This is a genomic window from Rhizobium sp. CG4, assembly GCF_023701965.1.
GTDB lineage: Bacteria > Pseudomonadota > Alphaproteobacteria > Rhizobiales > Rhizobiaceae > Agrobacterium.
In genome coordinates this window covers 84,295-141,965 of record NZ_JABAEG010000007.1, presented here as the reverse complement: position 1 = coordinate 141,965, position 57,671 = coordinate 84,295, and the positions used below count along the sequence as shown (strand labels likewise).

53 protein-coding genes (2 of these 53 only partly in view) are annotated in these 57,671 nt (G+C 55.4%); 30 read left to right on the top strand and 23 right to left on the bottom strand.

The annotated features are described in order from the left end of the window. Window positions 1-7, bottom strand: the start of a protein-coding gene (locus HGO37_RS19160; RefSeq protein WP_250984718.1) for a hypothetical protein. It extends 269 nt beyond the left edge of the window; only the first 7 of its 276 coding nucleotides appear in the window; its start codon is at window positions 5-7; its stop codon lies beyond the left edge, outside the window. 159 nt (window positions 8-166) lie between these two features. Continuing rightward, entirely contained in the window at window positions 167-376 is a 210-nt protein-coding gene (locus HGO37_RS19155) for a cold-shock protein (RefSeq protein WP_192490079.1), read from the bottom strand. A gap of 760 nt (window positions 377-1,136) precedes the next feature. On the opposite strand from HGO37_RS19155, the gene HGO37_RS19150 reads away from it, so the two are divergent. Further along, window positions 1,137-3,026, top strand: coding sequence for a heavy metal translocating P-type ATPase (locus tag HGO37_RS19150; RefSeq protein ID WP_250984717.1), 1,890 nt, complete (start codon window positions 1,137-1,139; stop codon window positions 3,024-3,026). A 91-nt stretch (window positions 3,027-3,117) separates the two neighbouring features. Here HGO37_RS19150 and HGO37_RS19145 read toward each other — a convergent pair whose 3' ends face one another. Then, the gene (locus HGO37_RS19145) at window positions 3,118-3,954 is read right to left on the bottom strand and encodes an alpha/beta fold hydrolase (RefSeq protein WP_250984878.1); all 837 of its coding nucleotides are present in this window, start codon (window positions 3,952-3,954) and stop codon (window positions 3,118-3,120) included. A gap of 229 nt (window positions 3,955-4,183) precedes the next feature. On the opposite strand from HGO37_RS19145, the gene HGO37_RS19140 reads away from it, so the two are divergent. Continuing rightward, window positions 4,184-5,182 (top strand): GlxA family transcriptional regulator, encoded by a 999-nt coding sequence (locus HGO37_RS19140; RefSeq protein WP_250984716.1) that lies wholly within the window; start codon window positions 4,184-4,186, stop codon window positions 5,180-5,182. 382 nt (window positions 5,183-5,564) lie between these two features. Here HGO37_RS19140 and HGO37_RS19135 read toward each other — a convergent pair whose 3' ends face one another. The 5 genes from HGO37_RS19135 to HGO37_RS19115 form a co-directional block, all read right to left on the bottom strand. After that, the gene (locus HGO37_RS19135) at window positions 5,565-6,266 is read right to left on the bottom strand and encodes an SDR family NAD(P)-dependent oxidoreductase (protein WP_352230585.1); all 702 of its coding nucleotides are present in this window, start codon (window positions 6,264-6,266) and stop codon (window positions 5,565-5,567) included. Window positions 6,267-6,917: 651 nt separating this feature from the next. Beyond that, window positions 6,918-7,337: a hypothetical protein gene (locus HGO37_RS19130; RefSeq protein ID WP_250984715.1), complete on the bottom strand. Its 420-nt coding sequence runs from the start codon at window positions 7,335-7,337 to the stop codon at window positions 6,918-6,920. An 89-nt stretch (window positions 7,338-7,426) separates the two neighbouring features. Then, the gene (locus HGO37_RS19125) at window positions 7,427-8,074 is read right to left on the bottom strand and encodes a MarC family protein (protein ID WP_192490084.1); all 648 of its coding nucleotides are present in this window, start codon (window positions 8,072-8,074) and stop codon (window positions 7,427-7,429) included. 226 nt (window positions 8,075-8,300) lie between these two features. Continuing rightward, on the bottom strand, window positions 8,301-10,463 hold the full coding sequence (locus HGO37_RS19120; RefSeq protein WP_250984714.1) for a mechanosensitive ion channel family protein: 2,163 nt from the start codon (window positions 10,461-10,463) through the stop codon (window positions 8,301-8,303). Between the two features lie 59 nt (window positions 10,464-10,522). Then, window positions 10,523-11,794 (bottom strand): alpha/beta hydrolase, encoded by a 1,272-nt coding sequence (locus HGO37_RS19115; protein ID WP_285200896.1) that lies wholly within the window; start codon window positions 11,792-11,794, stop codon window positions 10,523-10,525. 390 nt (window positions 11,795-12,184) lie between these two features. On the opposite strand from HGO37_RS19115, the gene HGO37_RS19110 reads away from it, so the two are divergent. The 5 genes from HGO37_RS19110 (at window position 12,185) to HGO37_RS19090 (ending at window position 17,290) form a co-directional block, all read left to right on the top strand. Next, window positions 12,185-12,466 (top strand): hypothetical protein, encoded by a 282-nt coding sequence (locus tag HGO37_RS19110; protein ID WP_250984713.1) that lies wholly within the window; start codon window positions 12,185-12,187, stop codon window positions 12,464-12,466. Window positions 12,467-12,499: 33 nt separating this feature from the next. Continuing rightward, window positions 12,500-13,606, top strand: coding sequence for an HlyD family secretion protein (locus tag HGO37_RS19105; RefSeq protein WP_250984712.1), 1,107 nt, complete (start codon window positions 12,500-12,502; stop codon window positions 13,604-13,606). Beyond that, window positions 13,596-14,618 (top strand): hypothetical protein, encoded by a 1,023-nt coding sequence (locus HGO37_RS19100; protein ID WP_250984711.1) that lies wholly within the window; start codon window positions 13,596-13,598, stop codon window positions 14,616-14,618. Before HGO37_RS19105 ends, HGO37_RS19100 begins: the two co-directional genes overlap by 11 nt. Before the next feature lie 368 nt (window positions 14,619-14,986). Beyond that, a complete protein-coding gene (locus HGO37_RS19095; RefSeq protein WP_250984710.1) occupies window positions 14,987-16,306 on the top strand; it encodes a DUF3300 domain-containing protein in 1,320 nt (439 codons plus the stop codon). Between the two features lie 24 nt (window positions 16,307-16,330). Then, window positions 16,331-17,290: a DUF2950 family protein gene (locus HGO37_RS19090; protein WP_250984709.1), complete on the top strand. Its 960-nt coding sequence runs from the start codon at window positions 16,331-16,333 to the stop codon at window positions 17,288-17,290. Between the two features lie 247 nt (window positions 17,291-17,537). Here the strand turns inward: HGO37_RS19090 and HGO37_RS19085 are convergent, their stop codons facing one another. The 5 genes from HGO37_RS19085 to HGO37_RS19065 all read right to left on the bottom strand — a co-directional run bounded on the left by HGO37_RS19085 (window position 17,538) and on the right by HGO37_RS19065 (window position 24,102). Continuing rightward, window positions 17,538-18,557: an adenylate/guanylate cyclase domain-containing protein gene (locus HGO37_RS19085; RefSeq protein ID WP_250984708.1), complete on the bottom strand. Its 1,020-nt coding sequence runs from the start codon at window positions 18,555-18,557 to the stop codon at window positions 17,538-17,540. An 88-nt stretch (window positions 18,558-18,645) separates the two neighbouring features. Beyond that, a complete protein-coding gene (locus tag HGO37_RS19080; protein ID WP_250984707.1) occupies window positions 18,646-20,448 on the bottom strand; it encodes a FlgO family outer membrane protein in 1,803 nt (600 codons plus the stop codon). Window positions 20,449-20,694: 246 nt separating this feature from the next. Next, window positions 20,695-21,411 (bottom strand): GntR family transcriptional regulator, encoded by a 717-nt coding sequence (locus tag HGO37_RS19075; protein ID WP_250984706.1) that lies wholly within the window; start codon window positions 21,409-21,411, stop codon window positions 20,695-20,697. A 17-nt stretch (window positions 21,412-21,428) separates the two neighbouring features. Continuing rightward, window positions 21,429-22,103: a GntR family transcriptional regulator gene (locus tag HGO37_RS19070; RefSeq protein ID WP_250984705.1), complete on the bottom strand. Its 675-nt coding sequence runs from the start codon at window positions 22,101-22,103 to the stop codon at window positions 21,429-21,431. 94 nt (window positions 22,104-22,197) lie between these two features. Next, window positions 22,198-24,102, bottom strand: coding sequence for a bifunctional sugar phosphate isomerase/epimerase/4-hydroxyphenylpyruvate dioxygenase family protein (locus HGO37_RS19065; RefSeq protein WP_250984704.1), 1,905 nt, complete (start codon window positions 24,100-24,102; stop codon window positions 22,198-22,200). A 189-nt stretch (window positions 24,103-24,291) separates the two neighbouring features. Between HGO37_RS19065 and HGO37_RS19060 the strand changes: the two genes are divergently transcribed. The 7 genes from HGO37_RS19060 to HGO37_RS19030 all read left to right on the top strand — a co-directional run bounded on the left by HGO37_RS19060 (window position 24,292) and on the right by HGO37_RS19030 (window position 29,761). After that, window positions 24,292-25,122 (top strand): transporter substrate-binding domain-containing protein, encoded by an 831-nt coding sequence (locus tag HGO37_RS19060; protein ID WP_192490097.1) that lies wholly within the window; start codon window positions 24,292-24,294, stop codon window positions 25,120-25,122. A 106-nt stretch (window positions 25,123-25,228) separates the two neighbouring features. Further along, a complete protein-coding gene (aroQ, locus tag HGO37_RS19055; RefSeq protein WP_250984703.1) occupies window positions 25,229-25,672 on the top strand; it encodes a type II 3-dehydroquinate dehydratase in 444 nt (147 codons plus the stop codon). Window positions 25,673-25,691: 19 nt separating this feature from the next. Further along, on the top strand, window positions 25,692-26,360 hold the full coding sequence (locus HGO37_RS19050; protein WP_192490099.1) for an amino acid ABC transporter permease: 669 nt from the start codon (window positions 25,692-25,694) through the stop codon (window positions 26,358-26,360). Between the two features lie 12 nt (window positions 26,361-26,372). Then, a complete protein-coding gene (locus tag HGO37_RS19045) occupies window positions 26,373-27,014 on the top strand; it encodes an amino acid ABC transporter permease (RefSeq protein WP_250984702.1) in 642 nt (213 codons plus the stop codon). A gap of 74 nt (window positions 27,015-27,088) precedes the next feature. After that, entirely contained in the window at window positions 27,089-27,820 is a 732-nt protein-coding gene (locus HGO37_RS19040; RefSeq protein ID WP_250984875.1) for an amino acid ABC transporter ATP-binding protein, read from the top strand. A 33-nt stretch (window positions 27,821-27,853) separates the two neighbouring features. Continuing rightward, window positions 27,854-28,681 carry a shikimate dehydrogenase family protein gene (locus tag HGO37_RS19035; protein ID WP_250984701.1) on the top strand — a complete coding sequence of 276 codons (828 nt, stop codon included), beginning with the start codon at window positions 27,854-27,856 and terminating at the stop codon, window positions 28,679-28,681. Between the two features lie 9 nt (window positions 28,682-28,690). Beyond that, the gene (locus HGO37_RS19030) at window positions 28,691-29,761 is read left to right on the top strand and encodes a Gfo/Idh/MocA family protein (RefSeq protein WP_250984700.1); all 1,071 of its coding nucleotides are present in this window, start codon (window positions 28,691-28,693) and stop codon (window positions 29,759-29,761) included. A 25-nt stretch (window positions 29,762-29,786) separates the two neighbouring features. On the opposite strand, the gene HGO37_RS19025 is transcribed toward HGO37_RS19030, so the two are convergent. Genes HGO37_RS19025 through pcaD form a run of 5 tightly spaced genes read right to left on the bottom strand, consistent with a single transcriptional unit; the run spans window position 29,787 to window position 33,472 of the window. Then, window positions 29,787-30,848, bottom strand: a complete 1,062-nt coding sequence (locus tag HGO37_RS19025) for a 3-carboxy-cis,cis-muconate cycloisomerase (protein ID WP_250984874.1) — start codon at window positions 30,846-30,848, stop codon at window positions 29,787-29,789. A 42-nt stretch (window positions 30,849-30,890) separates the two neighbouring features. Continuing rightward, complete coding sequence (pcaG, locus tag HGO37_RS19020) at window positions 30,891-31,505, bottom strand: protocatechuate 3,4-dioxygenase subunit alpha (protein ID WP_250984699.1); 615 nt, start codon at window positions 31,503-31,505, stop codon at window positions 30,891-30,893. Next, window positions 31,505-32,254, bottom strand: coding sequence for a protocatechuate 3,4-dioxygenase subunit beta (gene pcaH, locus HGO37_RS19015; RefSeq protein WP_250984698.1), 750 nt, complete (start codon window positions 32,252-32,254; stop codon window positions 31,505-31,507). Before pcaH ends, pcaG begins: the two co-directional genes overlap by 1 nt. A 2-nt stretch (window positions 32,255-32,256) precedes the next feature. Continuing rightward, window positions 32,257-32,667, bottom strand: coding sequence for a 4-carboxymuconolactone decarboxylase (gene pcaC, locus HGO37_RS19010; RefSeq protein WP_250984697.1), 411 nt, complete (start codon window positions 32,665-32,667; stop codon window positions 32,257-32,259). Then, window positions 32,660-33,472 carry a 3-oxoadipate enol-lactonase gene (gene pcaD, locus HGO37_RS19005; protein WP_250984696.1) on the bottom strand — a complete coding sequence of 271 codons (813 nt, stop codon included), beginning with the start codon at window positions 33,470-33,472 and terminating at the stop codon, window positions 32,660-32,662. The genes pcaC and pcaD overlap by 8 nt, the downstream gene beginning before the upstream one ends. A 94-nt stretch (window positions 33,473-33,566) precedes the next feature. On the opposite strand from pcaD, the gene pcaQ reads away from it, so the two are divergent. Further along, complete coding sequence (gene pcaQ / locus HGO37_RS19000; RefSeq protein ID WP_250984695.1) at window positions 33,567-34,490, top strand: pca operon transcription factor PcaQ; 924 nt, start codon at window positions 33,567-33,569, stop codon at window positions 34,488-34,490. A gap of 210 nt (window positions 34,491-34,700) precedes the next feature. On the opposite strand, the gene HGO37_RS18995 is transcribed toward pcaQ, so the two are convergent. Further along, window positions 34,701-35,288, bottom strand: coding sequence for a TetR/AcrR family transcriptional regulator (locus tag HGO37_RS18995; protein ID WP_250984694.1), 588 nt, complete (start codon window positions 35,286-35,288; stop codon window positions 34,701-34,703). Between the two features lie 99 nt (window positions 35,289-35,387). Here HGO37_RS18995 and HGO37_RS18990 point away from each other — a divergent pair, with 99 nt between their 5' ends. The 6 genes from HGO37_RS18990 (at window position 35,388) to HGO37_RS18965 (ending at window position 45,511) form a co-directional block, all read left to right on the top strand. Next, a complete protein-coding gene (locus HGO37_RS18990; protein ID WP_250984693.1) occupies window positions 35,388-36,503 on the top strand; it encodes an efflux RND transporter periplasmic adaptor subunit in 1,116 nt (371 codons plus the stop codon). Further along, window positions 36,503-39,619, top strand: coding sequence for an efflux RND transporter permease subunit (locus HGO37_RS18985; protein WP_250984692.1), 3,117 nt, complete (start codon window positions 36,503-36,505; stop codon window positions 39,617-39,619). The genes HGO37_RS18990 and HGO37_RS18985 overlap by 1 nt, the downstream gene beginning before the upstream one ends. A gap of 468 nt (window positions 39,620-40,087) precedes the next feature. Continuing rightward, entirely contained in the window at window positions 40,088-42,034 is a 1,947-nt protein-coding gene (locus HGO37_RS18980; RefSeq protein ID WP_250984691.1) for a putative bifunctional diguanylate cyclase/phosphodiesterase, read from the top strand. A gap of 184 nt (window positions 42,035-42,218) precedes the next feature. Next, on the top strand, window positions 42,219-42,842 hold the full coding sequence (locus HGO37_RS18975; protein ID WP_250984690.1) for a DedA family protein: 624 nt from the start codon (window positions 42,219-42,221) through the stop codon (window positions 42,840-42,842). A 147-nt stretch (window positions 42,843-42,989) separates the two neighbouring features. Beyond that, entirely contained in the window at window positions 42,990-44,810 is a 1,821-nt protein-coding gene (locus HGO37_RS18970; RefSeq protein WP_285200856.1) for an AI-2E family transporter, read from the top strand. Window positions 44,811-44,977: 167 nt separating this feature from the next. Next, a complete protein-coding gene (locus HGO37_RS18965; RefSeq protein WP_250984689.1) occupies window positions 44,978-45,511 on the top strand; it encodes a lipocalin family protein in 534 nt (177 codons plus the stop codon). Between the two features lie 203 nt (window positions 45,512-45,714). Here the strand turns inward: HGO37_RS18965 and HGO37_RS18960 are convergent, their stop codons facing one another. Then, the gene (locus HGO37_RS18960; protein ID WP_250984688.1) at window positions 45,715-47,052 is read right to left on the bottom strand and encodes a putative bifunctional diguanylate cyclase/phosphodiesterase; all 1,338 of its coding nucleotides are present in this window, start codon (window positions 47,050-47,052) and stop codon (window positions 45,715-45,717) included. Between the two features lie 338 nt (window positions 47,053-47,390). Further along, window positions 47,391-47,954, bottom strand: a complete 564-nt coding sequence (locus HGO37_RS18955; protein WP_250984687.1) for a TetR/AcrR family transcriptional regulator — start codon at window positions 47,952-47,954, stop codon at window positions 47,391-47,393. 110 nt (window positions 47,955-48,064) lie between these two features. Here HGO37_RS18955 and HGO37_RS18950 point away from each other — a divergent pair, with 110 nt between their 5' ends. The 4 genes from HGO37_RS18950 to HGO37_RS18935 all read left to right on the top strand — a co-directional run bounded on the left by HGO37_RS18950 (window position 48,065) and on the right by HGO37_RS18935 (window position 52,105). After that, a complete protein-coding gene (locus HGO37_RS18950; protein WP_192490117.1) occupies window positions 48,065-48,853 on the top strand; it encodes an SDR family NAD(P)-dependent oxidoreductase in 789 nt (262 codons plus the stop codon). Window positions 48,854-48,908: 55 nt separating this feature from the next. Further along, a complete protein-coding gene (locus HGO37_RS18945) occupies window positions 48,909-50,003 on the top strand; it encodes an alkene reductase (protein WP_250984686.1) in 1,095 nt (364 codons plus the stop codon). Between the two features lie 125 nt (window positions 50,004-50,128). Continuing rightward, the gene (locus tag HGO37_RS18940) at window positions 50,129-50,953 is read left to right on the top strand and encodes an oxidoreductase (protein ID WP_250984685.1); all 825 of its coding nucleotides are present in this window, start codon (window positions 50,129-50,131) and stop codon (window positions 50,951-50,953) included. Window positions 50,954-51,100: 147 nt separating this feature from the next. After that, window positions 51,101-52,105, top strand: a complete 1,005-nt coding sequence (locus HGO37_RS18935) for an NADP-dependent oxidoreductase (protein ID WP_250984684.1) — start codon at window positions 51,101-51,103, stop codon at window positions 52,103-52,105. A gap of 637 nt (window positions 52,106-52,742) precedes the next feature. On the opposite strand, the gene HGO37_RS18930 is transcribed toward HGO37_RS18935, so the two are convergent. Continuing rightward, complete coding sequence (locus HGO37_RS18930; RefSeq protein ID WP_250984683.1) at window positions 52,743-53,225, bottom strand: hypothetical protein; 483 nt, start codon at window positions 53,223-53,225, stop codon at window positions 52,743-52,745. Between the two features lie 211 nt (window positions 53,226-53,436). Between HGO37_RS18930 and HGO37_RS18925 the strand changes: the two genes are divergently transcribed. Then, complete coding sequence (locus HGO37_RS18925; protein WP_250984872.1) at window positions 53,437-53,862, top strand: plastocyanin/azurin family copper-binding protein; 426 nt, start codon at window positions 53,437-53,439, stop codon at window positions 53,860-53,862. 516 nt (window positions 53,863-54,378) lie between these two features. After that, complete coding sequence (locus HGO37_RS18920) at window positions 54,379-54,837, top strand: pyridoxamine 5'-phosphate oxidase family protein (protein WP_250984682.1); 459 nt, start codon at window positions 54,379-54,381, stop codon at window positions 54,835-54,837. Between the two features lie 185 nt (window positions 54,838-55,022). Here the strand turns inward: HGO37_RS18920 and HGO37_RS18915 are convergent, their stop codons facing one another. Next, complete coding sequence (locus HGO37_RS18915; protein WP_250984681.1) at window positions 55,023-55,784, bottom strand: IclR family transcriptional regulator domain-containing protein; 762 nt, start codon at window positions 55,782-55,784, stop codon at window positions 55,023-55,025. A gap of 138 nt (window positions 55,785-55,922) precedes the next feature. Between HGO37_RS18915 and HGO37_RS18910 the strand changes: the two genes are divergently transcribed. The 3 genes in view from HGO37_RS18910 to pcaF are tightly spaced (at most 11 nt apart) and all read left to right on the top strand, a layout consistent with a single transcriptional unit that may run on beyond the window. Then, complete coding sequence (locus HGO37_RS18910; protein ID WP_250984680.1) at window positions 55,923-56,630, top strand: 3-oxoacid CoA-transferase subunit A; 708 nt, start codon at window positions 55,923-55,925, stop codon at window positions 56,628-56,630. Then, the gene (locus HGO37_RS18905; RefSeq protein ID WP_250984679.1) at window positions 56,627-57,316 is read left to right on the top strand and encodes a CoA transferase subunit B; all 690 of its coding nucleotides are present in this window, start codon (window positions 56,627-56,629) and stop codon (window positions 57,314-57,316) included. Before HGO37_RS18910 ends, HGO37_RS18905 begins: the two co-directional genes overlap by 4 nt. 11 nt (window positions 57,317-57,327) lie before the next feature. Continuing rightward, window positions 57,328-57,671: the 5' end (the start) of a 3-oxoadipyl-CoA thiolase gene (gene pcaF / locus HGO37_RS18900; RefSeq protein ID WP_250984678.1), read on the top strand. 862 nt of this gene lie beyond the right edge of the window; only the first 344 of its 1,206 coding nucleotides appear in the window; it begins with the start codon at window positions 57,328-57,330; its stop codon lies off the right edge, out of view.

Below are 57,671 nucleotides of genomic sequence, written 5' to 3'. Positions count from 1 at the left end.
TCGTCATCGAGAACTCCTGTTATTGCGGCCACTGGCCACCTGGGCCACCCGCGCAATTGCGGTGTCATCAGGCAAAAAAAAGGCCAGGCAACTTGCCTGACCTCAGTAGGTATTGTGCTTTCAACAGTGCCAGTACATCCGTGGTCAAAGGAAAGCAGATACCGATTTAAGCAGCCTGAAGATTGCAAGCCGACATTTTGCCGGACTTGTTGTCGCGCTCCAGATCGTAGCTAAGCTTCTGGCCTTCGACGATTTCGCGCATTCCAGCGCGCTCGACGGCAGAGATGTGAACGAACGCGTCAGCGCTGCCGTTGTCAGGCTGGATGAAGCCGAAGCCCTTGGTGGAATTAAACCATTTAACTGTGCCGGTGATCATAATGAACCCTTTCATAGCAATATAGATGACCTCAGCGCGACTGCGCTGCGGATGATGATAACGATTGTTTTAAAGGGAGGGTTCGTTGAAAGCGCGGTGCTAATCGCGCGGTAACCAAAGCTCAGCAAGAAAATATCGATAATGGATAGATACTGGATCTAAATCTGATTGTCAACTTTTAGTTTTGAGAGCATTTCCACACATCTATCTAAGGATGTATTCTCGCCCAGCGCACGCTTCCTGACCATTCACGCTGGCTGGCAAAGTTCCACGCGGCGGTTCAGATATACCAGAGTAGATGGTGCCTCTCGAGCAGCTTTGCTGGCAGAGGAAAAAATACGCACGCATTTTGGACACCAGGCGAAACATCTATGGAAAATGACTTTGTCCGGCCGGCTCTTCGACTTATGCCGTAAGATAAGTGTACGTGTATTCCGCTTCTTCAAGGCGAGTGCTCGCTAATCCAGAAATCGCTAATGATAGCTCAGTCAGCTTTGAGCGAGACTTGATGAACTCATCAGCTGAAATACCGGATGCCAGCCTCCCGGCGAGAGTAACTTTCGAATTGCACCATTCCCGCTGGTGCCGCGGACGCGCATCTCTGGTATGTTAATGGTTGTTAGAGCTGCATACCGACTACACGAGAAAAAGCTTCGAATTGGCAAGCCGTGACAGCACGACAAACAAGCCAGCAGTTGAACCAAATAGAAAGACGGCAGGAGCACTATCCACACGCTCGAAGGGGCGATGAAAGGAAGTCATGTTCTCTCTGACCTATGACCGCGTCAAAACTGTGCTGCTCTCGATTGCGATACTCGGTCTCGTAAGTGGGCTGGTTTTTTTCGCATACGACAAGCCCGATATGGCCGTCCTTGCTTGGCGGGTCGGGGTTATTCCGGTCTTGATTGCTCTGGTCGTCGAAATCCTTCGCAGTCTCTGGCGAGGTGAAGTCGGGTTGGACATTGTCGCGGCGCTTTCGATGTCGGCAGCGCTGTTATTCGGTGAAACGCTGGCCGCATCGGTGGTCGCCGTAATGTATGCCGGCGGCACTTTTCTTGAGAACTTTGCGGAGGGCCGTGCCAGGCGCGAAATGAGCACACTCCTGTCCCGGGTTCCCAGAACTGCCACACGCCATGAAAATGGCACTCTAGAGGTTGTCGCGCTCGACACGATTGAACCAGGCGACCTCCTTTTCATTCATCAGGGCGCCATCGTGCCGACAGACGGATATATTGAGGGCGCGCAGGCGATCGTCGATAAGTCTGCCATCACGGGTGAATCAATGCCCGTGCGACTTGTGCATGGTGACGAGTTGATGAGCGGCTGTACGAATGCGGGCGAGCCTTTTGACCTGCGCGTTCGGCGTCGGGCGGTTGACAGCACTTACGCCGGGATCGTCCGGTTGGTTGAAGCAGCGCAAGCATCCAAGGCACCGATGGCGCGGCTTGCGGATCGATATTCAATGCTTTTCCTCGCGGTGACAATTGCACTCGCGACAGCTGCATGGTGGCTCACTCGTGATCCTATCCGGGCCGTGGCGGTGTTGGTCGTGGCAACGCCTTGCCCGTTAATCCTTGCCGTACCTGTCGCTCTCGTGGCTGGGCTGTCGAGGGCGGCGCACTTTGGTGTTCTCATCAAGGGCGCAAAGCCATTGGAAGTCCTGGCACGGATCACGACACTGGTTCTCGACAAAACCGGTACACTGACGGATGGACGTCCCCAGATCGTGTTGATTGAACCATGCAACGGTATGTCGGAGGATGAAGTTTTATATTTCGCTGCGGCTCTTGAACAGGCGTCAAAGCATCCGATGGCCGTGGCGATTGTTACTGCGGCGCACCGCAGGGGTGTTGCGCTGCCAGCGCCAGATCACGTTACGGAGCGTCCTGGAGAGGGAGTTAGCGGAACCGTTTCAGGTCACCTGGTCAGTGTGGGAGGAGTTTCGTTCGTCAATCAGCAAATCGGCGCAGCGCCCATTCCCAGCCCGATCTTGAATGTTGGTGCGGTAATTGTCGCGCTTGCAGTCGATAATAAAATTGCTGGCTACATCACCATGGCCGATGCTCTTCGCACAGGTGTCGCAGAGCTTATAGCAAACCTGCGTCAACTCGGCATACGCCGTATCCTGCTAGCCACTGGCGATAGAAAGGCAGTCGCGGAAGATGTTACAAAAAACCTGGGGCTTGATGCGGTCAAATCAGATCTAACGCCAGACGAGAAAGTCCTTCTTGTGACTGCTGAACGCAAGAACGGGCTAGTGATGATGGTAGGAGACGGTGTTAACGATGCACCGGCACTTGCTGTCGCGGATATTGGCGTTGCCATGGGGGCTCGTGGAGCCGCTGCCTCAGCCGAGGCTGCGGATATTGTTCTTCTCGTCGATCATCTTGACCGCCTGCTTCCGGGTATCGAAATTGCGCAACGCGCGCGGCGTATAGCGCTCGAAAGTGTCGTGGCCGGTATCGGAATGTCGACTATCGGTATGACCTCGGCGGCCTTTGGATACTTAACGCCGGTACAGGGCGCCGTCATTCAGGAATTGATCGATGTGGCTGTGATCCTCAACGCGTTGCGCGTTCTCGCGATTAAACCTCGAGTAGGTCAAGCACACGATAGAGCGGCGGAGGCGCCGAGCGGCATAATCAATTGAGAGACGGTTGCGAAAGAGGGGCGTCAACGCTCCTCTCTCGCTTCCGTGGCTTGGCGATCGCAGCAACGGTTGCTGCAAAATTTCCTCAAGATCAGCTCTTAATGAAGGCCAACAGGTCAGCATTGAGAACATCGGCATTAACCGTCAACATACCGTGAGAGAAACCAGGGTAGGTCTTGAGCGTCCCGTTCGTCAGGAGCTTGATCGCCTTGTGGGCAGAATCTGCGATCGGTACGATCTGGTCGTCTTCGCCGTGTAGAACAAGCGTTGGAACGGTGATCGCCTTCAGGTCTTCGGTCTGGTCGGTTTCAGAGAAAGCCTTGATGCCATCATAATGGGCCTTTGCGCCACCCATCATGCCTTGACGCCACCAGTTCTGGATCACACCTTCCTGGGCCGTCGCACCATCGCGGTTGAAACCGTAGAAAGGACCAGCCGGTACATCGCGAAAGAACTGGGCGCGGTTGGCAGCCAGTGCGGAACGGAAGCCGTCAAACACTTCGATCGGCAGACCCTCAGGGTTGCTGTCTGTCTTCAGCATCAGCGGTGGTACGGCGGACACCAGAACAGCCTTGGCAACACGACCTGCGGGCTGACCATGTTTTGCAACATAGCGGGCAACTTCACCGCCACCGGTTGAATGGCCGATATGAACGGCGTTCTTCAGATCAAGGGCTTCGACGACAGCAAATGCGTCGGCTGCATAATGGTCCATGTCGTGACCGTCCGCCACCTGTGCCGAGCGACCGTGACCACGACGGTCATGAGCAACAACGCGGTAACCCTTCGACAGGAAGAACAGCATCTGGGCGTCCCAGTCATCCGACGACAGCGGCCAGCCATGATGGAAAACGATTGGCTGCGCGTCCTTTGGACCCCAATCCTTGTAAAAAATTTCGGTGCCGTCCTTGGTTGTTACAAAGCCCATGTCGATTTCTCCTTGTGATGAACTGTTGGTGGATGAGTTTTGCGAGAAGGCGATCGCCGGAACGCTCACGCTGGCAAGGGCGATGCTTCCGATCAGTACGCTGCGTCTCGACACGAAAAACCGGTTTGTATCAGATGTCATGGCATTTCTCCTGTCGCGCTTTGTCTGCGAATTCCGTATTTGACAAAGAGAAGGTATCGCGATCTTCTATCGAAAACACGTGGCGGAAATGACTTTATCCGAGGCAAAAGTGGCAAATACCAAAACGCCTGATTTCATAGAGGTGGGCTTACTGGTTTACCCGGATTGTCAGCTGGCTGCCGTCTATGGACTGACCGATCTGTTTCGCGTCGCCAACGACTGGTCTACAAATTTGCAGGCGCCGACAACTTATCGCAACATTCGGGTCAGTCACTGGAAGATGGAGGGTGGTGACGTATCCTGCACATGGGATTCAAGCCCTGGCATCCCACACGCGTTGAGCTACGTCATCGCGCCGCCTAGCATCATCATGCCTGAGAAGATGCAAAGCATGAGCCCGGCGTCGCAATGGCTCGCGTCCCAGCATGCGCGCGGCGTTACTGTCTGTTCAATTTGTGCCGGGGCGTTTGTCCTTGCTGAGACCGGGCTCATCGACGGCCGACGCGCCACGACCCACTGGGCTTTTGCAGACAGGCTTGCTGAACAGTTTCCCAAGATTGACGTGTCACCCGATAACATGATCATCGATGATGGCGATGTCATCACCGCTGGCGGAATTCTGGCCTGGGCTGATCTGGGCCTGCTCCTTGTCGAGAAGCTGCTTGGGCAGGCCGTGATGCTTGAGACGGCACGCTTTCTTGTTGTTGATCCGCCGCGTCGCAGTCAGAGCCAGTACAAGGCTTTTCTTCCCCGCTTCGATCATGGCGATAAGGAGGTCCTGCAGGTCCAGCACCAGTTTCATGCGACGCCTGAGATGCAAAAATCGATCGGTGAGCTAGCAGACAGCGTGCGTCTTTCCGAAAGGACACTCCAGCGCCGCTTTTTGCGTGCGACACGGCTCAAGCTGACCGAATATCTACAAAATGTGCGCATCATGAAGGCGCGGCAGTTGCTTGAGACGACGAATGGTTCTGTCGAGAGCATTGCCTGGGCGGTTGGTTATACCGATCCAGCCGCCTTTCGAAAGGTTTTTGGCAGGCTGACCGGCGCTACGCCAAATGTCTATCGCGGTGACGCGCGCGTATGATTGTTCTGTGGTCGAGAAACTTACCGCTCGCGAAGCGATCATGTTCTCTCTCGCGCTTGCCTCAAATTCGGTGCGTTCTCCCCATCCCGGAAAGTTTGTGATTGGACATCGAATGATCGAAGTGAGAGAGCGCTACCCGACCGTGAGACACAAAATGCTCAATACGGACTGATAAAAACGTCCCTGCCGCTAAATTCTTCCTTTGTCAGCGCTGGTGTTTGGCAACTTTTGTGTCAGTTCACCGCCATATCTACGGGACTACCAACAGCCTAAGACATTGCTCTCATTTATGTTTCTTGGCTCCAGGCACCTGAAGTGATCGCATTTCCATATCCCTCTCGGAGATATTTAAGCGGACTTTTTTCGCTTTCGAATGCCTGCACTACCACTCGATGGATGAGCCATCGTATGCGATAAAACTTCCCGTTTGCGTACTGGCAACTGCGTTCAGCGCCTCCAAAATCATCTTTGCCGCATCATCCGGTCGCATTCTCTCACGCCCGCGCGAGAACGGCTCCGACAGGCTGGTTTCGACTGTCCCAGGATGGACACCTACGAGCACAGCGTCAGGATGCGTGCGCTTGAACTCGATTGACGCAGTACGGATGATTTGGTTCAGAGCAGCTTTCGATGAGCGATAGGAAATCCACCCTCCAAGGCGATTATCTCCGATCGAGCCAACCCTTGCCGACAGGAAGGCGCAGATGCCACGCTTTTCACGATCAACGAGCGGAAGAAAGTGCTTCATTACAAGTGCAGGCCCGATGGCATTTATCCGAAACTGCGCTGTCATCGCGTCGGGATCGAGCTGCCTGATTGTTTTTTCGGGGCCGACACCATTGATCGTCAAAGCGCCCGTCGCACATATCAACAAATGGATTTTTTTGCTGGCGATCTTTTGCACGAAAGAAACGACCGATGCTTCCTCGGTAATATCCAGCCCGTCTTTACTGCGTGACATACAGATGAGCTCGTTGCAGCGCGGATCAGCACTGAGTGTCTGTTGTATGGCCGACCCTATCCCGCCGCTCGAGCCTATGACCAGAGCGGTATAGTTGTCGGGAAGTGAAGACATTTCAGGCATAGGCAATTCCCGAGATACGTGTCAGTTAAGCTGGGCTTCCGGACTGCCATAGCGCTTAGAGCAGAATGTGCCCTGTCTGTAGACTGTTGACCATTTGCGTCGCTCGATGATAGCCGCCCCGTTTAGCGCGAGGCTTGGATCGAATTTGATATGTTCAGGCGCTGGTGTAAACCTCTGATAACAAATTCCTTTGCGCGTACAGCACATACGACAGCTCTGGATTGCGGGTGGGGTGCATGCTTTTCATTCGGACGGCCTGCGGCACTGCACTCCATGCCGATGGGCGGATGGTTGGGATCACACTCTGATATCTAGGTCGTCCATTGTACCCTCCAAGACCATGACCAGTTTTCCGGTCGAAGGGCGCCAACTCGACTACCAACGATGCGCGTATGTGAGAGATCCGGGATGCCTACAGTCGCGCCGCAAATCGTAAAATACCGCTCGCGCGTGCCTTTAGTGAAAACCAGCTGAAGGCCTCGACCTCTCGTTGCCCACTGCACAACGGATGAATTCGGCGCTTGTCGGGAAGCCTGCTGCTGCTTGTCGCAGTTCGATGAAATCTACGCGGCCTCGATCTTGTCGCCAGAAAGGTAGGTTCTCTCGCCAAGCATGGATTTCACGAGTGAACGTGCAAAGCCGTCTATCGCCTCAAGTCGGATCCTCGATCGCTTTTGCAAGCCTTTCGAGTTCGACCGAGTAGCAAAAGAACCCGAACAATACCAACAGGATCAATGCACCGTGCAGTACTGCCTGTCCAAGCGGCGGCAGCGCTTCGGTTTCCGGCAAGTGCCGAAAGAAGATCGTCGAAAACAGGACGCCACCAAACAGGAATGCGAGGCGCGCAGCGAAGGAAAGCACGTGAGACACCAATGTGGAGTGGAAAGGCGAGGGGACTTCGACCCACCGAAGCCGCGTCCAATAACTTGCCTGCAAAACAAGAGAAGCCGCGAGGATTAACAGCAACTTAGAGACGGGCAGTTCCTGGCGTTCGCCAAGATGTGTGACCACGTAATAGAATATCGGAAAGATAGTCCGAAGCAGGAATGCGACGGCCAGTGATTGAAGCACAATGAGTGCTCCGTAAGCGAAGGCATTTCTCGTCCGATCAATCATCCATTCGCATTCCCGTTTGCCTGTGCAGGACCTCGCCCCTTTTTTCAATGAGCTGCTGGCGCCGTAATGATACCCAAACGTCCCAGTCCGCTGACGATCAGCTGAATTGCAACCGCGGTCAGGAGAATACCGAATACGACCTCTGAAACGACCATGCTGGCCGGTTTCATCCGTTTGGAAAGCTTGTCGGTATTGGTGAAGACGAGATAGTCGAAAGCTGCCACGACAATGATAAGAACGACAACGACCACCGCGCTGGCGACCGAAACGACTTCTCCAGATGCGAGAATGATGACGGTGATGCCAACGGGGTTAAGCAGATAGGGAACGGCGAGCGGAAACACCGCGAGCTTGTCGGGATCGATCGGAGCGGTAAGCTCGTCATGTGGCTTGTCCGTTGGTCCGGACGCCATCTTGATCGCTATGAGTGCGAGAATGATGCCGCCCGCCACCGCGACAGCGCCGCCCGTAATGTGGAGAAGCCGCATCAAAAGTGCTCCAGTCGCAAACAGGATCAACGCTGTGACAAGTGCTGTCAGCACCATTTGGCGACCGATGCGCACCTTGGTCGCCGCATCGAAACTATGGGTTTTCTCCAAAAACGGAACGAGGGCGATTTTCGGCCCCATACCGATCAACAGCAAAAGTAGAAGCTTTCCGACGAGCGTGGCGTCGATAGTGTTGAAGTCCATGGAATATCCCCTTGGTTGGTGGTTGTTTTTCGCTGCCGCTCCATCACTTCAAGCGGTCGTAAGACGTGCATTGCTCGCCGTGAATTTGTCAGTGCGGGCAAACATCCAAGAAACTCGGCGAGCTGGCAGGCAGGCAGACCGGACAGATTGACATTGTTTTTGAGATTTTCATTTCATGTCCTCCCCATGATCCTTGGTCTCGATGCAACTGGGCGAAGTTCCCCGTTCAAGTCGGCCCGGGCGCATCCACCACAGTTTGTTTCGCAAGGGCCTGCTGAGCTACGGCTGCGAGCCCGTCCTCTTTACCGCCAGCGACTTGCACGGTCGGAACGGCAATCTTGATGCCTTGTGCGTTGAATGCTTCGCGAAGCATCGCATAAGCTCTGCGACGGATTGCCGACTGCAGCTGGGTGGGCTTTAGCGTCATTCCAAAGCTCAACTTGATTCCATAATCGCTGATCTCTTCGACGCCTTTCATCTTGAGGTTCTCAATGATGAACGGCTGGAACTCGGGATCTTCTCGCAGAGCTTTGCCTACGGATTTGGTAATTGCTTTGACTTGGGCGACGTCGGATTCGTAGGACACGGACAGCAGGAATTTGACCACTGACCAGTCGCGGCTCATGTTTTGGATGGCGCCCAGTTCGCTAAACGGGACGATGAATATGGGCCCCCTATGGTGCCTTAGCTTTACGGAGCGGAGACTGAACGCCTCTACAGTGCCTTTGTAGCTGCCGCTTTGAATGTACTCGCCAATCCGGAAGGCATCATCGAGGAGATAGAACATGCCGCTGATGATATCCTTTACGACGGTCTGCGCGCCGAAACCGATGGCGACGCCCACAACGCCGGCGCCAGCGATCAGCGGTCCGATCTCAATGCCGAGTGACGACAAAGCCATCATGATTGCGATCGCGGCGAATAAAATCATCAGGAAGTTGCGAAGGATGGGCAACAGAGTTCTCAGGCGGGTGCGGCGTCGTTCGCGTTCACTTCCTATCTCGAGCGCTGCCTCGGTGTCTCCCATCTTCCGGTCGATCAAAACCTTCACGACATTCCATGCCAAGTCGACGACAAGAAGAATAATGCCGGCGCTCAACACTCCACGTACAAGACGGAGCGCGGGCGAATCCTGCATTGTCATCTGGGTCAGCCGGACATCCAGAATATTTGCAAGGAAAACGATCGCTGCAACGATCAGGGTTGCGCGTATCCCGCGCTCGACGATGACCGAGAGCACCGTGACGCGGCTGCGCCCATCTTCATCAGTTTCTGAACGGCGCAGAATGTTATTGATGGACGCCTTTGTAAGAACGATCGCCCCTGGCAATGCGGCGCAAACCACCATGACCCAAAAGAGCTCCACAGCGCCAGCCACCCACAGCAGCCATATCCCTGTTAAATAGGCAGTCCAAAGCCAGTTCCGACCATGCAGGCCGATCCGGCTCGTCTGTTGCGTGGGTGAACCAGGCGGGCGTCGCCATATCGCCTCAATGGCAATGCCCAACAGTATGAACCCCAGAAAGTAGGCAGCGAGCTGACGCGATGGGATCGATAGGCCGAGCGTGCCAAGAAGCCGGATTGTCACCCAGCCAAAGGCGTACCAGCCAATGAGATAGCTGATCCGTTTTGCCCAGTGGCCTGCCGCCTCGTTAGTGATTGGGACCACGCGGAAACGGCCTTGTTCGTTTGAACGCGGCGCCAAAAATACATCCAGCAAAGCGCAAGCGAGGCGGTAGATGACAACAGCGAACAGGAAGCCGACGACGATTTCCCTGATGATCGGCGGCCAGTCAAAAAGCAGGAAGAACCCTATGCTGCCAAGACCAAACGACAGGACATAACAAACCGCCCAGAGAAGCCGGGCAGTTATGACAACGACCCTGTGCCAAACGGATGTGACTGATGCTCCGGCCATCCATGACCGCCAACCAGCGCTGAACCGCCAGAACAACCATTGCGCCCCCAATCCTGCGGCAACGAAAGCGGCCAGCAAGACGATGGGCCGGGTTCCGCCAATTGCTTTGACGTCTTGCTCAAGCAAAGCCGCGCCCCGGATCGCCTCGGAGGGAAAAGAATGCGCAGCTGCAACCATCGAAGCGGCGTGGGCGCGAAAACGCATCGTTGATCCGGCAAACGACGACGCCGGGTCCTGGCTGGCAGTCGCTGGGACCGTAGCAGTCTCTGTTTCGCGAGCGACGCCCTGCAGCCATTTCTGAACGTCAGGATCTGACATCAGGCCGATAAAACGCTGGACACTGGCGGGTTGCTCCGCCAGAGGAGCATGCGCTTGTGCTGCTGCCGCTGACATCCAAGCCAGTGTCGTAACCGCCAGGGCAGCCGCGGTGAGAAACAGTTTGATCAGCAGGAAATTCAGGCGCCATGCCATTTTCTGTCCTATTGTTATCGCTCGGCGTGCCCCTAGAGGACACGCGACCTCAATCGGCCTCAGTCGTGTTGTTCGGTGCGTTGCAAGTTTGATGAATGCGCTGTCGTTCCAGGCGGGCCAATGAGGGACTGAACGCCTCCGGCGTAGTTGTCTCTTGTGTTGGCATCGACGACGGCAACCGGAGCGGCAAGGATCAGCCCGGCGGTGCTGCCCACCGCAACTGCCGTGCTTGTGGTTGCCGCGAGGATTGTGTCCCCAACGCCAATCTTGCTGTCCGTCAAAGTCTGTCCTTGGGAAATCCGCGCACCGATAAGACGAACAATCTCGGGAGATTCCGCAAACTTGCCGTGATTGAGCCTGTCGCCGGATTTGATCGTGGTCAGATCAACAACGGATATCTGGCTATCAGCCAGTTCCTTCTTGTAAGGAGACTGCTCGGGGTCGATGGAACCAAGCCTTGCGACGTCGCCCCACACCCTGCGGGACACGGCCAGTGCCCGGTCGTCCCGGGAGACAAACAATGTGAACTTGGGATGCTGTTTGCCCATATCGGAAATCTGCTGTCGAAAGACGTCGACATCGACATCAGGCGATGCCAGCATCACATTCTCGAACTTGGCTGGAAGGCCGTTATTACGGATGGCCATCTGACGAAGGGCCTCAAGGGCCAACCAGTTGCCCATGGAGTGGGCGAGGATGGAAACCTCCTTCACCCGTACATCTTTGGCCAGATACTGAAACAGCATCTCCAGGGCATTGCGCGTGTAGTTGGTGCTCTCCCTGTCGTAACCATAAGCGAGTAGGCTTGCGCGCGACGGCCAGGTAACAAGAACCGGAGCGCTGGCAATTCCGGAATCCTGGACAATTTGGGCGAAGCGATAGACCGAGTCTTCAAAACGATTGTTGAAGCCGTGGATAAACACCAGCACACTTCCGTCACGGCTCTTGCGCACTGAAGCGGTCAACCATTTTCTGGCATCGTCGCGACTGATCTCATTTGCCTTCAATGTGGCGAAATCGGTCGCTGGATTGGAGGGTAGCCTCTTCGGCCATGCAACCTCGCCAATCTTTCTCGCATTGCCTGGCGGTATGGAGACGGTGATCTCCGCGAAAGACGGAACCTTGGCGCGTTCGCCGGTAAACATTTCGCCTTTCACCGTTGAGCGGCTGCGGGTTGTTGTAACCAGCATGTTGACCCTGGTGGCGTTCGGTGCGCTGTCAGCAACCGGGACGAGAACGTTTTTGGCGTGGCCGCCACACCCGGCGAGCACGGCAATAACCGTGCATGCGACAAGCCATTCCACTCGACAGGGAACGCGTCCATCTCGCAGTTCGTTTGTCTCGGCGCTGTTCACCCGTTCACCTGCCCTAGCTGCCAGAACTTTTCGCCGCCATTTTCGGCACCAGGAAAATCTATGCGAATGACGGGCAGCTTTCCCGTAACATCGGGTATGTTACGGGGGGGCAGCACTCCTCGTTGCAGGCAAGAAAGCTGCGAAACTGTTCGAGGCAATCGAACGTCAGCGCCAGTTGCCTGATCGGGTGAGCATCTTTCCGGTGTCGACGAGACGACCCGCTGGTAGCGGCGGCATACGCTGGTCTTGGTCTCCGATCCCCCACCCGTATCTTACGGTAACATACTGCACGAACTGCCCCTGATCACTGAATATGCCTTCAGGACATTCGGCGTCGCTGTGGCGCTTTGAGGGTGGGAGCGGACAATGGATGAAAACGTGGCTGCGGTCAGGCTGCGATTTCCGAAAAGAGCTCATGCGATTGACGAGCTCGCATTGCGAGACGTCGTGTTCTGCGAGATCTGCCGGGACTATGCCGAAGCCCAAAGTGAACTGGCCAAATGGAACACATGTCCGGATCCGGTTCGGGAGGAACGTATAGCCGAATACGGGGAACTGTTGGCAGCGCTTGGCAAAGAGATTGAAGACGCGCTCGACCGCGCCATTGTGGTCTCGATACATCGCCCAACCCGTCCCCGCCCTGCGTAAGTCCATCAGACACACAGTTAAAGGAACAAGATCGTGGTTTCCGAGACTATAGACGAGCCAGCACCTGCTTTGCCACCTCGCAATCCCTTGCGGAAGGTCGCTCTCATTGTTGTTTTTTTGGCGTTGGGCCTGTTCGTACTCTCGGTCTTCATGGAGCGGCGGACACCCTCAACGTCTCAGGCGCAGGTCCAAGCCTATGTGGTTGGCATTGCGCCTGAAGTGACAGGTCGTGTTGTGGAGGTGGGTGTTACGGACAACACGCGCGTGGAGGCCGATCAGATATTGTTCCGGATCGATCCCCAGCGCTACGAACTTGCGGTGAACGAGGCGGAAGCTGGCCTTGCCAGTGTCGGTCAATCAATCGGCGCATCAACTGCGGCGGTTGACGCTGCTCAGGCCAAACTCGTGCAGATACGAGCGGACAGAGATAATCTTCGCGACCAGTATGCCAGGGCCTCAGCACTCCTCAAGTCCGGCGTGTTTTCGAAGGCCCGCTTTGATACGGCCAAATCCGCCTACGAGCAGGCGGAGGCCTCGGTCTCGGGGGCGGAAGCTGATCTCGCCAAGGCCCGCGAACAGCTTGGTCCTTCCGGAAACGACAATCCACAGCTGCGTGCTGCCCTTGCGGGACTGGAAAAGGCACGGCTGGATCTGATGCATACGACCGTGCGGGCGCCGTCGCCTGGAGTTGTCACCAATCTTCAGCTCACCACCGGGAAGGTTTTACCCGCGGGTCAACCGGCCATGACATTCATTGATGTCGGCACCATCTGGATCAATGCCGCGTTCAAGGAAAACAGCCTCGAAAATGTCGTCGTTGGCAACAGGGCGGAAATCCTTTTTGATGCCCTTCCCGGGCGCCTGTTTCCCGCTACGGTGGAGAGCGTTGGCTTCGGCGTGTCGCAAGGCAACACGGATCCGACCACCGGATTGCCCACCATCAGGAGTGACAGCGGCTGGGTCAAAGAAGCACAGCGGTTCCCTGTTCGTCTCAACATCGCCGAAGCCGACAGACCACAGGGTGGTGTGCGCTACGGCTCGCAGGCGACGGTCATCATCTATACCGGTGACAATCCGGTGACAAATGCGTGGGGATCGCTGTGGGTCCGCATCGTGTCGGTACTCACCTATGTCAACTGACACCACCGCCGCAAAGCAGAAGCGAAAGGGATTGCGGGTCGCTCTTGCAGTCTCGTTAGGCTTTGTGCTGGCGGTGTACTGGAGGGCTTTCATACCGTTTCTCGGACCGCTTTTTGCTGCACAGTTTCTACTGGCGAGCTCTCGACCAATGCCGCTTGGCAAGACTGTCGGCGCAGCCATTGTCATCCTGGTCGCCGGAATTGCGATGATGGTTTTGACCAGCAGCCTCGGTGACCGTCCAGCACCTTTTCTCCTGCTTCTGGGACTGACCTATTTTCTGTGTTTTGCAGTGCAAACTTCGGGCAAGGGCGGGCCGGCTGTCTTTCTCGTACTGGTCGTTGCTATCGTGGTACCGCTTCTCGGCATCCTGAACAAGGAACTGGCCAACTCCATACTGTCGATCCTTGTCGGTGGCGTGCTGTCGGGCACGCTTTTAATGTGGCTGGCCCACGCCATTATTCCTGAACCCGCTTGTTGCGAAGACAACACCGAGCGGTTGCCTGCTCAGCCGATGGATTTACTGCGAGCATTTGCAAATACGCTGATCCTTCTGGCGTCTGTTGTGATCTGTCTTACGAGCAATAATCTGACAGCTGCGGCGGTCATTCCCATTACCGTCGCATCTCTGCTCGGCCAGCTCGATGTCGCCGTTGGCACAAGAGCGGCGTTCGGCCTCGTCGTCGTTAACCTGCTCGGCGGCTTTGTGGCATCTGCGGCCTATGCGGCACTGACCCTTCGTCCAAATCTGTTGTCGATCTTTCTGATTGTGCTGGGCGTTGCGCTTTTCCTGGGTGGCAGGGCAGCAGCAATGACCAAAGACGCGCCGCTGTTTGCCGGTGCATTGACCATTTTCCTCATCTTGTTCGGGCTTGGTGTCTCACCTCTACCCGGCACTTCTGCCGAACGCTTCGCTACCCGCATTGTCTATATCGCTGCGGCTTTGATCTACGCTCTTTTGCTCGCCACCATTCTGTGGTCAAGGAGGCCAGATCCGAGACGGATAAACCCATGAGATGTGCTGTCTGATTCGATCAGTCCGGTCAGAAAAGCGCTTCTGCAGGCGCCTTGGCAGTGCGAGCCTTCAAGCTGTCAGACCCAATGGGTTCAATAATTGAGAACTGGTTCTGCCTTTGCCGATGTTCGTGAATTCAAAAGAGCTTCGGGACTCGAGCAAGCGGGGCCATGACTGGCTCCACCAGACGCGCTTGCAGCCTTGAGCCATCAGGCTGGTGAGCAGGAGCGATGCTGCAACACAGGGCCTGCTCAGCCCCGATGTTACTGTAACATACACTCCGGATCGGGACTGCGACCACGCCTTGCTATAACATCTGCACTGACATCTGCAGTCTGAACGAGTGTCCGCGCACAAGGAGGAAAGAGATGAACAAGTCTCACGCACTGTTTCTTCTCGCCACGAGCCTGTGCCTGCCCATTACGGGCCTGCCATCGATGCCATATGCCATTCCGACTGCAGTTGCGCAGGAGACAGCCGCTGCCGATCCGGCAGCAGAGGAGGCGTCGGCCCCCTTAAGCGAAGACGAACTGGAAATCCTCGTTGCCCGGATCGCCCTATATCCGGACGAGCTGGTCGCACTCGTCACGTCGGCCTCGCAATACCCGCTGCAGATCGTGGAAGCAGCACGGTTTCTCGAGGGGATCAAGAAGCAACCAAGTATCAAGCCGAAGACCACCTGGGACGGTAGTGTGGTCTCGCTGTTGAACTATCCGCAAATCGTGACGATGATGAGCGAGGATCTAGACTGGACACAGTCGCTCGGAGAGGCGCTCGCCTATCAGCAGAAGGACGTTCTCGTTGCTATTCAACAACTGCGCGATAAGGCGGTGGTTGACGGCATCATCAAGACGGATGACAAGATTAAGGTGTCGGAGGAAAACAACAACGTAGTCATCGTCTCCGCCAGCCCGGAAAAAATCTACGTCCCCCAGTATGCTCCCGAGATGCTTTACGAGCCCGGTTATGCAGCCGCGCCAATCGCATATTATCCAGAGCCCTATCCAAGCTACTACTATCCTACTGCGACGTTCTTCGCAGGCGTGGTTACAGGGGCTGTCTGGGCGGCTGCAGTCGACTGGAACCGCTGGGGCGTCTGGGGAGGCCGCTGGAACGGTAATGTCGATATCGATTGCAACAAATGCTTCAACAACATCAATGGCAAAGTCAATATCAACGACATTGACTGGAAGAATGTCGACCGTAGCAAAATCAGCTTTGATCGCGCACAGTTCGACAAGATGGATCGTGGTGTTTTCCGAAGAAATATTGAAGCGAACCCCGCCAACAGGCTTGGTGCCCGAACCAGCGACCGTTCCGCAACGATCCGTCACAATCCCGGGAAAGTCACCGTCAGTGACGTTCGCAGGAGCAAGATCGATGCAGACAAAGGTGCATCTGATCGCGGCAAGGGCAGAAATGTGAAGACGGCGCAGGACCGCCGTCCGCAAACCGCACACACCAACGTCGAAAACACCCGGCGCAAAACCAACGCCAACCGCCCGGTGGCGAGACCGAAGCCGGCGGCAAGAGTGGACAATCGTCCAAGGAGGCCATCGGCACTGGGCCAGGTGGATAGCGGCAGACGCGCTCAGATACAGTCGATGAGAGGGCGGCAGGCGATGGGTGATGGCGGTCGCGGCGCAGCCAGGGAAATCAGAGGCGGCGGTGGTGGACGTCGCCGGTAACAACATCAAGATGGGATGGACGTCATGACCAAGTCATTGAGACCTGCGCTGTTGGGTTGCGTGTTTGCTGCCACTTTGGGCCTCACGATCAGTCCGGTGTCCTCGGCCACGGGGGAAAGATCCGAGGCAAGTGCGATTTTCGGGTTCGCCTCGCGAAGCGATCCCCTGGTTTTCTCAACACCGGAAGACGCCGCCGAGGCCTTAAAGTCAGCGCTCGCCGCCGACGACTTCGAAAAGTTCGTGACCATTCTCGGTATCGATGGGGCGAAGGCCCGTGGGGACAAAAGCGTGATGGATAGCTATGCGCAGATCAGGGATGGAGCTGCTAACAAGGTGGTTTTGAAGGATGGTGGTGGGCGCGTGCTTGTCGAGATCGGCGCCAGGCTCTGGCCGGTACCATTTCCAATAGTAAAGATCGATGAGCGCAAGTGGAGCTTCGACACCTACGCGGGATTTGAGGAGATAATTCAACGCCGTGTCGGCGAAAACGAGCTGCAGACCATCGCGACCGTTCAGGCCTATGTCGGTGCTCAAGAGGAATACCGCTCGCAGGATCGCGACGGGGACGGTGTCCTAGAGTACGCGCAGAGGCTCATCAGCAGCGACGGGAATACGGATGGCCTTTATTGGCCGTCCGATCTGGGGGCGGGCGACAGCCCGGCGGGCAGTGCACTTGAAAACGATGCCGCGCTCGACAAGGCAAAGCGCGGTGAGGGCTATTATGGCTATCGCTACCGGATCATCTCCCGGCAAGGTTCCAATATAGCAGGTGGCAAGCACGACTATCTCATCAACGGCAACATGATCGCGGGTTTCGCCCTCATTGCATGGCCAATCCGATACGGTGAAACCGGCGTGCACACCTTCGCGGTAAACGCTAATGGAACTGTTTATCAGGTGGATCTGGGACGCAACACCGAAAAGACGGCCGCAGGTATCATGACTTTCAACCCTGATGACAATTGGGAACTGATAGTGGACTGACCGGGATCACAGCACGGGGAGCATCCAAAGGCGCGCTCTGGCGCCCATTCAGACTTCGAAACCTCATGCCCGTTGGTGGACCGGTGTGCATTTGGATGAGACGCGCGCCAACGTCATATGCGATATTTGACACCGATCCTGAAAGTGCGAGCCCTGGGGCCGGTGACCATCAGGATCGCCCGAACCAGAGAAATCGTCGCCTTTGAAGGAATGAGCAAATGCCGGGCGCTCACCGGCGCACGTTGGATCAAGGCAGTTGTTGCGTAGCAGTGACCGCTGTCACTGACAGGGATTGCCCCTTGCCTCTTACCGCATAACTGCCGAGCGGTTCGGTCGTCGCGAATTCCATGGGCGGGAACTGACTGAGTAAGCTGTCTGAAATGAGAAAGCTCTTACCCAGTTCTCGGGCAAGCCCCTCAATCCTCGCTGTTGTGTTGACGGTGTCACCGAAATAGGTGATTTTACGATGATCCAAGCCAATTTCTGCAACGATGACCGGTCCGCCATGCAGAGCAGCCCGCAAACGGGGAACTTCCCCGAATTCAGTGATCCAGAAATCTTCTTTCGCTTGAATGGCCTCAAAAATGTGTAGGACGCATCGAATGCTTGCAGACCGGTGTATTCCCTTTTTGAAATGCCAGGTGATCAGGGCCGCATCACCGATGTAATCGTCAACTGCGCCTTCGAACCGGCGAACCGACAGTGCAACAGTTTTCAAGAATTCACCGAGATATTGCTGGGTTCGCAAGTCGCCAAAGCGCTCTGCGTAGCTTGTCGATCCCATGAGATCGACGAGGAGAAAAACCCTGTTTTCTGATTGTGGCCGCCGATAACGGCTCAGAAGGAGACTGGAGAATACCTCGGGTCCTACAAGGTCTCTCATGCGCAACACGAAAACAATAAGTGCGGAAACAATGAGAGCATAGATAAGGATCCCACCCGTTGGGACGACAGAACCCACCCACGAGTCTAGAAAACCAAACAACCAGAGCAGCGTCCCGACAACAAAAGTGCCAATCACAATGGTCACTATGTTGAGCAGGAGCGTGAGCAGGAAGTATGCCGCGGTAGGAAGTCGCATGAGCCAGAGGCGAAATCGTACCAGAATCAGATCCTGCTCGAACGCCAGAACAAGGCCGATGATGCCGACTGCATATGCGGCCCCGATTGAAGCGTTACCGCCGAAAATAAAAGTACTGTAGAGAGCACCGCTCGCTGCTGCAATTGCGAGAGCGCAAAGCCATCCGAACAGCGAAAATCGACTCATACTGGCTCCTGAAAAATATAAGCCGCTTATTTCTGCACCCCTCACCTGCGTGCGCGGGGGCAGGGGAGGTTCCTGTTGGACGTCGGCCCTAGCGCGGCTGTAAATCCGACGCGCTGAGCGTTATTGCGGTTGGCTCTTCGCCTGCAGGAACAAGCATTCCTGCCTTGCGAAGTCCCCGCATCAGCTGGTCACGATCAGCGGGCTGCACGTCTCTCATCGAAAGTTCCGCAACGATGTTCGGCAGGAAGTCTGGCCGCATCCGCACGAATGCCTCTCCCTCGCGTCGGGCCTGATCCATCATGCCGGCATCTGCATATATGATGGCAGCGACGGCGTGAAACAGCGGAAATTTCTGCATGTCCGCCTTGGCAATTTCACGGACGGCGGTTGAATTGTCGCGCAGCATGTAAGCGGCCAGAGCGCGCGTGCCGTGATAATAGCCACCGCCACCCGGATTGAGTGCGATAGCCTGATCAAGCAGGTTTGCACCTCGTTGCCATTGGCCACCCATTGCCAGCCGAGTGCCGAACTCGCCCATCAGCTCAGTATCGTTGGGATTGGTGATGAGGGCCTCTTCGCCCACGCGCATGGCCTCGGGCAGTTGTCTGTTAAAAAAAAGAGCCATCATCAGAGCCTGAAGCCCCCGGGTATTGTTCGCATCAAGCTGGGTCGCGCGTCTCGCTGAACGAAGGGCTCGCTGCAGTGGTGCTTCCGGGCCGTGATCCGTGTTGAATTTGAAGCGGTCTTCGTCGAGATAGATAATCGACAGCATTGCCCAAGCCGTTGAATAGCCGGGATACCGCGCAACTGCGTCTTCAAGGCAGTCGCGAACCTTTGCGTGCTCTGCAGGGCTGAGTTCGCTGCGATATGCGTAAAAGCGCAGTGTGCACTCATAAGCGCCAGGGTCTTGCGGTGGAGGGTTTGCGTTATCAACCTGCGCCATGACGCCATAGGGCTGGGCTATGGTGGTGGCGACCCTCTTGGCCACGTCCGACTGTATGGAAAACAGGTTGCTCGCCGCCAGATCATTGTCATAGTCCCGCGACCAGACAATCTCGCCGTCATCCGTGTCCAGAAGACGGGCATTGACGCGCATGCTATTCCCAGCGGTCCGTACGCTTCCTGTGAGAAGATAGCCTGCGCCGAGTTCTTTGCGAATTTTCGACAAATCCAAGTCAGGTGGCAGAGATCTCGACGTCTCGCGACCGAAGACCCTTATTTCCTTGAAACGTGGCAAGGCAGTCAGCAGTTCCTCTGTAAGCCCGGCACTATAGAGATGAGCGTTCGTGCCATCGCCCAGATCGGCGAAAGGAGCAACGACAAGGGTCGGCCTTTCGGGAGTTACGCCTTCTTGCGGCCGCAGCGTCTGTGTCGATATCAAGTCCCCGGTGAGTTGAAGGGCAATCGTCGCCAAAGCCAAGATCAGACAAACAAGCAAAGGTCCCTTTGCATTCCACCAGCGCCCACTGATGGCATGTGGCGACACCAGAGCGGGCGCAGGTGCCTGCTGCTTGGAAGCCTCCGCAGTGTTGTAAGAAAACACAGGAGCGTAACCACCCTTCGGTATGTCGATCCTGACCGCATCGCTGTGCCCCGCCACCAGGTAATATCGTTCGAGCGAGCGTCTTAGGCGTGCAGCTTCGATGCGAACGACTGGATCATCTTGCGTGAAACTTTCGTTGCGGCCGAACACTTCAATCGCGATTGAGTAGCCTTTGATGCGGTTCGCTCGTCCCGCGATGGCCTCTTCCACAACATACCGCAGAAATGCAGCACTTCGACCAATGCCTGGAAACTCTGCGCTTGCCAGTATGTGTTCGAGTTGCGACCGAATCTCCCCTGTATCAGGCGGGTCTTTTGCAGCCTTTGAGGTCGTGGACGTCGTCTGCATAGCTGTCTCCCGGTCCTCTCGAGATTCATCGCATGCGTGCACAGTACCTAAAGCGTACACCCGCAATGCGCAGGCGTCCAATTATTGTTAAACCCAGAGCAGTGATTTCAGCACACCATGACAAGCAGGGCGGTGTTGAGTGGAACGGGTTGACAAGCAAACTGCTGGTCACAGCTTCACATCCCCAACGCGGACGATGTTTCGAAAGCCCACCGGATGATCATTCGTGTCTCCAATAAACGAAATTCATCCCCTCCGGGCTTGGTCCACCTCGGGACTTTCCTGAATGAACATAGGGGTTGCCAAAATATGGTTTGCCCCGTTGAGAACATGACGTTTTATCATGTCTTTGGCCGCATCAACGTTCTTCTCCAGGGCGTACTCAAACAGGCGTTTATGGTCATCAACAACACCTTGCCCACGAAAGTTTTTCGCAAGCATGTGATAACGCAAGAAGCGGTCAAAAACGGATGAGAGGCTCTGGACGAGCACTGCGGAATTGCATGCGGCGACAATTGCGAGATGAAACTCCCAGTCAAAACGGACCCATTCGGCTGTCTGCAGGGTATCCCCCGCAAGAAGTTTTTGCTCGACAGTCTTAAGGCGATGGTGGGCTGCGACAATTGTACCTTCCCACTCAAGATCGCCAGCGGCAAAGGAAAGCTCGATTGCGCGGCACTCCAAGAGAATTCGCAAATCGGCGAGTTCCTCCAGTTCTCTTTGCGAGACTGGGCTAACCTCGAAACCACGCTGCCCTTCAGCCAGAACAAGGTTCTCCGCACTGAGGCGGCTAAGAATTTCTCTAAGCGAAGAAATGCTGATCGAGTATCGCTCACGGGCTTTTTCGAGCTTGATCTTGGAACCTGGAGGTAGAATGCCAAGTATGATGTCCTGCCGCAAGCGGCGGAAAACGGCGTCGCTGACGGTTTCAAGCGATGCCTTTGCGTCATTATTGTCTGTCATTCGTTCCTCGCCCATGGTCAATCCTGAAGCGGCGACTTGCGGGCTAGCGCATGCTCGACGCCGCCTTGAATATGCAGGCCAAGGATTTTCTTTGCGTTCTTCTGGTCACGGTTGAGCGCCGCATCCAGCAGTTGCTTGTGTTCGTCTGCAGCAATTTTACCGCGGTAGGAGAGCGCGACCATTTGATAACGCAGGTATTTATCAAACACTGCCGCATGTGCCTCCATCAGCAGTTTCGATCCACATGCTGAAATCAGTGCCTGGTGAAACTCCCAGTCATAGCGCTTCCAATCTTCCGTATGGCTGGTATCGCCGCTGGCCATTACACCTTCCATCCGCGCCAGCTTGTAGTGGGCAGAAACCAGCCGCGCCTCCCAGTCGACATCACCTCTTTCGAGGGATTGCTCCAGCGCGTGCGTTTCCAGAAGCAAGCGCAAGCCTGCGACTTCCTTGAGATCGACGGATGACATGGGCATTACCTGAAAGCCACGTTGGCCTTCAGCCATCACGAGGCCATCGGATGCAAGCCGATTGAGAATTTCTCTCAGCGTGCTGATGCTGGTGTCGTAGGTATCCTTGAGCTTTTCTAGTTTCAGCCTTTGTCCGGGAGCAAGGCGACCGAAGATAATATCGGCCCGAATACGCTTGTAGCTACTCTCGGCAACGGTTTCGTTCAGTGTTTCAGACGACATGTCAGGATCTCGGATATTCTCTTAATCGTCATACATATTTTGCGGCGGTGCATAAATCCAGCCTCCTTGCGTTGAAGAGCTTCGATGTTTGCTCCTATCGCACATCCGGCGTGGGCTTTGGCACGCCTTCCGGTCTGAGTGCCTTTTTCAATGCCGAGATACGAAAAATGGCGTTGGCAGCGCCATATCCCCGGTAACCACTACGCTGCACGATCTCAAAAAAGAAACCCTCACCGAATGTCGTGCTGTAAAGCTGGAAATATTCTCCATGGTCGTCGCGATCATAGAGAATGTTCTCCACTTTCAGCCGTTCGGTCAGTTCCGGGTCGAGACCGAAGCGTGCTTCCACATCGTCATAATAGTTGGGCGAAATAGGCAGTGGCTTGAACCCATTGGCACGCAGGGCCGCGGCTGTTGCGAAGATATCCGCGGTATGAAAGGCCAGATGCTGCACGCCCGACCCAAATTTTTCAGCAATGAAATGGCCCGCCAGCGTACGACGGTTTTCTGCTCCATTCAGCGTCAGCCGCAAACTGCCCGAGGCATTCTGGACCACCTGACTGCGCACCACGCCTGCGGGATCGATGATATCAACCATTGCAGTCTTGTTGGCGTCGAAAATCGCTGTGTAAAACAGCAACCAGGTCAGCATTTCGTCATAGGCTACGGTCTGAGCGACGTGGTCGACATGAGTAAGGTGGGCAGACGAAATCTCCGCTTCCTCATAGGCGGGGAGAAAATCGATTTCCGCAAAGCGACCGAGATCGCTTTTGTCATCGATCAGATAAATCAGTCCTCCACCGACACCGCGTATGGCGGGTATCTCAATCTCACCTTCGCTGACAGACTGCTCGAAGGGCTCGGCACCGAGCGCGATTGCGCGCGAATAGGCTTGCTTGGCATCATCGACAATGAGCGCGACTGCATAGGCGGACGTGCCGTGTACCGCAAAGGACGCGTTGGAGAAACCCTTGTCGTCGGTATTGAGCAAAAGGCGGATGTTGCCCTGTTGGAAAATCGCGACTTTCTTGGAGCGGTGAGAAGCCGTCTTGCGAAAACCAAGGGTTTTCAAGATGCCTGCGAGGTTTTCACCGTCCTCCTCGTCCGTTGAAAATTCAACAAAACCTATACCGGATACAGGCGCGCGCGCCGGCATTTCTGCCAGGGTCAGCGTTGCCGCTTCAGGATGACGACGAACCTGATCACCCAGATATATCAGTGAGCGGTAACCATCAGCCGCAATTGTTTTGGGAGAGCCTCCGCGGAACTGATCATTGAAAATTTCCAGGGAAAGATATCCGTCATAGCCAGTTGCAGCGACCGCGGCGGTGAACTCTGTCACCGGCAGATCGCCTTCACCCGGCATGTTGCGGAAATGACGCGACCAGTAGAGCAGATCCATGTCTATCAGCGGTGCGTCAGCAAGCTGCACGATGAAGATCTTTTCCTTAGGTATGGAGCGGATAGAATTGATGTCGATCTTGCGCGACAATGTGTGAAAACTGTCGAGTATCAGGCCAATATTAGGATGGTCAGTCCGTCGCACGATCTCCCAGGCGTCGCGGTGGTCATTGATATGCCTGCCCCACGCCAAGGCCTCAAAACCCACCCGCAAGCCACGTTTTGCCGCCCGCTCACCCAACTCATGGAAGTCAGCGGCTGCTCGGTCTATGCCGCCAAGCGAGGCAGGTGAGACGTTGGAGCAGACGAGAACGAGATCGGTTCCAAGCTGCTGCATGACATCGAACTTGCGTTCGGCGCGATCAAAGGTGCGGCCACGCAGCGGCTCGGGCATGCCCTCAAAATCACGGAATGGCTGGAAAAGCGTAATGTCCAATCCGTGATCACGAACCATGCGACCGACGTCAGCAGGACTGCCATCAAATGCGAGGAAATCATTCTCGAAGATCTCCACCCCGTCAAAACCTGCCGCGGCGATGGCCGCAAGCTTTTCGGGAAAATCTCCGCTGATCGATACCGTGGCAATTGATGTTTTCATATTCGCTCCTCCAGAGGCAAATCATCACCGATATTCGTCATTCAGTAATTAGTGTGAATGCTGAAATGCATTTTATATGAGATTATAGAAAAACTCTGTTGATTTGGAAATGGCCTTATGTCAATTTTAACGTGTTGCCAGCTGGAGGAGAGTTGGCTGGCCCATGGGCTACTAGAGGAGGAGCACCTTATGTTTGGATTCAAATGGAACCGACGCAGTGTCCTGTTGGGCGCAGCGGCAATGGTGGCCGCGGCATCACTGTCGCAACCGGCCGCAGCTATCACGCCGGACGAGATCAAGGCCAAGGGCAAGCTGGTCGTTGGCATCCAGGGCGATAACCCGCCATGGGGTTTTGTCACCAGCGCTGGCAAACAGGACGGTTTTGACGCCGAGATGGGCGCATTGTTCGCCAAGGAGCTTGGCGTGGATGTGGAATTCGTTCCGCTCGAAGTCAACAACCGTATTCCTGCGTTGACCTCGGGTCGGGTTGATATCCTTTTTGCAACGATGGCCATGCTGCCGGATCGCGCAAAAGCCGTTCAGTTCAGCAAGCCCTACAATGCAAATGCCATCGTTCTGATTGGTCCAAAGGACAAGTCGATCAAGACCAATGAAGACATGGCTGGCTTGACGATCAGTGTCGCCAAGGGCGCTGCCCAGGATACTCAGGTCACCAAGAACGCACCATCCACAGCGACGATCCGTCGATATGATGGCGACGCTGCAAGTGTCCAGGCACTAGCCTCCGGTCAGGTTGATGCCCTTGGCGGAAACATCTTCTACATGGACCGCGTCGAAAAGGCTGTCCCTGGCAAATTTGAAAACAAGCTGGAATTCCAGAAGCTCTATAATGGTGCCTGCACCCGTCTTGGTGAAAAAGAGCTCAATGCTGCGGTGAACGAGTTCATCGACAAGATCAAGGCGAATGGCGAACTCGACAAGATCTATGCCAACTGGATGAAGGTTCCGGTTCCGGAGTTTCCGACGAGCCTCGAAGGCATCTCGTTTACTGCGAACTGAGTTTCGACTTTCACAACCCCAACATTCACGAGGCGGCACCTGACGTGCAGGTGTCCGCATCGGTGCCCGGCCAAAGCCGGTGCGCCGATGCGCATGGAGACTTTGCATGACAAATAAGATCTTTGTCCTGAATGGTCCTAATCTCAACCTTTTGGGCGAGCGGGAACCTTCGATATATGGCACCACCACTCTCGCCGATATTCGCGATCGGTGCGAGGCGAAAGCCGCGTCACTGGGCTTTTCGGTTGATTTCCGCCAGACGAATTTCGAAGGTGAACTGGTTGAATCTGTTCACCAGGCACGGAAAGAAGCGTGTGGCATCATCATCAATCCGGCAGGATACACCTTCACGTCCATTGCCCTGCTGGATGCCCTCAAGACATTTGACGGGCCGAAGATAGAGCTTCACATTTCCAACGTGCATGCACGCGAAAGTATCTACCACAATTCCCTGATCTCCCGCACCGCGACCGGCATCATGATTGGCTTCGGCGCGCGCGGATATGAACTGGCGATCGAGGCCATGGCCGACCTGGCAAGATCATCCTGAGAGCATTGCAGGAGACGTCATGAACTATACCCTGGATTTCACACCAGTCATTGAAGGTTTGCCAAACCTGCTGTGGGCCTGTCTTGGCACATTTACGCTGGCAATCTGTGGCATGCTTCTGGCGATCGTTATCGGTATTGGTGGCGTTATTTTGCGCCAGTCTCCAGTCAAGCTGCTGCGCTGGCTCACGATTGCCTTCGTTGAGCTGATCCGTAACACGCCTTTCCTGGTGCAGATATTCTTTATCTATTTCGCTTTGCCGCTGGCGGGCATCCGCCTTGATCCAACCCCGACCGCAATCATTGCATTGGGTATCAATGGCGGCGCCTATGCCATCGAGATTATCCGTGGCGGGGTTCAGTCGATCTCGAAGGGGCAGGTGGAAGCAGGGTTGGCCCTTGGTCTTCACAAGGCTCAGGTCTTCCGGCTGATCGTTCTAAAGCCGGCGCTTCGTGCGATCTATCCATCGCTGACAAGTCAATTCATTCTGCTGACGCTGACGACCAGCATCGCATCGGCGATTTCAGCCTACGAACTGACGTCAGTATCTCAGCGGATCGAGTCCGACAGCTTCCGCAGCTTCGAGGTCTACTTCACCGTGACAGCATTTTATCTCGTCATTTCCTGGGTGATGATGCGGATTTTTGCGCTCTTCTCCTCCCGCTACTTCAGCTATCCGGTCAAGTGAGGAGACAATCCCATGGGACGCGATGAATTTCTTTTCCTGTTGGCAGGTCTTAAATGGACCGTCGCCTTGTCAGTGGTTGCCTTCCTGTTCGGATGCATTTCCGGCCTTCTTGTCGCCCTGGCACGCACATCCGGCATTGCCATACTGGAGCGCCTGACTGCCGGCTACATCGCCATCTTTCAGGGCACGCCGCTTCTTATGCAGCTCTTCGTTGTTTATTACGGCCTTGCGTTGATCGGCATCCAGATGGATGCGTGGGCTGCGGTCTCTGTTGGTCTGACACTCCATGCGAGTGCGTTTTTGGGGGAAATCTGGCGCGGTTCGATCGAAGCTGTACCGCGCGGCCAGACTGAGGCAGCAAAGGCACTGAGCCTCGGCTATATCTCCAGAATGAAAGACGTCGTTCTGCCACAGGCGATACGGATTTCGCTTCCCGCGACGATCGGTTTTCTGGTGCAGCTGATCAAGGGGACCTCGCTTGCCTCGATCGTCGGCTTCACCGAGCTGACCCGTGCAGGAAACATCATTTCCAACCAGATATTCCAGCCACTAACCGTCTTCGGCATCGTTGGAGTTCTCTATTTTCTGATGTGCTGCCCGCTGACCATCTATGGCGCTCACCTCGAGCGAAAGTTCGTGGCAGCCAGCCGCTGAGCTTTATGCGTGCACACCATTCCGGAGTTTCGTTGATGAACCAGACAGTAGCCACAGAAAACCCAACCGAACAGATGATCACCTTGTCAGGTGTAAACAAGTGGTATGGCGCCTTTCAGGCCCTTGATAACATCAATATGTCGGTGGCCAAGGGTGAAAAAATCGTACTTTGCGGTCCTTCAGGCAGTGGGAAATCCACGCTTATCCGTTGCATCAATCACCTTGAGACCTATCAAAAGGGCGATATCCATGTTGGCGGCATCATGCTGGGACATGGATCCAAAACGATCGATGCGGTACGCCGCGAGGTCGGCATGGTTTTCCAACAGTTCAATCTTTTCCCGCATCTTACCGTGCTGCAAAACTGCATGCTTGCTCCGATAAAGGCACTCGGCCTCGACAAGGCGCAGGCGGAGGAACGCGCGCGGCAGTTGCTTGAGCGGGTAAAGATTGCTGAGCAGGCAGAGAAATATCCCGCACAGCTATCCGGCGGGCAACAACAGCGCGTTGCGATTGCCCGCGCTCTGTGCATGCGTCCCAAGGCGATGCTGTTCGACGAGCCGACCTCTGCGCTGGACCCTGAGATGGTCAAGGAGGTGCTGGATACGATGATCGCTCTTGCTGATGAAGGCATGACAATGATCTGCGTGACCCATGAAATGGGGTTTGCGCGTCAGGTCGCGGATCGTGTCGTCTTCATGGCAAGCGGAGTGATCGTGGAAGAGGCACCACCTGCAGAATTTTTCTCCAATCCCAAACATGAACGCACCAGGAAATTCCTTGGTGAGATCCTTGGGCGGCATTGATGCGGTCACAATTCGCAGCCGGAAGGTAGGCCGATGATCAGCGGCAACACAAAACTCATAGCACATCTGGGCTTTCCGACGCACTCCTTCAAAGCGCCGTTGATCTACAATCCCTATTTCGAAAAGAACGGCATTGATGCGGTTGTCGTACCCATGGGATGTCGCCCGGAAGACTACACGGCGTTTCTCAAACTCGTTTTCCGCCTGTCCAATATTCACGGCGCACTCATCACCATGCCGCATAAGATAACGACCATGGGACTGCTGGACCAGATTTCCACCAATGCACAGGTGGCGGGAGCCTGCAACGCGGTGCGGATCGGATTGGATGGCCGGCTGATTGGCGATATGTTCGATGGTGAGGGCTTCGTGCGCGGGGTTTTGCGCAAGGGCAGGCAAATCAGTGGGATGAGAGCGATCATGGCGGGCACCGGCGGGGTCGGGTCAGCGATCGCAGCGTCGCTTGCCAAGGCCGGACTGGCGGAACTGGCGCTGTCAGACGCTTCCGCCACCATGATGCAGGGGCTCGCAGATCGGCTACGCCGCCATTATCCTGACCTGAAGGTCGAGATCGGCAAAACCGATCCCGACGGATACGATATCGTCATCAATGCAACGCCGCTTGGCATGAACGAGAACGATCCGCTTCCTTTTGATGTCTCCCATATTTCGCCATCTGCTTTTGCAGGGGAGGTTGTGTTGAGCCGGGAAATCACCCCGTTTCTTGCTGCTGCTCGTGCTCGCGGTTGCGGATATCAGGTGGGGACCGACATGTTGTTCGAGCAAATCCCCGCATATCTTGAGTTTTTTGACCTGCCGACAACAACGGCCGAGGAACTGCGCGCTGTTGCCAGATTGTGAAGGATGAGCATGGTTTCCCAACCTGCGAAAATTGCGTTGTTCGGTGCGGGCCTGATCGGGCGTGAACATGCAGCGTTGCTGTTCAGAAACCCGAAAACGGCACTGGTCGCAATTGTTGATCCTGCTGAAGCGGCAAAATCTGTGGCTGACCAATATGGAGCCAGGCATTATTGCGATGCTGTCACGATGTTTGAGCAAATTCGCCCGGACGGCGTTATTATCGCGCTGCCGAATGCTCTTCACGCTGCCGCTGTGATCGCATGTGTGGAGCACGGCATTCCTTGCCTGGTGGAAAAACCCGTGGCCGATACTCTGGAGTCGGCAATGCTGCTCGTCGCAGCGGCTGACAGGACAGGCGTTCCCGTGCTTGTTGGCCACCATCGGCGCCACAGCCCGGATATTGCTAAGGCGAGACAACTGGTGGCAGAGGGTGCACTGGGGCGCCTTGTTGCTGTCAACGCAATGTGGATGGCTGACAAGCCTGGACATTATTTCAATACCGCCTGGCGTCGCGAACCGGGTGGAGGCCCACTACTCATCAACCTCATTCATGATGTCGACTGTTTGCGCTTCATTTGCGGAGATATCGAGGAGGTAATGGCGCTCACGTCCAACACAGTGCGGGGGTTCGAGGTGGAGGATAGTGCCAGCATCAGCGTACGTTTCACCTCCGGCGCACTTGGAACTTTCCTGATGAGTGATGCTGCCGTTTCGCCCTACAACTGGGACACGGCAGCCGGGCAGGCCCTGTATTTCCCACACCAGCCGGAAAACGCGTACTTTCTGTCGGGTACGCAGGCCGCATTGGCTGTACCCTCGATGGATCTGTGGACGCATGAGACGCTGAATGGAGATTGGCAGCACCCTCTGGTCCGGCGGCATGTCACGCTCGACGGTCGCAGAGCCTATGACAACCAGCTTGCCCATTTCATCGACATCATTGCCGGAACGGCAACACCGCTGATTTCTGCGCGCGATGGCATGATGACGCTGGCGACCACTTTGACCATCGCCAGATCGGCGCGTGAGAGAAGGCCAGTGCGCCCGCAGGAATTGATCGATGATGCGATGAACTCCTGATCGTCAGGCTGGTACTTTCCCCGATTCATGGCAGATCTGTCGTCCCCATGCTTTTGATGCTTGCGAGCATTTGCATGCTCAAGCGAAGCGATGCGGCCGTTGCCATCACCATGTGTGGCAATATTAGCCATTCGAGGGTCCAAGCCGCGCCCGAACGCTCCTGTTCATGGACAAGCGACTGATGCAAACCAGAAACCTGTACGGCGTTGAAGCGAGCGAGTGCAACAAGTGTTTCAGCCGCCACCGGGTTCTGCTTATGCGCCATGGCGGAAGATGTGCCGCCGCCCTCAAGGGAGATTTCTCCCTCGCCACTTGCCTGCGCCATGAGTGCAATATCCTGCCCTATCTTGCCCAGTGCTCCAGTCAGCAATGAAAGGTAATGGCCGATGGCGACGACGGGGTCACGCTGGCTTTGCCATTGCCTGATATCGGCAAGGCCCAGCTCCTTGGCAAGCGCAGCGCGGATGGCGGCGCCATGCTCGCCTAGTTTGTCGAGTGAGCCCGCCGCACCTCCGAATTGAACGGGAAATTCCAGGTGCTCCAGCGACTTGAGGCTGCGCTCGAGCGGATCTCGCCAACTCCGCAAACGGTCTGACACATGAATTGGTATGGCTGCCTGCATGCGGGTCTTCCCCATTAACAGGCAGTCGCCAAAGCGACGTTCGAGCCCATGCAGGAAATCTACAACTTCTGCTGTGCGATCTGCGAAAATCTGCACGATTGTCTGCAGCCTCAACATCAGGCTTGTGTCAATTGCGTCCTGACTGGTCGCGCCGAAATGAACATGGGTTGCAGCACTACCGCCAACTGCCTCGCGCAGCTGCCTGACCAGTTCCGGGACGACTACAGAATCTCTTGCTACTGCCGCGCCAAGCTGCTCCACATTTGGGTTAAGTCCAAGACATTCAATCGAAATACGGTTTGCGGCCTCGGTCGGTATAACGCCGATCCCTGCCTGCGCACGCGCCAATGCGCTCTCGAAGGACAGTATCGCTCTGATATCGGCTTCAGCCGAAAGATAGCCAGCGATTTCGCCGTCGCCGAGAAGTCCTGACAGAAAGGGGTGGTCGAAGGGAGAAAATGACATCATGTGTCCAGATTAACGTTTGTCGACATGTCGTCGAAGGACTTAAATATCGAGAAAAACGGTTTCCTTTGGCCCCTGCAAATGAATGTCGAGGCTGTAGACGCTGCCATCTCTCTGCGCCACCATGGTTTCCACCCGCTGGCGATGCTCTATGCGCAACAATAGCGGATCTGCGGCATTGGCTTCTTTCTCGTCGCAGAAATAGAGGCGGGTATGCAGCCCGATATTGATGCCGCGGGCAACGATCCAGAGCGTTACATGCGGTGCCATCAAACGCCCGTCCCTGAACGGCACTCGGCCGGGCTTGACGGTTTCAAACCGGAAGTACCCGTCTTCGCTGTTGGTCGGGCAGCGACCCCAGCCGGTAAAGTTCGGGTCAGCGGTGCCGCGCATTTCCGTAGGGCTGTTGTAAAGACCTGCATTATCGGCCTGCCAGATTTCCACGACCGCATCGCGCACCAGCACATCAGCGCCATCGAATATCCGGCCACAGATCGTGATGCGCTCACCAACAGTCTGCTCGTTGACCATTTCTGTTCCCAGATCAACGTCATAGATGCCGCCAATCTCGCAGAAATTCGGAGTGAGCCCGATGTGGACATAGGGACCGGCCGTCTGCGACGGTGTTTCCTTCAACCTGTGAAGTTCCTGGGTCATCAGTTACCCTCCAGCCGGTTTTCAAAAATGGTCGAGCGCCTCCCGCGCAATACGATGTCGAATTTGTAGGCTCGCGAATCCATTGGGATCGTCTGCCCCCAGTCGAGTGGCGCAATCAGCTGTTCAATAGCGCGCCGATCCGGGATGGTGTTGACGATCGGGCACTTCCAGATCATCGGATCACCTTCGAAATACATCTGTGTGATAAGCCGTTGGGCAAAGCCGTGGCCGAAAACAGAAAAGTGGATGTGGGCAGGGCGCCAGTCGTTTACGCCGTTTGGCCATGGATAGGCTCCGGGCTTGACCGTGCGGAACGCGTAATGCCCGTCATCGTCACTAATGGCGCGACCACACCCACCGAAATTGGGGTCGATTGCGGCGAGATAGGTTTCTTTTTTATGGCGATATCGACCGCCGGCATTCGCCTGCCAGAATTCGAGCAAGGCACCGCGCACAGGACGCCCTCGTTCATCCAGCACACGGCCATGGACGACGATACGTTCCCCTATGGCACTTTCGCCAGGACGGGCATAGTTGCGGATCAGGTCGTTATCGAGTTCGCCGATCATGGAATGACCGAAAACCGGGCCGGTAATTTCAGAGATGGTGCCGTCCAGGGACAGCAATGCGCGCTGCGGCGAGCGAAGAACTGATGTTTTGTATCCCGGCGTCAATGCAGGTGAATGCCATTCGCGATCCCGCGCAAAAAATGCACCTGTTTCCGGCGTCTGGTTGGAATTATCGGACATCCTTAGGTCTCCTCCCTTGATGTCTTTTCGGCGTCCATCTGGTCGAAGACGCGCTTGGTGATCTTGATGGCATGATTTGCGGCGGGCACGCCTGCATAGATGGCGACATGTAGCAGCGCTTCGCGAACATCTTCGCGTGAAGCACCGGTATTGGCGGTGGCGCGCACATGCATGGCGACCTCTTCATCCTGGCCAAGCGCCGCCAAAAGCGCGATTGTAATGATTGACCGCTCACGTTTGGTAAAGTTGGGACGCGACCAGACATGCCCCCAGGCGGATTCTGTAATCAACGTCTGGAACGGCTGGTCAAAATCGGTTGAATTGGCGATGGCGCGGTCGACATGGGCGTCACCCAATACTGCGCGTCGTGTCTCCATGCCCATTCGATGGAGGTCTGTTTCGGTGTCACTCATTGAGCTTGCCTCGGGTGATCGCGCTCTTGATGAAAGTTCGGATCAGGTCGGTCAGTGCTTCGGGTTGCTCGACGCAGGGGATATGGCCTGCGTCCTTGACGATTTCGAATTGCGCTCCCGCAATAAGACCCGCAAATGACCTGACAAGTTCGGGCGGTGTTGAGCCATCCTGGTCGCCGACGATACAAAGGGTCGGAGCTGCTATGCGCCTTGCCGCTTCCGTATAATCGGCGTCTCGAATGGCAGCGCAGGTTGCGGCATAACCCTCGACAGGCTGGCGTGCCAGCATGTTCCGGTAACCGCGATAGCCGATGTTGTCAGGGCTGCGAAAAAATGGCGTGAACCATCGTTCCATGACGGCATCAATGATGCTTGCTATGCCGTGCTCTTTGACTGCTTCGATGCGCAAATTCCACATTTCGGCAGACCCGATCTTGCTTGCTGTGTCGCAAAGGATGAGTGCTCTCACCAGATCGGGTCGCGTCTGATACATCGCCTGTGCGATTAGCCCTCCAACGGAAAGGCCACAGACAATAGCCTGGCTTACGTTGAGCAGGTCAAGAAGACCGGCAAGATCTGCGGCATGATCTTCAATCGAATACGGCGCGTTTCCGACATCGGACAGACCATGGCCGCGCTTGTCATACAAAACAATTGGGAAATCCCCGGCAAGGCGTACGATCACATCACGCCAGATCCGGAAATCCGTGCCCAGTGAATTGGCGAACACGATAACTGGTTTATCGGCTGGTCCGCCGATGACCTGGTAATGGATCGTGACTCCGTTGACGTGTGCAAACTGCATTGAAAAATATCTCCCACAATGATCTTGGTATATTGAACCGGTTAAGTAAAATAACTTCTTGAGCGTCTTACATATCCATATGGTTATCGATTAAATGAACGAATCCCGGATCAAATTTCGCCATCTTCAGGCATTTCTCGAGGTTGCCCGCCACCGAAGCGTCGTCAAGGCGGCAGGGTTCCTCAATGTCAGCCAGCCGGCGGTGACCAAGACGATACGAGAACTTGAGGGCGTACTTGGTGTCGCGCTGGTGGAACGTGATGGGCGAGGGATCCGGATAACGCGTTATGGAGACGTTTTCCTGAAACATGCAGGATCGGCGATTGCAGCGCTTCGCCAAGGGCTCGATTCTGTGTCGCATGAACGGATAGGGGAAGCTCCGCTTCTGCGCATTGGTGCGCTGCCCACTGTTTCAAGCCATATCATGCCACGTGCCATGGACATTTTTCTAAAAGAAAAGACCTGGAGCCGTATCAAGATCGTAACGGGTGAAAATGCAGTGCTCCTTGAGCAACTGCGCTTTGGAGAGCTTGATCTTGTCGTCGGCCGGCTCGCGGGAGCCGACAGGATGGCGGGATTCGTTTTCGAGCATCTCTATTCCGAGCAGGTGGTGTTTGCCGTGCGAGCCGGACATCCGCTGCTCGCATCGGACTGCTCGCCATTTGCCGAACTTGCAGAGTACACGATCCTGATGCCGACCACGTCGTCGATCATTCGGCCATTTGTTGATCGGTTTCTCATTGCCAATGGCATTTCCGGCCTGCCGAACCAGATTGAGACCGTGTCAGATGCCTTCGGCCGTGCCTTCGTTCTTTCAAGCGATGCGGTGTGGATCATATCTGCCGGTGTCGTGGCGCGTGATATCGATGACGGACGGCTGTGCGTATTGCCGATTGATACGAACGAAACGCGAGGACCCGTTGGCCTGACAATGCGAACGGATGCTGTCCCTTCGGTGGCTATGTCTCTTTTGATGCAGACAATACGTGAGGCTGCAGCCTCCCGTGCGCTGATTTGAAACCTGTCAATCTTTCCCGCCAACGTCATCAACCGAGAAACGAAATACAACAGACGCGCCGCGTCAACGGGGGCGTCTTCGTCACAACGCGAAACCGATCAAAACTGCTCTGGTATTAACCTCGCCAAAACCGAAATCTCAGTCCGAATACCACCCGTGCCGGTCATGTCGTCTGGCTCTGTCAACGTCAGGCGATGGAGTTGATGAACGTCACGCTGGAACAGCGCGACCCGCGATCCTGCGGACCTCGCCAGCTGCTGAATCCAGGATGCCACGGGACAAGGTTTCGTCTTGTATGAGACGTGAAAGCGTGACCGCACCGACCATCAGTGAGAGTATCGCCAAGGCTTTGCCATGGGCTGTTGGGTCCTCGGGTCCGCCCACCAAATTTTCCAGCACATCGAAATGAGCGCGAATTCCGTCTTCAAATGGTTGCTTGACCTCAGCGTTCTGACGAGCCGCATCCGATCCCAGAGCCACCAGAGGGCAACCTTCGGCCTTTTCTCCCCGGTGATCTGTGGAGAGGTAGAAGCCCATCACCGCCTCGAGGGGATCGGAGCTTGTTGCGGCGGCGTCCGACCAACGTGCCGTGGCGCTCTCCATTGCTCTCGCCGACGCGAGGGTTGCGAGGTCCTCCTTTGACGCAAACTGTTTGTAGAAGGCGCCTTGCGTCAGTCCAGCACCCTTCATCAAGTCCTTGAGGCCGATCCCATCGAAGCCATGCTCTCGAAACAGGCGACTTGCCACATCGATGACCCTGTCCCTGTTCTCTTCAGCCTGCGCGCGGCTCACTCGCATTTCGACCTCCAATTAGATTTCGATTGACATCTATAATGAAAATAGAGTTAGGTCGCAATCTAATTCGTTTGGATCGCTGGTCAAGAAGAGAACGCAACAATGAAACGCAAATATGTCCTGTCTCTCGTAGGCCTCGTGGCAGCAGCAGGTTCTGCCGGAGCCTTCTTCATGTTCTACGAGCCGACGAGGCAGGAAGCTTTGGCGGCTGATCCGAGGACAGCCTCCCCCCTGGTTCGGGTTGCCGAGGTCACGAACACCGGAATGACTGAGCGCTCTTTCACAGGAACGGTCGCGTCCCGTGTCCAGAGCAACCTTGGTTTCCGTGTTCCGGGCAAGATTGTCGAGCGGATGGTCGATGTGGGGCAGCAGGTCAGCAAAGACCAGGCGCTCATGCGCATTGATGAAACCGACCTGCAACTGGCGCTCATCGCCAGACGAAATGCAGTCACCGCAGCACGCGCCGTTCTGATCCAGGCGCAGTTAGACGAGAAACGCTATGCAGCGTTGGTAAAAAATGGTTTGGCAGCCACTCCACAGCGATATGAACAGGCAAAAGCAGCGCTTGACACTGCGACGGCTCAACTCGCGGCAGCAGAAGCCGACGCCCAAGTGGCTGAAAACAACACCTTCTACACGCTTCTCGTCGCAGACGCTGACGGAACAATAGTCCAGACCCTTGGAGATCCCGGGCAGGTCGTTGCCGCAGGCCAGACGGTCGTGCAACTGGCGCAGTCCGGACCACGCGAAGCCGTCGTCTGGCTTCCTGAGACCCTACGGCCCGCTCTCGGCTCCGAGGCTCAGGCCGATGTTTACGGAGGCGGCAGTCTGAGCGGCAAGGCCAGGCTGCGGCAGATTTCCGATTCTGCCGATCCCCAAACCCGGACTTACGAGGCTCGTTACATTCTCGAGGGCAATGCGGCTTCAGCCCCGCTTGGCTCGACTGTGACAATCAAAATCCCCGACACTGACCGCCAGTCGGAAGTTGCGATACCCGTGGGTGCACTCCTGGACGACGGAAATCGTACAGGCGTGTGGGTTGTCGAAAGCACCACTTCGACTGTGAAGTTCACACCAGTCAAGGTTCGCCAGATCGGCGAGGAGACGGCATTTGTTACCGGGATTGTGACTGGAGAGCAGGTCGTTGCCTTGGGGGCACATCTTCTCAACGATGGCGCAAACGTCAGGATTGCCTCGCAACAAGAGGTTAAAAACTAATGAGCTTCAATCTTTCCGCCATCGCGGTTCGCGAACGTGCCATCACTCTTTTCTTTATCGTGCTGCTGGCAGCCGCTGGGGCCTATGCCTTTGTAAAGCTGGGACGCGCCGAAGATCCGTCGTTCACGATCAAGACACTGACGGTCACGTCAGTCTGGCCGGGCGCCACCGCGAGAGAAATGCAGGACCTCGTCGCTGAGCCGCTTGAGAAACGTATTCAGGAACTGACCTGGTACGACCGCGTCGAAACGACAACGCGGCCTGGGTACGCGTTCCTGACAGTCACCCTCAAGGATAATACGCCGTCAAGTGCTGTGGCAGAAGAATTCTATCAGGCGCGCAAAAAGCTCGGCGATGAGGCTCGAAACCTGCCTCCGGGTGTGATGGGCCCATTCGTCAACGACGAGTATTCCGATGTGAGCTTCGGTCTCTATGCCCTGAAGGCCAAAGGCATGCCGATGCGCGAGCTGGTCCGTCAAGCGGAGATCATCCGGCAGGATCTCCTCCACGTCCCTGGCATCAAGAAGATCAACATTGTTGGGGAGCGTCCTGAACAGATCTTCGTCGAATTTTCCTTTGCCAAACTGGCAACGCTGGGCATATCTGCACAGGACATCGCTGCCGCTTTGCAACGGCAGAACACGGTCACGCCTGCGGGATCTATCGATACAAAAGGACCACAGGTCTTCATCCGGTTCGACGGTGCGTATAACAGTGAGCAGGCAATCGCCGACACGCCGATCGCGGTCGGCGGTCGGACACTGAAGCTGTCCGACCTGGCAGAGGTGCGTCGAGGCTATCAGGATCCCGCGACCTATCTTATCCGCCATGAAGGTGAGCCGACCATAATGTTGGGTGCCGTCATGCAGGCTGGCTGGAACGGTCTTGATCTGGGCAAGGCACTCGAGGAGCGGTCTGCTGCAATCTCGCAGACATTGCCGCTGGGAATGACACTGACCAAAGTCAGTGATCAGGCTGTCAATATTGACGAGGCTGTCGGCGAATTCATGCTCAAGTTCGCGATGGCGCTTGGCGTTGTTTTGTTCGTGAGCCTGGTGGCGCTCGGCTGGCGCGTCGGCATTGTCGTGGCGCTTGCAGTGCCCCTGACGCTTGCCGTCGTCTTCCTGATCATGCTGGAAACGGGTCGGTTCTTCGACCGCATCACGCTTGGTGCACTGATCCTCGCGCTTGGCCTTCTAGTTGACGACGCTATAATCGCCATCGAAGTCATGGTCGTGAAGATGGAAGAAGGCATGGACCGCATCAAGGCTGCCGCTTATGCCTGGAGCCATACCGCAGCCCCTATGCTATCCGGCACGCTGGTTACGATCATCGGACTGATGCCCGTCGGTTTTGCGAAGTCCACTGCCGGCGAATATGCCGGCAACATTTTCTGGGTCGTCGGCTTTGCCCTCATCGTATCGTGGATTGTCGCTGTGACCTTCACACCCTACCTCGGCGTGAAGATGTTGCCGGACATCAAACCCGTCGAGGGCGGCCACGAGGCGATATACAATACGCCAAATTATCGCCGGTTGCGCTCAACCATCGAGTTTGCAGTTCGCCATAAATTTATGGTCTGCGCCGTGGTGGGCATTTCTATGGCAGTTTCTGTCATTGGGATGGGCGGGGTCAAACAGCAATTCTTCCCGACATCAGACCGTCCTGAGGTGTTGGTCGAAGTGCGCATGCCAGAGGGCACGAGCATCGAGGCGACGACATCTGCGGTCAAGAAAGTTGAAGACTGGCTGCAGACCCAGCCGGAGTCCGACATCGTCACGTCCTACGTAGGGCAGGGCGCACCGCGCTTCTTCTTTGCAATGGCACCGGAACTGCCTGACCCTGCCTTCGCCAAGGTCGTCGTGCTCACACCCGATGCCCATGCACGCGAAGAACTCAAGCACCGCCTTCGCGCTGCCATATCGGAAGGACTTGTCCCCGAAGCATCTGTCCGGGTGACGCAGCTCGTATTTGGTCCGTACACGCCGTTCCCCGTCGAATTCCGGATCATGGGACCTGATCAGGACGAACTCTACAAGATCTCGGAGCAAGCTCTGGCGCTGATGAAGACCGTTCCCGATGTCCGCCAAGCCAACCGCGACTGGGGCAATCGAACACCTGTTCTGCGATTTGTCCCTGATCAGGAGCGACTCAATCTGATTGGCCTTTCGCCAGCGGAGGCGGCCCAGCAGTTGCAGATGCTGCTCAGCGGTATCCCTGTCACGCAGGTGCGCGACAACATCCGCAACGTGCCTGTCGTTGCGCGAAGCGCTGGCGAAATCCGTCTCGACCCGTCGCGTCTTGCCGACTTCTCGCTGATGAGCAGGGATGGCCGTCAGGTGCCGCTGGATCAACTCGGGCACTCCGAGATCCGGTTCGAAGAGCCGATCTTGAAGCGTCGTGACCGGACCCCGGTCATCACGATCAGGTCTGATATCAACGAGGCGACGCAGCCACCGGAAGTTTCGCAACAGGTCATGAAAGCACTACAGCCGCTCATCGCGTCGCTCCCGGTCGGATACCGGATCGAGATGGGCGGCAATATCGAGGAGTCCCTCAAGGCAAACGTCGCTCTTGTGCAAGTATTTCCGTTGATGATTGCCGCTATGTTGATCGTCATCATCCTGCAGGTTCGCAGCCTGTCGACGATAACTATGGTGATGCTGACAGCGCCGCTTGGTCTCGCAGGGGTCGTGCCGACATTGCTCCTGTTCAATCAGCCGTTCGGTTTTAACGCAATTCTTGGCCTGATAGGACTGGCGGGTATCCTCATGCGTAACACGTTGATCCTGACAGAGCAGATTAAGGAAAACCAGACCGCAGGTCTCGATGATTACCAAGCCGTCATCGAAGCGACCGTTCAGCGGACGCGCCCGGTGATCCTGACCGCGCTTGCTGCGATCCTGGCGTTCATACCTCTGACCCATTCAGTGTTCTGGGGATCGATGGCTTATACGCTGATCGGCGGTACGGCGGCGGGTACCGTGATGATCCTCCTTTTTCTTCCTGCACTTTATGCCGTGTGGTTCCGGATCAAGCCGCCAAAGGGGGCGCACCATGCGCAACCGGCCCAGATCGACGAGCCGGCTCCCATGCGGGCGATGGCCGCAGAATAGAGGTTCGTCGGGCCATCGAACGCATGGAGTGCTGCCGGGAAGGTTGGGACCTGCCAACTAGAAGTGACGGAATTCCCCTAGCCGCTATGCTTCAATCTGCTCTGGATGTGGCGAAATGCACTTGCGCCACATCGGCTCCCAAGCGTCTGGACCGGCGAATTACGCGAAGACAGTGGACAGAAATCACACCACGTCAGAGTAGCCGTGTCGAGTTTCATTCTCGATGCCAAAAATCTCGCTCCTCGGGACGGGCTGGGTAAAGGCCATACGCTTTCGAAAGTAGAGTAAACAAGTATATTTAGGCTTACGACCAGCACAGATTTGAAACAGTATTGATTACGCATCATGTATCAATATGCATTCACACCTTGCAGTTGATTTCATTTCCGCTTGATTCACCTTTTGTATTTCCGATGATGAAAGATAGATTTGTTACATAACCGACTCTGTACTTGATGGGTCGTGTGAATGAACATATTAATCGCCAAGCAGAAACTGCAGTATTTTATGTCTGTACGGGCTGATAATTCGGACCTGTTACGAGAACAATATCGTGCCTTCACCCGGCAAATGCCGATGATGTACTTTATACTGCTTTCAAGCACCTGGGCACTTGCCACGACGCATGTGGAAGTGGCGCCGTCTTGGCTCACAATTGGAGTACCGGCTGTGTTCACAGTCGGCTGTACACTCAGGATCGCATTCTGGTGGCGGACGCGCGGTGTCGATCCCTCGCCAAAGGTTGCGCATGCCGCACTACAGCGCACAAACCGGCTGGCCGTCGGGATCGCAATAGCATTCACGCTCTGGTCTTTTTCGCTCGTGCCGTATGGGAACGCCTACACGCAATCCCACGTCGCCTTCTACATGGCAATTACCGTCATTTCCTGCATCTTTTGTCTGATGTATGTGCGATCGGCCGCCTTTATTGTCACGGTCATTGTCAATGGGGCGTTCATTGTCTTTTTTCTGGCCTCACAACAACCGACATTCATTGCCATCGCCATCAATGTTCTGCTGGTTTGTGCGGGCATGATGTCCATCTTGTTGACCAACTATCGCAATTTCGAGCGCATGGTCGTTTCCCAACAGCGTACTGAAGCGCTGAGCAATGAGAACCTGCTGCTTGCAAATATCGACAGCCTGACGGAGCTACCGAACCGCCGGGCCTTTTTCACGCATCTGGAATCCGAACTCGAAAAGGCCAAGATTACGGGAACCCGGCTGGCGCTCGGCGTTATTGATCTTGATGGCTTCAAGCCAGTCAACGACCTCTATGGACACTCTGTGGGCGACAGGCTCTTGGTCAATGTAAGTAAACGTCTTAGCGCTTCTCTCAAGGCAAGCAGGGCGTTTCGGCTCGGTGGCGATGAATTTGCCATTGTTGCCCCGATCATACCGGACGATGTGCAACTTGTCGCCAATGCGAATGCTATTTCGGAGCAGTTGAGAGCGCCCTACCACATGCCGGAAGGAACAGTGCATGTGTCCGCTTCCATGGGGATCGCGGTTTTTCCAAACCTTGCCTCGACGCTTGAACAGCTTTTCGACCGAGCAGATTATGCGCTTTACCACGCTAAGAAGACCCGGCGTGGCGATGCTGTTCTGTTCGATGCAGAGCATGAAAAGCAGATCAATATAGAGGCCCGCATCGAACATATGCTCAAACAGAAAGATATGGAAAAAGAGCTTTCTGTCGTATTCCAGCCTATCGTTGATATACGCGATGGACGAGCCAACGGTTTTGAAGCACTGGCGCGTTGGCACAGCCCGGTCCTCGGCCAAGTGCCACCTGACCAGTTTTTCTCTATTGCCGAACGGGCTGGTATCGTAAGCTCACTCACTCGGCCCCTTCTCAAAACGGCCCTGACTGCTGCATCGGCATGGGAGCCATCCCTCAGGTTGTCCTTCAATCTTTCCGCCCATGATCTCAACTCTTGCGAAGGCGTGCTGAGATTAGTCGGCATCATTGAAAACAGCGGCTTTGATCCGCAAAGGCTTGACCTTGAAATTACCGAAACGGCCTTTGCGCATGATTTCGAACAGGTCAGACAGTCGGTCGAGGTGTTGCGGCGCCTGGGTTGTGGTATTTCGCTGGATGATTTCGGCACGGGTTATTCCAGCCTGACACGGCTGCATGCTCTACCACTCACCAAGATCAAGATTGATCGCAGCTTCGTGACTGATCTGCATAAAAAGCCAGCCAGTTATAAAATCGTGAAATCCCTCCTGACCCTAAGTCGAGACATGGGGCTGGAATGCGTGGTTGAGGGGGTCGAAATACCTGAGGAGCTCGCGGCTCTGGAAGGTCTCGGGGCTACCCTGGTGCAGGGCTATGTTTATGCGCGGCCCATGAGAGAGCCGGATATCGGTGAATTTCTTTCGCAGCAATCGTCTAAGCGAATGGTGCTATGAACCTGAATTTCGCAATGGCAGCACCGCTTGAGCCAGTGCTGCGAGGTTAACCAACGGCCTTAAATATATATCTCCCTGTCGATGCATCCTTTCGATCTCCAGGGAGTTAAAAGCGATCATCCTTGCTGATCGCACAGGCTTAGCAAAGCTCGACTGCGTCGCAATAAAAACTGGCGGCGTGAGTATGGAAAGTTTTGTTCAATGGACCATGCAGGAACTGGGGCTGTTTGGCATTGGTTTATTGATGTTCCTGGAGAATATCTTTCCGCCAATTCCTTCGGAGCTTATCATGCCCTTGGCGGGCTATCTGGCCGCAAAAGGGGAAGTAAACGTTTTCTCAGTCATTGCAGCCGGGTCGGTCGGCGCCATCATGGGGATGTTGCCTTGGTACGTTCTAGGGCGAGTTGTGAACGAGAAGCAGATCGAGGCAATAGCTTCTCGCCATGGGCGCTGGCTTACACTGTCGCCAAATGACATTCAGGTCGCACGCGGCCGCTTCCGCCGTCATGGCAAAATGTCTGTGTTGTTGGGCCGCCTTATACCGACGATACGGACACTCATTTCCGTACCGGCAGGGTTGGCCCGCATGCCGTTTTGGCAGTTTGCCTTTTACTCCGCGTTAGGCAGCGTTATGTGGACGACGATACTTGCGATTGCGGGATTTGGCTTGGGTCAGGCATACGATACGGTTAAAGACTACGTCGATCCAGTGGCAACAACGGTGCTTTGTGGGATCATACTCGCTTACGCGTACAGGGTCGTTACCTTCAAACCCGAAACTGCCCGTGGTCTCGAATCATCAAGCTAAAATACGGTCTACGCAGACAATCTTTGTTCATTGGCGGCTAACATTAGAGGTGGTCCCTTGGCTGTAGAACAAAATAAGATCCTCGTCGCCGCAAGCACAGGGCCTCAGCCCGGCGGGCATATAACGTCTGCTATTACAGGCAGAACGTTGCTGATTTTGGTCTCGGTCGCCGTTATTCTTCATATAGGGCAGGAAATATTTGTACCGCTTGCGCTCGCTTTACTTCTGACATTCACTCTTTCTCCAATTGTTACATTCCTGAAGCGTCGACACGTTCCAAAGGTCGCAGCGGTGATTTCCGCTGTGGTAGTCGCTTTCTTGGCGATTGCCATTTTTAGCTTCGTCGTCGCGGGCCAAGTGGCAAATCTCGCTGAAAATATTCCGACATATCAGCGAAATATCGTTCTCAAGATACAGGCACTTAGCCAGGCTGGTTCGGGAAACGGGGTTCTCGAACACTTAAGCAAGGTCGTTGAGCGAGTGGGGGCCGAGCTGCAGGACAGGGCAAGTGAAAGTCAGGCAGTTGGGCCTTCCCGTCAGGAACCCATGCCCGTCGAAATCGTCACGAGGTCTAATCCGGTCCAGACACTGGGAAATTTCATCATTCCCCTGATAAGCCCATTCGCGACTGCCGGGTTGGTCATAGTCCTTGTGGTTTTCATGTTGCTCGAACGTGAAGATCTGCGCGACCGATTTATACGGTTAGTGGGGCTGGGCGACCTGCACAAGACAACTGCGGCGCTCAAGGATGCCGGCAGCCGCGTGGGAAAATACTTGCTGATGCAACTGGTCGTGAACTCTCTTTACGCGATCCCTATTGCACTTGGGCTGTGGTGGCTGGGGATCCCGAATGCGATTTTGTGGGGGCTCCTTACACTGGTGCTTCGTTTTGTGCCTTATATTGGACCTGTCATAGGCATGATACTCCCGCTCTTCCTAGCACTTGCAATCGCTCCTGGATGGTCATTGCTGGCATGGGTTGCTGGTTTGTTCATTGTCACTGAACTGATCAGCAACAACGTGGTTGAGCCCTGGTTGTACGGGAGCCATACAGGCCTTTCACCTCTGGCTATTATCGTATCTGCCATTTTTTGGTCTTGGCTATGGGGACCTTTAGGGCTCATGTTGTCTACGCCACTTACAGTGTGCCTGGTCGTGCTGGGACGATATGTGCCGGAATTCAGCTTCCTCGATGTACTGTTGGGCAATAATCCGGTGCTCGAACCTCAAGAGAAGCTCTACCAGCGATTGCTTGCAGGAGATCCTAGCGAGGCAACTGACAACGCTGAGGAATTTCTCGAAGAGGAGTATCTCATCGACTATTATGACAAGGTGGGGTTACCTGCCTTGTCTCTTGGCGAGGCTGATCGCCAACGCGGGGTAATGACGGACGAGCAACTGGCTCTTTTCGCGGCAACGACAATGACTCTGGTTGGCAACCTGGCTGACATTGCCTTGGAGGAGGAGAGTGACGGTTCGCAGGATGCTGAAGTCCCGGAAAATTCTCTGCCCGACGGGGCGGGTAAAACGCTTCTATGCGTCGGTGGGCGAGGCCCGATAGACATGGCAGCTGCGGCGATGATTTCGCAGGTGCTCGCGGTCCAGGGGGCAACCGTTCTCGCTGATGACTTGGCAATGCCTGCGGTAAACCGCGTTAAATTGCCGAATGTTGGTGAAGCAGACACAGCGATTATCGTTTTCCTGAACCCGAAATCAAAGCCACACGCCCGTCAGATCATAAGAAGACTGAAGCGTCAAAAGCCGTCCCTGCGGGTGGGAATCGTCATACCGCTGCTCGAAGCAGGAGAAATCGTTGCCATTGACCCCGGCGAGATAAGTGCCGATTTCATTTCCTCGACTATCGCAGAAGCGGTCCAAGGTGCGCTTTCCGACGTCATGGCAGTTGAACTTAAATCCCCCATTCGCAAGCTCATCAGGGCAAGGCCCGGGACGACCACAGCCGCCTGACAAATCTCAACTGGTGATCGGCTGGCTTCCCAGCGATAGTTCAGACATATCGAAGCCTTGGCTACACGCCATCTGCGCAAGGTGACCTGCGCGTACACTTAATTTGCAAATCGCGTTGGGAAAGGTCCAGGCTGGAACTTTAGGCGGGATGTTTAATTTAACGGTTCATGAAAACGAAATCACTTTCATTACTTCTTATCGTCGGCTTGCTCGCAGCTTGCAGTCCATCTGGGCCTGTTGGTAATACGTCAGTTCCCCAGCCTGTCAAAGCGGTAGAACTCAACCGCTATCTTGGACGTTGGTTCGAACTGGCTCGTTATGAAAATCGGTTTGAAACTGACTGCGAAGGCGTCACTGCTGATTACTCGTTGCGTGATGATGGTATGATCAAGGTGATCAATACCTGTCGTCAGGGCGGGATCAATGGCAGCGTCAAATCCGTGGAAGGTCGGGCAAAAATCGTGCCTTCCAGCGGCAATGCCAAGCTGAAAGTTTCGTTTTTCGGGCCTTTCTTTGGCAATTACTGGGTACTTGACCGCGCACCTGATTACACTTGGTCGATAGTGGGCGAACCGTCAGGGCGGTACCTCTGGATTCTGACCCGCACCGCCAACCCTTCAGAACGCACGCGGGAGATGCTGGCGAGAAAAGCCAAGTCATTAGGTTATGACGTGAGCCTTATTCGCTGGACACGCCATTAGGCAATGATGCCGCATTGAATACCAAGGTCTCGATGTTGCGGCCAATCATCCCTCTCGGTTTCGGTTTATGATGGTGTCCCACTGAACTTGGCAGGCAACGTAAAGCGCTCGATGTCAAGGAAGCCGGATGACGGCAATGATGGAAAATTTCCCCTGCGTGACAACGCGTTGGGAGCGCCGGTCGGGCGTTTTGAAGTCGTGTTTCAATGATCTGCTGGATTGATCAGACCTCGTATCCGCTCTTCAAATGTTTCGAGGGCGACCGGACGTCCGAAATAATAGCCCTGGAAAGATTGGCAGCCGCAAGACAGCATAAACTGAAATTGCTCATCATTCTCGATCCCCTCCGCCAACATTTCGAGGCCCAAGTCCTGTCCCATCTGCGAAATGCGTGTGACCAGCGATGCGCCCCGGCTGCCCTCCGCTATGGCCCGAACGAAACTTCGATCGATTTTTAGCTGTTGAAGCGGCAGGCGGCGAAGATAGCTCAGCGATGAATAACCGGTGCCGAAATCATCGAGCGCAATCGAAATACCATGATGCTGCAGGACTTTCATCTTGCCAATCAGTTCGTCTACCTCGGTCACAAACACACTCTCGGTCAGTTCGAGCTTCAATCTGGATGGCGAGACCTGGTGCGCGTTGAGGGTAGCTATCAGTCTGCTGACGAAGTCGTGTTTCAAGAAATGGTCTGCGCTAATGTTGACAGCTATGACGAGATCACGTGTGCTTTCCTGATTTGTCCAATCCGCTAGCGTTTTAACCGCGTTCTCTACGACCCAGTTACCCAGATCGGCCATTAATCCGGCGCGCTCTGCCGTAGGGATGAAGTGGCCGGGCTGGATGTAACCACGTTTCGGATGCTTCCAGCGAATGAGCGCTTCCGCTCCTATCAATCGGCCATCACGATTGACTTGAGGCTGGAAAAAAAGCTCGAACTGCTGCCTTGGAATCGCGGACCGCAGTTCCCGGCGTAACTTGCTATCAACGGTCATGCCTTCCTGAAGGAGAATAACACCAACGCACAACAGCGCAGCAAGGAAACTCACATGTATCCATGCCGTTATCAAACGCACTGAATCGGGTAGGGGAAGGGCGAAGTCGAACCTCAACGACGTACTGGAAAAGACAGCAAAACCGGCGAGCGACAAGAAAATTATCGCAAGCTGCAACTGACTGCGGTCTCTCTGGAAGTTTCCGTAACCAGCTAACGCAATGATGAGTAGATACAAATGAGAGACACGCGGAACCTCTTCACTCGGGACATCAAAATAGATCGAGAAGTAAAATATAAACAGTAAGCAGGCCATCTGGGCCAGCAACATGCCAAGAGACATGTTCCAGTGACGGCCAATCTGCCAACTCAAGGTCAAGAACGCAAACAGCGTGCTCTCGATGGCGACCAGGTGCCAGTTCTGGATTAGAACAAAAAACGGTATCCATGCGCCGCTTACCAGGGCGGCTAGAGGCAACGCGCAGCGGCATGCGTAATGAAGATGCTGAAGACGTTCAGTGTGAAATGTCGGATGCGATCGGGTCAAGTCTGTGCCTGGCACTCGTGTCAAAATGTGCTGTGAGTGGGGTCAAGCCGTCAGTCTACAACCGCCTCAAACATTTAGCAAAAAACTGTAATTTTCCTTAACGCTGCTCTTGAGGGGCAATGTCATTGAGGAGATCGCTTGTCCAGACAAATCTGCCTGCCCCTGGGGGCAGGTGTTCACGCCGCGCGTCACGGTGAGGTCACGACTGTTTTGCCGTTTTCGCCCCTATGGTAACCGCGGTGCCATCAACCAAATTTTCAGGATTGAGAAGGGTTGTGAGCACATCGTATCACGCCAGTCTTTGCCGTTCTGCGTTCGGTTGCTTGAATGCGCATGTTCTACTCATGCGCGACCTCTCCGACACGCGTGTCGATCCAGGCGCGGGTCTGATCAAGAACCTCGTTTGACAATTCGGGATCATCGACCGCTCTTGCCAGAATGATTGCGCCCACCATTGCTGCCCAGCTTCCTATTGCTGCACGGCGCGCGTCGGTCGCACCTTGGTCCGGAAGCGCCTTTTCGATGCGGGCGAGTTGTGCGCGCAGACCTTCGGTCATCGCGGCTGTCGCTGCGGGCGTTTGGTGGCGAATGGCGGCGGCCAGACCGGCGGTCGGGCATCCATTGCCGGGGTTGTCACGGTGTCGAGGCGCCAGATAGGAGGCAACGAAATCGCTGAAGGTTGCGCCTGCGAAACTATCTGCCGCAAGCGCGTGCGCCAGCGTCTGCGCCACCAGATCATCCTTTGAGCTGAAATGCCCATAGAACCCGCCATGGGTCAGGCCGGCCGCCTTCATAACCTCTGCAACACTGACCGCCTCAAACCCCTTGTCCTTAAACAACAGGCTGGCGACGTCCAGAATGCGGCGTCTGTTCTCCGCCATTTGTTCCCGGCTGACCTTCATTTCAAATTTCTCCGTAATCACAGTTGACTTTTACATGATGGCTATCATATTTAAATCCATTCATGATGATCGTCATGAATATAGGATCAACGACAGAAAAGAGCAATCCGATGAGCCAAATTCCTGCAGTCCTGATAACGGGTGCCTCAACTGGCATCGGCGCAACCTATGCCGAACGCTTTGCGCGTCGGGGCCATGATCTTGTGCTAGTGGCCCGAGACGTGGCCCGCTTGGAAGCGCTTGCCAGCCGTCTTCGCCAGCAAACCGGCGTGACGATCGATATCCTCCCGGCCGATCTCACGAATACGGCGGACCTTGTTAAGGTAGAGACCCGGCTGCGGGACGATGCGCGCATCGGCATTCTCGTCAACAATGCCGGAACGGCAATCGGCGGAAGTTTCGTCGACCAGAGCATAGACGACATGACCAAGCTCGTTGCACTCAACGCCACCGCGCTTGTCCGGCTTGCCGGCGCCATTGCGCCGCGTCTTGCCGCAGCGGGTGAGGGTGCAATCGTCAATATCGGGTCGGTCGTTGGCCTCGCGCCGGAATTCGGCATGACGGTTTACGGCGCGACCAAGGCTTTTGTCCTGTTCCTCTCGCAGGGGCTTGCGCACGAACTCGGCCCCAAGGGCGTCTACATTCAGGCTGTGCTTCCTGCAACGACCCGCACCGAAATCTGGGATCATGTCGGCGCAGATGTAAACGCCATGAACAATGTCATGGAAGTGGGCGATCTGGTGGATGCTGCCCTGGTCGGCTTTGATCGTCGCGAACCGGTGACGATACCGCCGCTTCACGACGACGGACAGTGGGACGCTTTTGATGGGGCACGCAAAGCCATGCTCGGCAACTATGGCAACGCTGCTCCAGCGCAGCGGTATCGGACGCCAGCCTGAGCATCCCCCTCAGCAAGCCAACGCCACAGCAGAACAAACACCACAGGTACACATTATGACCAACAACCCGCTTTTCAAACCCTACACCCTTGGCGCCTTCACTCTTGCAAACCGCATCGTCATGGCGCCGCTTACGCGCAACCGGGCCGGCGCGGGCTTCGTGCCCGGCGAACTGGCCACGGAATATTACGCCCAGCGTGCGTCGGCTGGTCTGATCATTTCCGAAGCCACCCAGATTTCTCAGCAAGGGCAAGGTTACCAGGACACGCCCGGCATCTATACCCAGGCGCAGATCGATGGCTGGCGCAAGGTAACCGACGCCGTGCATGGAAAGGGCGGACGCATCGTCCTGCAGCTTTGGCATGTCGGTCGCATCAGCCATGTCGACCTGCAGCCCAATGGCGGCAAGCCGGTTGCGCCCTCCGCAATTCGCGCGGCAACCAAGACCTTCGTCAATAATGCCTTTGTTGATGTTTCAGAGCCTCGCGCGCTGGAAATCGATGAACTGGCTGGCATCGTCAACGACTTCCGCAAGGCCGCCGCCAATGCCATTGAGGCCGGTTTCGATGGCGTCGAGGTTCACGGCGCCAATGGCTATCTGCTGGAACAGTTTGCCAAGGACGGTGCCAATGTCCGAACCGATGCCTATGGCGGCTCGGAGGAAAACCGAGCGCGTCTGATGCTGGAAGTCACCGCAGCGGTGGCGCAGGAGATTGGCGCAGAACGCACCGGCATCCGGATTTCGCCGGTCTCGCCCGCCAACGGAATTTCCAGCAGCGATCCGCAGGCACAGTACGACTATATCGTCGATCAGCTCGATGCGCTTGGCATTGCCTATCTTCATGTCGTTGAAGGCGCGACAGGCGGCCCACGCGACGTGGCACCATTTGATTACGCGTCACTGCGCCGCCGCTTCTCCAAGACCTATATCGCCAATAACGGCTATGATCTGGACCTGGCAACGTCGCAACTGGCCGATGAAAAGGCGGATCTTATCGCCTTCGGTCGTCCGTTCATTGCCAATCCGGATCTGGTAGAGCGGCTGCAAAGCGGCGCACCGCTGGCGGAAATGAATCCGGCCACGCTCTATGGTGGCGGTGCTGCGGGTTATACCGACTATCCGCGCTTTAACGAGACGTCCGGCAGCTAAGCAATGGGAGCCGTGCGTCAGTACGGCTCCCTGTAATGCCAATCATCATCAATCAATGACTATTCCCTCCGGCAACTCCCAGGGCTGCGCGGCAGGCTGTCGCGCACCAGATCGAGAAGAAAGCTATGACCACCTTGACACCAAAAGGACAGAAAACTGCATTCGTCACCGGTGCATCCAGCGGCATCGGCAAGGCAGCAGCATTGGCGCTAAGCCGGGCGGGTTTCCGTGTCATTGGCACCAGCCGCAAGGCGGCGGCTGGCGAGATCCGCCACGGCATACGGATGATCGCTTGCGACGTGACTTCGGACGCCTCCGTTGCCGCCGCCGTGGCGCTGGCCCATGCCGAACTTGGCCGCATTGACCTGTTGGTCAACAATGCCGGCTACGCCATATCGGGCGCGGCTGAGGAAAGCTCCATCGAGCAGGTTCGTGCCCTGTTCGACACCAATTTTCTGGGTGTCGTACGGGTGACCAACGAGGTCCTTCCGATCATGCGTCAGCAGGCCGGTGGGCGGATCCTCAATATCGGCTCGGTCGTGGGGCTTATTCCCGGCCCCTTCGGCGCCTATTACACGGCAAGCAAACACGCAATCGAGGGTTATTCCGAATCCCTGGATCATGAGGTGCGGGGCTTCGGCATCCGCGTTGCCGTCATCGAGCCATGGGCCACCAAGACCTCCATCGAAGCCAACTCACCGCAGGGCGATCGTCCCGTTGCGGCGTACCGCGAGACATTCGCCAGATATCAGTCCGCGTTTAATGCTGCCATGGCGGCAGGCGACACGGCAGATGATGTCGCAGCGACCATCCTTGCGGCTGCACAGGCCGGGAAGCCGGGTCTGCGTTACCCTTCAGGCAAGGCTGCACGACAGACCTCCTTTGCCCGGCGTTTCCTTCCGCGTGCGCTGTTTGATCGCATCCTGCGCAAACAGTTCAACATCGCCTGATGGCCTGTCGTATTCCCGATGCCGGGCTCGTGATCTAAGGTGATGCCGGTCACGGTGGGATAGTCCAATAGCATTCAAAGTTCGTGCTGAAAGCCCTGGCTTTTCCGGCTGCCTGAGCTGACAGTCGTTTCACACTGGAGAAAGCCCGTGAAAGCCTTTGTCGTCGACAAATACAAGAAGAACGGCCCGTTGCGTCTGGCGGATATGCCCGATCCTGAAATCGGTGCCGATGATGTGTTGGTTCGCATTAACGCCAGCGCAATCAACCTTCTGGATTCCAAGCTTCGTGACGGCGAATTCAAGTTGTTTCTGCCGTATCGGCCGCCCTTCATTCTCGGCCACGACCTGGCCGGAACGGTAATTCGTGTTGGCGTCAATGTGCGAGAGTTCAAGGTAGGTGATGAGGTTTACGCCCGCCCGCGAGATCAGAGGGTTGGCACCTTTGCAGAGATGATCGCGGTTGACGCCGCAGACCTCGCGCCAAAGCCGAAAAGCCTCTACATGGAGGAGGCCGCATCGATCCCGCTGGTCGGCCTGACCGCATGGCAAGCGCTGGTTGAGGTGGGAAAGGTCCAGCCCGGCCAGAAGGTGTTCATCCAGGCTGGTTCCGGCGGTGTCGGTACCTTTGCCATCCAACTTGCCAAACACCTCGGCGCAACCGTGGCGACCACCACCAGTGCTGCCAATGCCGCGCTGGTCAAAAGCCTCGGTGCCGACGTGGTGATCGATTACAAGACGCAAGACTTCGCGCAGGTGTTGAGCGGTTATGACCTGGTGCTCAACAGCCAGGACAGCAAAACGCTGGAAAAGTCACTCAACGTCCTCAAACCCGGTGGAAAGCTCATCTCGATTTCCGGCCCGCCGGACGGTCCCTTCGCCAAATCGCTGCGGTTGAACCTGTTCCTGCGTTTCGTGATGCGGCTGCTGAGCCGCAGTATTCTGAAAAAAGCAAAGAGCCGGGGCGTTAATTACTCCTTCCTGTTCATGCGCGCAGAAGGACAGCAATTGCGTGAAATCGCTAAGCTAATAGACGCCGGCATCATCCGTCCGGTGGTGGACAAGGTGTTCCCCTTTGAGCAGATGCCGGAAGCCTTGGCCTATGTCGAGACCGGGCGCGCCAAGGGAAAGGTCGTGGTTCGGGTTGCAGATTAGCTTCGCCGCAGCACTAGAAGATTCTTGTCGCTGTTACCACATTTACTGCTGATTTCGGTATCAGCATAGACAAGGTGGCGACTGTCGGCGCCCGCAGCCATGGCGCTGCCACGATGGCTCGCCTTCCCTCACGCATTTATCAAGTAGTTTCGTCTGCTGCTCAACAGGACTGAGCTTCGCAGCAAGCCAATCTGTCAGGAACCAGATGTGGGTCGACCATGGTCGCCTTACTTTTTTCCGCTGTGTTAGCATAAAGGAAATTAATTACCTTGCTGATCAGTTTGGATGAAACAGCCTCCATGACGAACAAAAAAGAAGCGCGGCCTTGCATGAGCTCGCCACGAATGCTGTCAAGTACGGTGCGCTACCGACTGAGACGGGAGGTGTTTCCATCAAGTGGACTGTCGAAGGTGAGCGCTTTCAATTTGTCTGGCACGAAACGAACGGCCCTCGCGTTGCAGCACCCAAACGCAGAGGCTTCGGCACCCGAATGATAGAACGCGCCCTATCGGCCACAGTGCGTGGAGAGGCAAAATCGAATACCTATCCGAATGCCTTCTCTTTACGCTCGACTGTACAAAAGGTGATTTGCGTTAAAGAACCACCGTGACGTGAGATATGACAGAATAAGGCTTTGTCAGCGCTGCATTGCACAAAGCCGCGATAAATTTGATTGTGCCCAGTTACGCGCAGCTGCCTGAACATCTTCCAGGCTCGACAGAATGGCACCAATCTCACCACTGACCTTGAGATCAGAACTTATGATACGACACGCCGCCATATCGAGCGTGGCTGCAACCGTGACTTCACTATCAACGGCTGGCATTTGGACGAAAGAGTCTTCTCCCGACTGGCAGGTCAGCATCGCCTTTGCTGTGACCGATACGACGTTATTGGGAAAGGAGCAGGTATCGAGTGAAACGATGTCGAACCTTGCTGTTCGATTTGGGCCGACGGGGATTTGCTCACAAAGCTGTAGAGTGGAAACTGACCGCGCTATTTGGCTCCAGTTGGGGGTGTTAAGGGCTGAGCGGCAGTCGGCATGCGCCGTCCCGGTGAGCGAGAACATGGTCGCCGAAAGCATACACACGGCTGTCTGTTGACGTGTTTGTTTTCTCATTGCCCGTCCTTCTCAAGCGGGGAGTTATAAGGACGGATTTATAAGCCTAATTTACGGTGGAACGACGGCAGTGCGGAAATAATCGCATGCGCTACAGTCACCTTTTGCCAAGTTGGTTCAAGGGAGGATCAGTGAGAGTTTGATCATTCAGGCTGATGTCAGCATTGATTTCTATGAGCTGGTTCCCGATGACAAACCAAGGGAACATACAATGCGCATCCTAAAGAGAATTTTTATGACCTGTGCTGCGTTCTGCGTCGCAGCGCCTGTGTTCGCAGCGACTACGATTAAGGTTGTCGAAGGAGGCGAAGGTAGCGGTCCGATGACGTTGACGCTCGATCAGTCGACGATCAAGGCCGGTGATACGACGTTTCTGGTTCACAATGACGCCATGACAGAAGAGCACGAAATGGTGCTCGTCAAGCTGAAGTCAGCGGATCAGATGATCTCCATCAACAAATCCAAGAATAGGGTCGACGAGAATGCCCTGCACAGCATGGGCGAAGTTGCCGAGTTAAAGCCTGGCGCTGACGGGCAGTTGAAAGTTAAGCTAGTTCCTGGATCATATGTCCTGTTATGCAATATCAAGGGCCACTATGGAGCGGGCATGCATGCCATGCTGACGGTCACAAAGTAGACCCGCGCAATCCATAGGGCACGTTCGATTTTTGAGGCTGGAACATGCAACCTCTGTGATGCTCTAAATGCAATGGTTTCATTGCGACACCGATTAAGCCATTGCATTCTTCGGCCTGCCCGCGTCCTGCTGTAGCTGACAGCCGCCCTTGTGATTTCAAATCAAATGCCCCTAGATGATATGAGCGCATGGAAGTGGCGTATTTCGATGACCAAGTGGCAAGTGCCAAGTTTCAAACATGGTCCGGATAACTATTCCGGTTTTTAGCCTCAAGTCGGATGCCGTTTTGCCCAACGTGCTACCGCATCCCCGCCACTATCCGGATGTTTATTTCCGTTCATCTGCTGACGTCTGATGTGCGCCAATTCTATTGGCAGATAACCCTCGTGCGAAGCATGACTGACGGTAAACATGATGGGTGGCAAAGTTGGCGCAAAAGGAGCAAGAATAGCGCTCTGCCAGCAAACTACAGTGTGTACGCAAACCGTATCGCTGCGGGTAAACAGGAGCTCCAAAATGAATTTGCGAGATATGACAAGGCAGGAATGCGAGACGATGCTTTCGGTCAACCAGATTGGTCATCTCGGCTGCATCTGTGACGAGCGTCCTTATGTCGTTCCAATACGGTATGCTTTCAGGGACGGCGCCTTTTACAGCTTTTCATTACCGGGCAAAAAGATCGACAGTCTTCGACTTAACCCGCACGCCTGCGTCCAGATTGAGCAATTGGTCACACCGGATGAATGGCAGAGCGTCCTTCTTGAGGGCCGCTATCAAGAACTGCCTGACGACGAAAAATGGCATGATGAACATATGTATGCCTGGTCTCTTTTACAGCAGAGGGCCAACTGGTGGGAACCGGGAATGTACAAGTCCAAGGATGCTGTAGGCCTCACTCCCGTTTTCTATAGCATCCAGATTGAAGTTATCTCTGGGCGCCATGCAACAAGGGATTTGATCGCAAGCACTAGCTAATCCACTGTCGGTGAAGGATGCGCTGTTGGTGTCTTTGATGAACGACTGTGTGCACTGCAGATCAACTCGAGTGACACGAGTAACACATCAGGGCTCGTCGGCATGACAATGCTATCTGGTGCAGATCATATGTGAGGTCGCAGCCTCTCTCCCGCTAATTTGAGACCCGCCAATCGTTTTCAGATTCAGGCGAGAACGCCTTGAAGCTCGCGGCTTACCTGCAGCAATGACGGCAGATAGGTCTCAATGACCTGTGTCATGGGCTCAGGGGAGGCTGCGAGCCCCGTATTGAGAGCCCCGATGACAATGCCGCGCGCATTTTTAAGTGGAACCGCGACAGATCGCAGCCCTTGCTCTACCTCCTGGTCGACCGCGGCATATCCTTGCTTTCTCACCAGTTCCAACTCTGCCATTATCGCGTCGACATCATTGAGTGTACGCAAAGTTCTGGCTTGGAGCGGATGGCCCGCCAGTATGTCGAGAACGTGATGTTCAGCCAGTGCCGCCAGCATAACGCGTCCCAAAGATGTGCAGTAGGCCGGAAGTCGTGACCCGGGCATGAGAGCAATCGACATCACTCTTCTCTGCGCTGCACGGGCCACGTAAACGATTTCCGCATCGTCCAGAATAGCAACAGACGTACTCTGACCGATCTTTTCCGACAGTTGATCAAGCCAAGGCTGGACGATGCGTGGCAATGGCATGGACGCAAGGCATCCTGTTCCGAGCCGCAGCACACGCGGGGTCACGGTGAAGAATTTGCCATCATACGCACAGTACCCATGTTCTGCGAGGGTCAACAGACATCGTCGGGCGGTGGCTCGGTCCAGTCCCGTGATGTCCGCAGTTTGCGAAATGCTCAAGCGCGGTGTTTCGGCGGTAAATGCTTCAATAACGCGTAGGCCCTTGGCTAATCCGCCCATCATGTCATTTTGCTTGATGGCCACTTCATTTCTCGTTTGTGCGATATGTAAACAAATACAGTATATCGCACAATTCGGTTGAGGTCGACAATGGGCAGCGGTAGAAAATTAGACAAGGCTCCTTAACGGGGCCATCGAAGTTACATCCGTGGAGGTCGTAGGATGGACAAGACGAGCCCGAACCTTGCGCAAGCCGTCTCGGAAATTGGTGACGGTGCAACGGTGATGATCGGTGGTTTCGGAGGATCCGGTGCGCCGATTGAACTTATTCACGCACTGATCGACAAAGGGCCGAAAGGCCTGACAGTGATAAACAATAATGCCGGAAATGGCCGGATCGGAATTGCTGCCATGATCGATGCGGGCATGGTCCGCAAAATGATCTGTTCGTTTCCGAAATCGTCTGATCCCCGTGCATTTACTGACAGGTATCTTGCTGGTGAAATCGAACTTGAGCTTGTTCCGCAAGGCACGCTCGCGGAGCGTATTCGTGCGGGCGGAGCAGGAATTCCGGCATTCTACACGCCGACCGCCTACGGCACGGAGCTTGCCAACGGAAAGCCGATCGGCGAGTTTGATGGCAGGCATTATGTTCAGGAGCGTTGGCTCAAGGCCGATTTCGCCATCATCAAGGCTCATCTCGGCGATCGCCATGGCAACCTGATCTACAACAAGGCCGCACGCAACTTCAATCCGTTGATGTGCATGGCCGCTGCCAGGACGATTGTTCAAGTCTCTGGCATTGTTGAACCCGGGGAAATTGATCCCGAACATGTCGTGACCCCCGGGATTTTTGTCGATCGTCTTGTCGAGGTGTCACAGCCACAACAGGAAGAGGAACTCATTCGGGCCGGAGTTGCTTACGCATGACAAGTGCCATTCACGAAGAAAACAAGTTAAGCAACGCGCAGATTGCCTGGCGTGCAGCCCAGGACATCGCTGACGGTGCCTATGTCAACCTTGGTATCGGTTTTCCGGAGATGGTTGCGCGATACCAACCACCCGGCCGGGAAGCGATATTCCACACGGAAAACGGCATCCTCGATTTTGGAGAGGCGCCGAAGGTCGGTGAGGAGGATTGGGATCTCATCAATGCCGGGAAAAAGGCTGTGACTTTGAAGCCCGGTGCCGCGTTCTTCCATCATGCAGACAGTTTTGCCATGGTGCGCGGCGGTCATCTCGATGTCGCTATTCTCGGTGCCTTACAGGTTGCGCAAAATGGAGACCTTGCGAATTGGCGGGTCGGTTCTAAGGGTGTGCCAGCGGTCGGCGGTGCGATGGATCTTGTCCACGGCGCGAAGCAGGTCTTTGTCATCACCGAGCACGTGACCAAGAACGGCGAGCCGAAGCTGGTTGAGAAATGCACGTTCCCGTTGACCGGTGTTGCTTGCGTCACACGCATCTACACCAGCCACGCTGTCATCGACGTCGCTCAGGGGCGTTTTGTGCTGAGGGAGAAACTTACCGGCATGAGCGTTGATGATCTGCAAGCCATGACCGGAGCAGCGCTGCATGTCGACGGGGCGGTCGCCGACCTCGTCGTTCCTGATTTGTGAGGGCAATACCTATGGCCGAAGCTTACATCTGCGACTACGTCAGAACCCCCATTGGCCGGTTTGGCGGGGCGCTTTCCTCGATACGCGCTGACGATCTCGGAGCTTTGCCGCTCAAGGCGCTTGTCGAACGAAATACTGGCGTCGACTGGGATGCGATTGGAGACATCATTTATGGCTGTGCCAATCAGGCAGGGGAAGACAACAGGAATGTCGCGCGTATGTCGCTACTTCTTGCTGGGCTACCGGTTTCCGTTAGTGGCACCACAGTCAACCGCCTGTGCGGTTCCGGTATGGATGCGGTGATGACCGCCGCCCGCGCTATTAAATCAGGCGAAGCAGACTTAATGATCGCTGG

Bases quoted from the DNA above. Each gene is read 5' to 3' on its own strand.
- HGO37_RS19155 (WP_192490079.1), bottom strand. From the start codon at position 376: ATGATCACCGGCACAGTTAAATGGTTTAATTCCACCAAGGGCTTCGGC.
- HGO37_RS19150 (WP_250984717.1), top strand. From the start codon at position 1,137: ATGTTCTCTCTGACCTATGACCGCGTCAAAACTGTGCTGCTCTCGATT.
- HGO37_RS19145 (WP_250984878.1), bottom strand. From the start codon at position 3,954: ATGGGCTTTGTAACAACCAAGGACGGCACCGAAATTTTTTACAAGGAT.
- HGO37_RS19140 (WP_250984716.1), top strand. From the start codon at position 4,184: ATGACTTTATCCGAGGCAAAAGTGGCAAATACCAAAACGCCTGATTTC.
- HGO37_RS19135 (WP_352230585.1), bottom strand. From the start codon at position 6,266: ATGCCTGAAATGTCTTCACTTCCCGACAACTATACCGCTCTGGTCATA.
- HGO37_RS19125 (WP_192490084.1), bottom strand. From the start codon at position 8,074: ATGGACTTCAACACTATCGACGCCACGCTCGTCGGAAAGCTTCTACTT.
- HGO37_RS19120 (WP_250984714.1), bottom strand. From the start codon at position 10,463: ATGGCATGGCGCCTGAATTTCCTGCTGATCAAACTGTTTCTCACCGCG.
- HGO37_RS19110 (WP_250984713.1), top strand. From the start codon at position 12,185: ATGGATGAAAACGTGGCTGCGGTCAGGCTGCGATTTCCGAAAAGAGCT.
- HGO37_RS19100 (WP_250984711.1), top strand. From the start codon at position 13,596: ATGTCAACTGACACCACCGCCGCAAAGCAGAAGCGAAAGGGATTGCGG.
- HGO37_RS19095 (WP_250984710.1), top strand. From the start codon at position 14,987: ATGAACAAGTCTCACGCACTGTTTCTTCTCGCCACGAGCCTGTGCCTG.
- HGO37_RS19090 (WP_250984709.1), top strand. From the start codon at position 16,331: ATGACCAAGTCATTGAGACCTGCGCTGTTGGGTTGCGTGTTTGCTGCC.
- HGO37_RS19085 (WP_250984708.1), bottom strand. From the start codon at position 18,557: ATGAGTCGATTTTCGCTGTTCGGATGGCTTTGCGCTCTCGCAATTGCA.
- HGO37_RS19080 (WP_250984707.1), bottom strand. From the start codon at position 20,448: ATGCAGACGACGTCCACGACCTCAAAGGCTGCAAAAGACCCGCCTGAT.
- HGO37_RS19075 (WP_250984706.1), bottom strand. From the start codon at position 21,411: ATGACAGACAATAATGACGCAAAGGCATCGCTTGAAACCGTCAGCGAC.
- HGO37_RS19070 (WP_250984705.1), bottom strand. From the start codon at position 22,103: ATGTCGTCTGAAACACTGAACGAAACCGTTGCCGAGAGTAGCTACAAG.
- HGO37_RS19065 (WP_250984704.1), bottom strand. From the start codon at position 24,102: ATGAAAACATCAATTGCCACGGTATCGATCAGCGGAGATTTTCCCGAA.
- HGO37_RS19060 (WP_192490097.1), top strand. From the start codon at position 24,292: ATGTTTGGATTCAAATGGAACCGACGCAGTGTCCTGTTGGGCGCAGCG.
- aroQ (WP_250984703.1), top strand. From the start codon at position 25,229: ATGACAAATAAGATCTTTGTCCTGAATGGTCCTAATCTCAACCTTTTG.
- HGO37_RS19050 (WP_192490099.1), top strand. From the start codon at position 25,692: ATGAACTATACCCTGGATTTCACACCAGTCATTGAAGGTTTGCCAAAC.
- HGO37_RS19045 (WP_250984702.1), top strand. From the start codon at position 26,373: ATGGGACGCGATGAATTTCTTTTCCTGTTGGCAGGTCTTAAATGGACC.
- HGO37_RS19040 (WP_250984875.1), top strand. From the start codon at position 27,089: ATGATCACCTTGTCAGGTGTAAACAAGTGGTATGGCGCCTTTCAGGCC.
- HGO37_RS19035 (WP_250984701.1), top strand. From the start codon at position 27,854: ATGATCAGCGGCAACACAAAACTCATAGCACATCTGGGCTTTCCGACG.
- HGO37_RS19030 (WP_250984700.1), top strand. From the start codon at position 28,691: ATGGTTTCCCAACCTGCGAAAATTGCGTTGTTCGGTGCGGGCCTGATC.
- HGO37_RS19025 (WP_250984874.1), bottom strand. From the start codon at position 30,848: ATGTCATTTTCTCCCTTCGACCACCCCTTTCTGTCAGGACTTCTCGGC.
- pcaG (WP_250984699.1), bottom strand. From the start codon at position 31,505: ATGACCCAGGAACTTCACAGGTTGAAGGAAACACCGTCGCAGACGGCC.
- pcaH (WP_250984698.1), bottom strand. From the start codon at position 32,254: ATGTCCGATAATTCCAACCAGACGCCGGAAACAGGTGCATTTTTTGCG.
- pcaC (WP_250984697.1), bottom strand. From the start codon at position 32,667: ATGAGTGACACCGAAACAGACCTCCATCGAATGGGCATGGAGACACGA.
- pcaD (WP_250984696.1), bottom strand. From the start codon at position 33,472: ATGCAGTTTGCACACGTCAACGGAGTCACGATCCATTACCAGGTCATC.
- pcaQ (WP_250984695.1), top strand. From the start codon at position 33,567: ATGAACGAATCCCGGATCAAATTTCGCCATCTTCAGGCATTTCTCGAG.
- HGO37_RS18995 (WP_250984694.1), bottom strand. From the start codon at position 35,288: ATGCGAGTGAGCCGCGCGCAGGCTGAAGAGAACAGGGACAGGGTCATC.
- HGO37_RS18990 (WP_250984693.1), top strand. From the start codon at position 35,388: ATGAAACGCAAATATGTCCTGTCTCTCGTAGGCCTCGTGGCAGCAGCA.
- HGO37_RS18985 (WP_250984692.1), top strand. From the start codon at position 36,503: ATGAGCTTCAATCTTTCCGCCATCGCGGTTCGCGAACGTGCCATCACT.
- HGO37_RS18980 (WP_250984691.1), top strand. From the start codon at position 40,088: ATGAACATATTAATCGCCAAGCAGAAACTGCAGTATTTTATGTCTGTA.
- HGO37_RS18975 (WP_250984690.1), top strand. From the start codon at position 42,219: ATGGAAAGTTTTGTTCAATGGACCATGCAGGAACTGGGGCTGTTTGGC.
- HGO37_RS18965 (WP_250984689.1), top strand. From the start codon at position 44,978: ATGAAAACGAAATCACTTTCATTACTTCTTATCGTCGGCTTGCTCGCA.
- HGO37_RS18955 (WP_250984687.1), bottom strand. From the start codon at position 47,954: ATGAAGGTCAGCCGGGAACAAATGGCGGAGAACAGACGCCGCATTCTG.
- HGO37_RS18950 (WP_192490117.1), top strand. From the start codon at position 48,065: ATGAGCCAAATTCCTGCAGTCCTGATAACGGGTGCCTCAACTGGCATC.
- HGO37_RS18945 (WP_250984686.1), top strand. From the start codon at position 48,909: ATGACCAACAACCCGCTTTTCAAACCCTACACCCTTGGCGCCTTCACT.
- HGO37_RS18940 (WP_250984685.1), top strand. From the start codon at position 50,129: ATGACCACCTTGACACCAAAAGGACAGAAAACTGCATTCGTCACCGGT.
- HGO37_RS18930 (WP_250984683.1), bottom strand. From the start codon at position 53,225: ATGAGAAAACAAACACGTCAACAGACAGCCGTGTGTATGCTTTCGGCG.
- HGO37_RS18925 (WP_250984872.1), top strand. From the start codon at position 53,437: ATGCGCATCCTAAAGAGAATTTTTATGACCTGTGCTGCGTTCTGCGTC.
- HGO37_RS18920 (WP_250984682.1), top strand. From the start codon at position 54,379: ATGAATTTGCGAGATATGACAAGGCAGGAATGCGAGACGATGCTTTCG.
- HGO37_RS18910 (WP_250984680.1), top strand. From the start codon at position 55,923: ATGGACAAGACGAGCCCGAACCTTGCGCAAGCCGTCTCGGAAATTGGT.
- HGO37_RS18905 (WP_250984679.1), top strand. From the start codon at position 56,627: ATGACAAGTGCCATTCACGAAGAAAACAAGTTAAGCAACGCGCAGATT.